At 72.4% G+C, this 57,311-nt stretch carries 54 protein-coding genes and 1 pseudogene (2 of these 55 running past the window's edge); 16 read left to right on the top strand and 39 right to left on the bottom strand.

All coding sequences use genetic code 11. The features are described 5' to 3' along the window. From truB to rimP, 11 genes are all read right to left on the bottom strand, one after another. On the bottom strand, positions 1–32 hold the 5' portion of the coding sequence (gene truB, locus O7620_RS16465; RefSeq protein WP_278123697.1) for a tRNA pseudouridine(55) synthase TruB. The gene continues 853 nt to the left of window position 1, outside the view; only the first 32 of its 885 coding nucleotides appear in the window; the start codon lies at positions 30–32; its stop codon lies off the left edge, out of view. 31 nt (positions 33–63) lie between these two features. Then, a complete protein-coding gene (locus O7620_RS16470) occupies positions 64–1,386 on the bottom strand; it encodes an MATE family efflux transporter (RefSeq protein ID WP_278123698.1) in 1,323 nt (440 codons plus the stop codon). A gap of 694 nt (positions 1,387–2,080) precedes the next feature. After that, complete coding sequence (locus tag O7620_RS16475) at positions 2,081–2,290, bottom strand: DUF6186 family protein (RefSeq protein ID WP_192580123.1); 210 nt, start codon at positions 2,288–2,290, stop codon at positions 2,081–2,083. Beyond that, positions 2,290–2,697 (bottom strand): hypothetical protein, encoded by a 408-nt coding sequence (locus tag O7620_RS16480; RefSeq protein ID WP_278123699.1) that lies wholly within the window; start codon positions 2,695–2,697, stop codon positions 2,290–2,292. The genes O7620_RS16475 and O7620_RS16480 overlap by 1 nt, the downstream gene beginning before the upstream one ends. Before the next feature lie 101 nt (positions 2,698–2,798). Next, a complete protein-coding gene (locus tag O7620_RS16485) occupies positions 2,799–3,857 on the bottom strand; it encodes a bifunctional oligoribonuclease/PAP phosphatase NrnA (protein WP_278123700.1) in 1,059 nt (352 codons plus the stop codon). Beyond that, on the bottom strand, positions 3,854–4,345 hold the full coding sequence (gene rbfA, locus O7620_RS16490; RefSeq protein ID WP_151488150.1) for a 30S ribosome-binding factor RbfA: 492 nt from the start codon (positions 4,343–4,345) through the stop codon (positions 3,854–3,856). Before rbfA ends, O7620_RS16485 begins: the two co-directional genes overlap by 4 nt. Before the next feature lie 126 nt (positions 4,346–4,471). Beyond that, positions 4,472–4,768, bottom strand: coding sequence for a DUF503 domain-containing protein (locus O7620_RS16495; RefSeq protein WP_151488151.1), 297 nt, complete (start codon positions 4,766–4,768; stop codon positions 4,472–4,474). A 90-nt stretch (positions 4,769–4,858) separates the two neighbouring features. After that, positions 4,859–7,888 (bottom strand): translation initiation factor IF-2, encoded by a 3,030-nt coding sequence (gene infB / locus O7620_RS16500; protein WP_278123701.1) that lies wholly within the window; start codon positions 7,886–7,888, stop codon positions 4,859–4,861. A 93-nt stretch (positions 7,889–7,981) separates the two neighbouring features. Then, a complete protein-coding gene (locus tag O7620_RS16505) occupies positions 7,982–8,314 on the bottom strand; it encodes a YlxR family protein (protein ID WP_278123702.1) in 333 nt (110 codons plus the stop codon). Between the two features lie 16 nt (positions 8,315–8,330). Next, positions 8,331–9,374 carry a transcription termination factor NusA gene (nusA, locus tag O7620_RS16510; protein ID WP_151488154.1) on the bottom strand — a complete coding sequence of 348 codons (1,044 nt, stop codon included), beginning with the start codon at positions 9,372–9,374 and terminating at the stop codon, positions 8,331–8,333. Continuing rightward, a complete protein-coding gene (gene rimP / locus O7620_RS16515) occupies positions 9,371–10,081 on the bottom strand; it encodes a ribosome maturation factor RimP (RefSeq protein WP_278123703.1) in 711 nt (236 codons plus the stop codon). The genes nusA and rimP overlap by 4 nt, the downstream gene beginning before the upstream one ends. 154 nt (positions 10,082–10,235) lie before the next feature. Between rimP and O7620_RS16520 the strand changes: the two genes are divergently transcribed. The 7 genes from O7620_RS16520 (at position 10,236) to O7620_RS16550 (ending at position 16,904) form a co-directional block, all read left to right on the top strand. After that, on the top strand, positions 10,236–10,763 hold the full coding sequence (locus O7620_RS16520) for a hypothetical protein (protein ID WP_225854141.1): 528 nt from the start codon (positions 10,236–10,238) through the stop codon (positions 10,761–10,763). Then, on the top strand, positions 10,760–11,197 hold the full coding sequence (locus O7620_RS16525; protein ID WP_151488156.1) for a ferritin-like domain-containing protein: 438 nt from the start codon (positions 10,760–10,762) through the stop codon (positions 11,195–11,197). The genes O7620_RS16520 and O7620_RS16525 overlap by 4 nt, the downstream gene beginning before the upstream one ends. Positions 11,198–11,249: 52 nt before the next feature. Further along, positions 11,250–11,846: a PadR family transcriptional regulator gene (locus O7620_RS16530; protein WP_151488157.1), complete on the top strand. Its 597-nt coding sequence runs from the start codon at positions 11,250–11,252 to the stop codon at positions 11,844–11,846. Then, entirely contained in the window at positions 11,843–12,577 is a 735-nt protein-coding gene (locus O7620_RS16535) for an ABC transporter ATP-binding protein (RefSeq protein WP_278123704.1), read from the top strand. The genes O7620_RS16530 and O7620_RS16535 overlap by 4 nt, the downstream gene beginning before the upstream one ends. After that, positions 12,574–15,354: an FtsX-like permease family protein gene (locus tag O7620_RS16540; protein WP_278123705.1), complete on the top strand. Its 2,781-nt coding sequence runs from the start codon at positions 12,574–12,576 to the stop codon at positions 15,352–15,354. Before O7620_RS16535 ends, O7620_RS16540 begins: the two co-directional genes overlap by 4 nt. A 161-nt stretch (positions 15,355–15,515) precedes the next feature. Further along, a complete protein-coding gene (locus O7620_RS16545) occupies positions 15,516–16,016 on the top strand; it encodes a nitroreductase/quinone reductase family protein (protein ID WP_278123706.1) in 501 nt (166 codons plus the stop codon). A 150-nt stretch (positions 16,017–16,166) separates the two neighbouring features. Next, positions 16,167–16,904: a nucleotidyltransferase domain-containing protein gene (locus O7620_RS16550; RefSeq protein WP_151488160.1), complete on the top strand. Its 738-nt coding sequence runs from the start codon at positions 16,167–16,169 to the stop codon at positions 16,902–16,904. 6 nt (positions 16,905–16,910) lie between these two features. On the opposite strand, the gene O7620_RS16555 is transcribed toward O7620_RS16550, so the two are convergent. Further along, positions 16,911–17,624: a VIT1/CCC1 transporter family protein gene (locus O7620_RS16555; RefSeq protein ID WP_151488161.1), complete on the bottom strand. Its 714-nt coding sequence runs from the start codon at positions 17,622–17,624 to the stop codon at positions 16,911–16,913. Continuing rightward, positions 17,621–18,478, bottom strand: a complete 858-nt coding sequence (gene map, locus O7620_RS16560; protein ID WP_151488162.1) for a type I methionyl aminopeptidase — start codon at positions 18,476–18,478, stop codon at positions 17,621–17,623. The genes O7620_RS16555 and map overlap by 4 nt, the downstream gene beginning before the upstream one ends. A 95-nt stretch (positions 18,479–18,573) precedes the next feature. On the opposite strand from map, the gene O7620_RS16565 reads away from it, so the two are divergent. Then, positions 18,574–18,888 carry an STAS domain-containing protein gene (locus tag O7620_RS16565; RefSeq protein WP_278123707.1) on the top strand — a complete coding sequence of 105 codons (315 nt, stop codon included), beginning with the start codon at positions 18,574–18,576 and terminating at the stop codon, positions 18,886–18,888. A gap of 27 nt (positions 18,889–18,915) precedes the next feature. Here O7620_RS16565 and O7620_RS16570 read toward each other — a convergent pair whose 3' ends face one another. From O7620_RS16570 to pcaF, 11 genes and pseudogenes are all read right to left on the bottom strand, one after another. Continuing rightward, positions 18,916–22,572 (bottom strand): SpoIIE family protein phosphatase, encoded by a 3,657-nt coding sequence (locus O7620_RS16570; RefSeq protein ID WP_278123708.1) that lies wholly within the window; start codon positions 22,570–22,572, stop codon positions 18,916–18,918. Between the two features lie 194 nt (positions 22,573–22,766). After that, positions 22,767–23,318, bottom strand: coding sequence for a pyridoxamine 5'-phosphate oxidase family protein (locus O7620_RS16575; RefSeq protein ID WP_278123709.1), 552 nt, complete (start codon positions 23,316–23,318; stop codon positions 22,767–22,769). A 47-nt stretch (positions 23,319–23,365) separates the two neighbouring features. Next, positions 23,366–24,100 carry a gamma-glutamyl-gamma-aminobutyrate hydrolase family protein gene (locus O7620_RS16580; protein ID WP_278123710.1) on the bottom strand — a complete coding sequence of 245 codons (735 nt, stop codon included), beginning with the start codon at positions 24,098–24,100 and terminating at the stop codon, positions 23,366–23,368. After that, positions 24,097–24,864, bottom strand: a complete 768-nt coding sequence (locus O7620_RS16585) for a 3-oxoacyl-ACP reductase (RefSeq protein WP_278123711.1) — start codon at positions 24,862–24,864, stop codon at positions 24,097–24,099. Before O7620_RS16585 ends, O7620_RS16580 begins: the two co-directional genes overlap by 4 nt. A 5-nt stretch (positions 24,865–24,869) precedes the next feature. Beyond that, positions 24,870–26,225, bottom strand: a complete 1,356-nt coding sequence (locus O7620_RS16590; RefSeq protein WP_151488167.1) for an aldehyde dehydrogenase family protein — start codon at positions 26,223–26,225, stop codon at positions 24,870–24,872. A 123-nt stretch (positions 26,226–26,348) separates the two neighbouring features. Then, complete coding sequence (locus O7620_RS16595; protein ID WP_278123712.1) at positions 26,349–27,713, bottom strand: glutamine synthetase family protein; 1,365 nt, start codon at positions 27,711–27,713, stop codon at positions 26,349–26,351. 109 nt (positions 27,714–27,822) lie between these two features. Beyond that, positions 27,823–29,409: an amino acid permease gene (locus O7620_RS16600; RefSeq protein WP_278123713.1), complete on the bottom strand. Its 1,587-nt coding sequence runs from the start codon at positions 29,407–29,409 to the stop codon at positions 27,823–27,825. 341 nt (positions 29,410–29,750) lie between these two features. Continuing rightward, positions 29,751–30,255, bottom strand: a pseudogene (locus O7620_RS16605) (DUF456 domain-containing protein). A 64-nt stretch (positions 30,256–30,319) separates the two neighbouring features. Next, positions 30,320–32,476, bottom strand: coding sequence for an EAL domain-containing protein (locus O7620_RS16610; RefSeq protein WP_151488171.1), 2,157 nt, complete (start codon positions 32,474–32,476; stop codon positions 30,320–30,322). A gap of 4 nt (positions 32,477–32,480) precedes the next feature. Next, the gene (locus O7620_RS16615) at positions 32,481–33,293 is read right to left on the bottom strand and encodes an SAM-dependent methyltransferase (RefSeq protein WP_278123714.1); all 813 of its coding nucleotides are present in this window, start codon (positions 33,291–33,293) and stop codon (positions 32,481–32,483) included. 149 nt (positions 33,294–33,442) lie between these two features. Beyond that, on the bottom strand, positions 33,443–34,648 hold the full coding sequence (gene pcaF / locus O7620_RS16620) for a 3-oxoadipyl-CoA thiolase (protein ID WP_278123715.1): 1,206 nt from the start codon (positions 34,646–34,648) through the stop codon (positions 33,443–33,445). Between the two features lie 106 nt (positions 34,649–34,754). Here pcaF and O7620_RS16625 point away from each other — a divergent pair, with 106 nt between their 5' ends. From O7620_RS16625 to O7620_RS16635, 3 genes are all read left to right on the top strand, one after another. Next, positions 34,755–35,720 (top strand): glutathione S-transferase C-terminal domain-containing protein, encoded by a 966-nt coding sequence (locus O7620_RS16625; protein ID WP_278123716.1) that lies wholly within the window; start codon positions 34,755–34,757, stop codon positions 35,718–35,720. Next, positions 35,713–36,381, top strand: coding sequence for a DUF998 domain-containing protein (locus O7620_RS16630; protein WP_278123717.1), 669 nt, complete (start codon positions 35,713–35,715; stop codon positions 36,379–36,381). Before O7620_RS16625 ends, O7620_RS16630 begins: the two co-directional genes overlap by 8 nt. A gap of 320 nt (positions 36,382–36,701) precedes the next feature. Then, complete coding sequence (locus O7620_RS16635) at positions 36,702–37,769, top strand: NADH:flavin oxidoreductase/NADH oxidase (protein ID WP_151488175.1); 1,068 nt, start codon at positions 36,702–36,704, stop codon at positions 37,767–37,769. 51 nt (positions 37,770–37,820) lie between these two features. Here O7620_RS16635 and O7620_RS16640 read toward each other — a convergent pair whose 3' ends face one another. The 4 genes from O7620_RS16640 to O7620_RS16655 all read right to left on the bottom strand — a co-directional run bounded on the left by O7620_RS16640 (position 37,821) and on the right by O7620_RS16655 (position 45,208). Then, on the bottom strand, positions 37,821–41,372 hold the full coding sequence (locus O7620_RS16640) for an ABC transporter ATP-binding protein (protein ID WP_278123718.1): 3,552 nt from the start codon (positions 41,370–41,372) through the stop codon (positions 37,821–37,823). Positions 41,373–41,467: 95 nt separating this feature from the next. Next, positions 41,468–42,061 carry a TetR/AcrR family transcriptional regulator gene (locus O7620_RS16645; RefSeq protein ID WP_278123719.1) on the bottom strand — a complete coding sequence of 198 codons (594 nt, stop codon included), beginning with the start codon at positions 42,059–42,061 and terminating at the stop codon, positions 41,468–41,470. Between the two features lie 10 nt (positions 42,062–42,071). Beyond that, the gene (locus tag O7620_RS16650) at positions 42,072–44,306 is read right to left on the bottom strand and encodes a YhgE/Pip domain-containing protein (protein WP_278123720.1); all 2,235 of its coding nucleotides are present in this window, start codon (positions 44,304–44,306) and stop codon (positions 42,072–42,074) included. Then, positions 44,303–45,208: an ATP-binding cassette domain-containing protein gene (locus O7620_RS16655; RefSeq protein WP_278127036.1), complete on the bottom strand. Its 906-nt coding sequence runs from the start codon at positions 45,206–45,208 to the stop codon at positions 44,303–44,305. Before O7620_RS16655 ends, O7620_RS16650 begins: the two co-directional genes overlap by 4 nt. 603 nt (positions 45,209–45,811) lie before the next feature. Between O7620_RS16655 and O7620_RS16660 the strand changes: the two genes are divergently transcribed. Further along, positions 45,812–46,378: a hypothetical protein gene (locus tag O7620_RS16660; protein ID WP_278123721.1), complete on the top strand. Its 567-nt coding sequence runs from the start codon at positions 45,812–45,814 to the stop codon at positions 46,376–46,378. 129 nt (positions 46,379–46,507) lie between these two features. Here the strand turns inward: O7620_RS16660 and O7620_RS16665 are convergent, their stop codons facing one another. Beyond that, on the bottom strand, positions 46,508–47,347 hold the full coding sequence (locus tag O7620_RS16665; protein WP_278123722.1) for a DUF4081 domain-containing GNAT family N-acetyltransferase: 840 nt from the start codon (positions 47,345–47,347) through the stop codon (positions 46,508–46,510). A gap of 146 nt (positions 47,348–47,493) precedes the next feature. On the opposite strand from O7620_RS16665, the gene O7620_RS16670 reads away from it, so the two are divergent. Then, complete coding sequence (locus O7620_RS16670; protein WP_278123723.1) at positions 47,494–48,087, top strand: PadR family transcriptional regulator; 594 nt, start codon at positions 47,494–47,496, stop codon at positions 48,085–48,087. Positions 48,088–48,170: 83 nt separating this feature from the next. Here O7620_RS16670 and ispG read toward each other — a convergent pair whose 3' ends face one another. The 7 genes from ispG to O7620_RS16705 all read right to left on the bottom strand — a co-directional run bounded on the left by ispG (position 48,171) and on the right by O7620_RS16705 (position 54,022). After that, the gene (gene ispG / locus O7620_RS16675) at positions 48,171–49,343 is read right to left on the bottom strand and encodes a flavodoxin-dependent (E)-4-hydroxy-3-methylbut-2-enyl-diphosphate synthase (protein WP_278123724.1); all 1,173 of its coding nucleotides are present in this window, start codon (positions 49,341–49,343) and stop codon (positions 48,171–48,173) included. Between the two features lie 8 nt (positions 49,344–49,351). Next, positions 49,352–50,602 (bottom strand): site-2 protease family protein, encoded by a 1,251-nt coding sequence (locus tag O7620_RS16680; RefSeq protein WP_278123725.1) that lies wholly within the window; start codon positions 50,600–50,602, stop codon positions 49,352–49,354. Next, the gene (gene dxr / locus O7620_RS16685; RefSeq protein WP_151488181.1) at positions 50,602–51,813 is read right to left on the bottom strand and encodes a 1-deoxy-D-xylulose-5-phosphate reductoisomerase; all 1,212 of its coding nucleotides are present in this window, start codon (positions 51,811–51,813) and stop codon (positions 50,602–50,604) included. Before dxr ends, O7620_RS16680 begins: the two co-directional genes overlap by 1 nt. Positions 51,814–51,959: 146 nt before the next feature. Continuing rightward, positions 51,960–52,619: a Uma2 family endonuclease gene (locus tag O7620_RS16690; protein ID WP_278123726.1), complete on the bottom strand. Its 660-nt coding sequence runs from the start codon at positions 52,617–52,619 to the stop codon at positions 51,960–51,962. 106 nt (positions 52,620–52,725) lie between these two features. Further along, positions 52,726–52,941: a hypothetical protein gene (locus O7620_RS16695; protein WP_278123727.1), complete on the bottom strand. Its 216-nt coding sequence runs from the start codon at positions 52,939–52,941 to the stop codon at positions 52,726–52,728. 12 nt (positions 52,942–52,953) lie between these two features. Further along, complete coding sequence (locus tag O7620_RS16700; RefSeq protein ID WP_151488184.1) at positions 52,954–53,151, bottom strand: DUF397 domain-containing protein; 198 nt, start codon at positions 53,149–53,151, stop codon at positions 52,954–52,956. Then, positions 53,141–54,022 carry a helix-turn-helix transcriptional regulator gene (locus O7620_RS16705; RefSeq protein WP_278123728.1) on the bottom strand — a complete coding sequence of 294 codons (882 nt, stop codon included), beginning with the start codon at positions 54,020–54,022 and terminating at the stop codon, positions 53,141–53,143. Before O7620_RS16705 ends, O7620_RS16700 begins: the two co-directional genes overlap by 11 nt. A gap of 86 nt (positions 54,023–54,108) precedes the next feature. Here O7620_RS16705 and O7620_RS16710 point away from each other — a divergent pair, with 86 nt between their 5' ends. Then, positions 54,109–54,414: a hypothetical protein gene (locus O7620_RS16710; RefSeq protein WP_347403770.1), complete on the top strand. Its 306-nt coding sequence runs from the start codon at positions 54,109–54,111 to the stop codon at positions 54,412–54,414. After that, positions 54,411–54,746 (top strand): hypothetical protein, encoded by a 336-nt coding sequence (locus tag O7620_RS16715; protein WP_278123729.1) that lies wholly within the window; start codon positions 54,411–54,413, stop codon positions 54,744–54,746. Before O7620_RS16710 ends, O7620_RS16715 begins: the two co-directional genes overlap by 4 nt. Before the next feature lie 52 nt (positions 54,747–54,798). On the opposite strand, the gene O7620_RS16720 is transcribed toward O7620_RS16715, so the two are convergent. Then, positions 54,799–55,386: a hypothetical protein gene (locus O7620_RS16720; protein WP_278123730.1), complete on the bottom strand. Its 588-nt coding sequence runs from the start codon at positions 55,384–55,386 to the stop codon at positions 54,799–54,801. A gap of 9 nt (positions 55,387–55,395) precedes the next feature. Next, on the bottom strand, positions 55,396–55,944 hold the full coding sequence (locus O7620_RS16725; protein WP_278123731.1) for a GNAT family N-acetyltransferase: 549 nt from the start codon (positions 55,942–55,944) through the stop codon (positions 55,396–55,398). A gap of 51 nt (positions 55,945–55,995) precedes the next feature. On the opposite strand from O7620_RS16725, the gene O7620_RS16730 reads away from it, so the two are divergent. Continuing rightward, entirely contained in the window at positions 55,996–56,829 is an 834-nt protein-coding gene (locus tag O7620_RS16730) for a YhjD/YihY/BrkB family envelope integrity protein (protein WP_278127038.1), read from the top strand. On the opposite strand, the gene O7620_RS16735 is transcribed toward O7620_RS16730, so the two are convergent. Continuing rightward, positions 56,830–57,311, bottom strand: the 3' end of a protein-coding gene (locus O7620_RS16735; RefSeq protein WP_278123732.1) for an ABC transporter permease. The gene runs 736 nt beyond the window's last position; only the last 482 of its 1,218 coding nucleotides appear in the window; its start codon lies off the right edge, out of view; it ends in the stop codon at positions 56,830–56,832.

Genomic DNA, 57,311 nt, shown 5'->3' on the forward strand with positions numbered 1-57,311 from the left:
TTGTCGACCACGATCAGACCATCGGTGCTCACGTCGCCCAAGCCTGCCAGATGCGAGCGCCGGTCAGCGGACGGCCCCGACCACCGCCCAGCGCCCGGTGCGCAGGCGCAGCAGCAGGGCGACCAGCCGGATCACCACGAACAGGGTGAGCCCGGCCCAGATGCCGCCCAGCCCGAGATCGAGCACGTACGCCAGCCAGATGGCCGGCAGGAAGCCGCCGAGGGCCGCCACGATGGTGAGGTTGCGCAGGTAGCGCACGTCGCCGGCGCCGATCAGCACGCCGTCGAGGGCGAACACCACCCCGGCCAGGGGTTGCATGGCGACGAACCACGGCCAGGCCACCATGGCCTGTTCGCGTACCTGCTCATCGGAGCTGAACCACGACGGCACGACGCCGGCGCCGGCGGCGATGAGCAGCGCGAAGCCGATACCGCAGACGCCGCCGAGCAGGCCGATCCGCCGGGCCAGCGCGCGGGCGTCCGCCGCGTCGCCGGCCCCGAGCGCGGCGCCGACCAGGGACTGCGCGGCGATGGCGAGGGCGTCGAGCACCAGTGCGGTGAAGAACCAGAGTTGCAGGGCGATCTGGTGGGCGCCGACGGCGGCGGCGCCGAAGCGGGCGGCGACGGCGGTCGCGGAGAGGAAGCTGGCCTGGAACGCCAGGCCCCGGATCAGCAGGTCCCGGCTGAGCACCAGTTGCTGGCGGATCACCCGGGGTTGGGGCCGCAGCGAGACCCGTTCGGCGACCAGCGCGGCGGCGAAGAGCCCACCGGCGATCGTCTGGGCGACCACGTTGGCGACCGCGGAACCGACCAGGCCGAGCCCGGCGGGGTAGACCAGCAGGGGGCAGAGCAGCGCGGACAGCAGATTGGGCCCGAGCACGAAGAACAACGGGCGGCGGGTGTCCTGCACGCCGCGCAGCCAGCCGTTGCCGGCGGCGGCGAGCAGCAGGCCCGGGGCGCCGAGGGCCGCGATCCGCAGCCACTGCGCGGCGGCGTCGGCCACGTCGCCACCACCGCCGGCGAGGGTACGTGCCAACGTGCCGCCGCCGAACTGCATGCCGATCGCGATCAGCAGTCCGACACCGAACGCCAACCAGGACGACTGGACGCCCTCGGCGACGGCGGCCGCCCGGTCGCCGGCGCCGAAGCGACGGGCCGAACGGCCGGTGGTGCCGTACGCGACGACGGTGCCGACCCAGGCGGTGAGCGTCATCACCGTGCCGGCGACGGCGAGCGCGGCGAGCGGCACCCGGCCGAGGTGACCGACCACGGCCGTGTCGACGAGGACGTACAGCGGCTCGGCGGCGAGCACCACGAGGGCCGGCAGGGCGAGACCGGCGATCCGGCGCGGCGAAGCCGATCGGGTGGCGGTGGTGGCGTGGCTCATCGCCGCCGATCCTGGCACGACCACCGTAAGGATCGCAATCCCGCCGACTGCTTACCCGGCGGCGGGCTCGACCAGCCTCGCCGTCGACCGACACCGCTGGCTGAGCGCTGTGGAGTTGATGTCGTGCACGAATCAGTCACCTGGAGCCGGATCGACCCGGCTCCAACGGCCGACCGCCGCGATGTCGCCGACCATTGCGCCCGACAGGCGTGCCAGGGCGCGTCCGGCAAACGTCCGGCCGCGCCCATCCGAGGGCCGGGGCCGTCAGGGCCGCCGCACGGGAACCTGCTCCGCAGACGACCGGCGTCGAAGTCACCGTCGAACAGGGGCAGGAACTACTGGCGGGTGTCCATCGACGTCTGCAGCGCGCGGCGGGCCTGCTCGCGGGCGTCGTCGGTGGTCTCGGGCTTGGGCTTGTTCGGCATGGTGGCGCTCCTTCCAGGGTGTGAGCCACCGGCACGCGGCGGCCCTCACGGGCGGTCGTGCTGAGCGCCCCACGGCGGTCCGGGGTTACCGGAGCAGCCGACTGGGCAGCGTGAGCCCGGGTCGGTCCGACCCTGGAGGGAGGCGGCGCGAGGTGTGGCACCACAGCCCACGACCTGCGCCGCAACGCGGCGCCGGCCATCTCCCAAATTATCGTTCAGGTCCACATGCTGCTCACGGTTCCCGCCATTTGGACAGCCCGCATCCCGACTCAGCGGGCCAGGAAGTGCCAGCCCAGCCACCACCAGAACCCGAACAGACCGATCCGGCCCACCGGCACCGGGCCGACCTCGTAGCGCATCACGTACGCGCAGACCTCGCCCAGGGTGGGGATGCGCGAACCCTCCCGCCGGGCCAGCCACTCGACCACCGCGAACAGGACCAGCGCGGTGAGGAAACCGCCGATCGCCAGCGCCCGCATCATCGCCGCACCAACCCCCAGAACGCGGCCAGCCAGGCGAACCAGGCCGCCGACCGGGTCAGGTGGTCCTCCAGAAGAGGATCGGCCAGGCGGGAGAAGGTGGGGAAGTCATCGCCGACCGCCAGCACGAAGGTGGCACCCTCGAAGACCCCGAAGACCACGACCGGCAGCGCCCACCAGGCCGCGCCGGCGCCCAGCCGACGCGGCGCCGGCCGCCGGGGCACCCGGCTGCTCAGACCGAGCCAGATCAGCACGCCTCCGGTGCCGAGGGTGTACAGATTCGCCTCGGTGGAGAACGACGCGAACCGACCGCCGACGAGCGACAGGCAGACGAGGACGGGGACGGAGACGGCGGGCCGATCCCAGGCGCGGGGGGCCTCCACGGTGAGGTCGTGCGGCTGCTCCATCCCGCAATTCTTCCCGCTATCACGGAGCGCGGGAAGACCGACACTCCCCGGAGCTGTCCCTGATCTTCCCCACCATCCGATCGGCCGGCGTCGACGCCAGGTCAGTCCTCGCAGCGGATCAGCGCGGCGTCCAGCTGGTCGCGGATCGACCCGATCACCTGCTCGGCGGTCCCCCGGCCGGTGAACCCGGCCGCGAACCGGTGGCCGCCACCGCCCAGCACGACCGCGACCCGGCTGACGTCCACCGCACCCTTGCTGCGCATCGACACCGCCCACTCGTCGGGCCTGACCTGCTTCAACACGCAGCTCACGTCCGCCTCGGCGGTGCACCGCACCGAGTCGATCAGCGCCTCCAGCACGTACGGCCGCTGGTCGTGTCGGGCCAGGTCGTCGAGTGTCGCGAAGGTCCACACCAGCCCCCGGCCGCCGGCCGCGGCCGGCTCCAGCCGAGCCCGACCGAGCACCTCACCGAAAAGACGAACCGCGCCGAAGGGCCGGGTGTCGAAGACCCGCCGGGAGATGTCACCGGGCGAGATACCGGTGGCCAGCAGCCGGGCGGCCAGGTGGTGTACGGCCGGGGTGGTCGCCTCGAACCGGAACGAACCGGTGTCCGTGGTCAGCGCCACGTACAGGCACTCGGCGATGGCCCGGTCCAGCGGTACGCCGAGCCGGGCCAACAGCTGCTCGGCCACCACCGACGTCGCCGCGGCGGCCGGGTCGACCAGGTTGACGGTTCCGAAGCCGTCGTTGGAGGCGTGGTGGTCCAGCACCAGCGCCGCGCCCGCGCTGGTCAACCGCCCGGCCAGCTCACCGAGGCGCGACTCGCTCGCCGCGTCGAAGCAGATCACCAGGTCCGGGGCCGGGTCGGCGTCGCTCGACGGGACCAGCAGCTCCAGTCCGGGCAGCCCCCGGAACGGCTCGGGCACCTCCGGCGGCCCGGGGAAGGTCGCCTGCAACGCGCCCACGCCGAGCCGCAGCAGCCCCAGACCGAAGCCGAGCATGCTGCCCAGCGCGTCACCGTCCGGGTTGACGTGGCAGATCAACAGCACCCGACCGGTCGGCGGAAGAGCCCGGATCAGCGCCTCGGCCGCGGCCCAGTCCGCCTCGGCGGGGCCGGCGCCGACCGTCGGGGCGAGCTGCGCGCCGGCGGTGCCGGTCACCGCGCTTCCCCACCCCGGGGAGTTTCCTTGACGTCGGTGGCCTCGTCGGCCTCGTCCGTCTCGTCGTCCTCGTCCTCGACCCGGTACGGCTGCGCCTCACCCGCGTACTCCGCCCGGGCGGCGAGCCGCTGCACCTCGGCGTCGGCGTTGCGGGCCGCGGCCAGCAGGTCGTCGATGTGCTTGACCTGATCCTGCACATCGTCCAGGACGAAGGTGAGGGTCGGCGAGTGCCGCAGCCCGAGGGCCTTGCCGACGGTGCTGCGCAGCAGCCCCTTGGCGCTCTCCAGGGCCGCCGCGGTGTCCGCCTGGGCCACCGCGTCACCGAGCACCGTGTAGAAGACCGTCGCGTCCCGCAGATCGGCGGTGATCCGGGCGTCGGTGATAGTGATCATGCCGAGCCGCGGGTCCTTGATCTGGCTCCGCACCACCGACGCGACCAGCTCACGCACCCGTTCCGCGTGCCGGCGTACCTTGGCCGGATCAGACATCTCGCCACCTCCACGGCGTCCTGCTCCCGGCCGCCCGGCGACCGGATAGGCCGCCGGCCGACCGGCCAACAACTCGAACATTACCTTCGCGGCCGGACCGGTCGCCCGGCACAGCCGGCAGCCCGGTCAGTCGTCGTCCACGCCGTACAGCCGGCGCCGCACGGACAGCAACTCGACCTCGGGGCGAGCCGCCACCAGCCGCTCGCACGAGTCGAGCACCTCGCGGACGTGCGCCGCCTCGGCGGCCACCACGGCCACCGCTATCTGCGCTCGACCGTGCAGGTCGAGCGCACCCACCTCGGCGGCCGACACCTCGAAGCGGCGCAGTGCCGCCACGATCGGCCGTACATATGATCTCTTGGCTTTGAGCGACCGGGAGTCGCCCGGCAGCAGCAGGTCGAAGACCGCGGTTCCGGTGAACATCGCCCCGGACGATACCGCCACCCCGCCCCGCATGATCAAGGGGTTTACGCCGGTCGGCGCAAACCCCTTGATCAGCGTGTCACCGCCGGATCAGGCGCGAACCTTCTCCCGCATCTCGAACGTCTCGATGACGTCGCCGACCTGGACGTTGTTGTAACCACCCAGGGTCAGACCACACTCGAAGCCCTCGCGGACCTCCGTGGCGTCGTCCTTGAAACGCTTGAGCGAGGTGATCGTGAGGTTGTCCGCCACGACCGTCCCGTCCCGAAGCAGGCGAGCCTTCGCGTTGCGCCGGATGATGCCCGACCGGACGATACAACCGGAGATGTTGCCGATCTTGGACGAGCGGAAGACGTCGCGGATCTCCGCGCTGCCCAGCTCGACCTCCTCGTACTCCGGCTTGAGTAGGCCCTTGAGCGCCGCCTCGATCTCCTCGATGGCCTGGTAGATGACGGTGTAGTACCGGATCTCCACGCCCTCGCGGTCGGCCATCTCACGGACCTTGTTCGAGGCCCGCACGTTGAAGCCGATGATCGTGACCGGCTCGGACGAGGCGCTCGCGAGCATGACGTTGCTCTCGGTGATCGCGCCGACGCCCCGGTCGAGGACCTTGAGCTGGACCTCCTCGGGAATGTCGAGGTTGAACAGCGCGTCCTCCAGGGCCTCCACCGAACCGGAGACATCGCCCTTGAGGATGAGGTTGAGCGACGTCTTCTCGCCCTCCTTGAGCTGCTCCATGAGCGTCTCGAGGGTGGCCCGACCACGGGAGTTGGCGAATGCCGCCGCCCGCCGCCGTGCCTGGCGCTGCTCGGCGATCTGCCGCACCGTGCGGTCGTCCGCCGCGGCGAGGAACGTGTCACCCGCGCCGGGCGGCGCGGTCAGACCCAGGACCATGACCGGACGCGCCGGCCCAGCCTCGGCGACCTGGTTGCCGTTCTCGTCGAGCATCGCCCGAACCCGGCCGTGCGCCCCACCGGCGACGATCGAGTCGCCCGCCCGCAGGGTGCCCTTCTGCACCAGCACCGTGGCCACCGCACCGCGACCCTTGTCCAGGTGCGCCTCGATGGCCACACCCTGCGCCGGCCCGTCGATCGGAGCGGTCAGCTCCAGCGACGCGTCGGCGGTCAGCAGGACAGCCTCGAGGAGTTCCTCGATGCCGATGCCCGGCTTCGCGGCCACGTTGACGAACATGGTGTCGCCGCCGTACTCCTCGGCGACCAGGCCGTACTCGGTCAGCTGCTGGCGGACCTTGTCCGGGTTGGCCTCCGGCTTGTCGACCTTGTTGACCGCCACCACGATCGGCACGTCGGCCGCCTTGGCGTGGTTCAACGCCTCGATGGTCTGCGGCATCACGCCGTCGTCGGCCGCGACCACCAGGATCACGATGTCCGTCACCTGGGCACCACGAGCACGCATGGCGGTGAACGCCTCGTGACCCGGGGTGTCGATGAAGGTCACCGCGCGGTCCACACCCTCGTGCGGAACGTGCACCTGGTAGGCACCGATGTGCTGGGTGATGCCACCCGCCTCACCGGCCACGACGTTCGCCTTACGGATCGCGTCGAGCAGCTTGGTCTTACCGTGGTCGACGTGACCCATGACGGTCACGACCGGCGCACGGCTGACCAGACGCTCCTCGGCCACCTCCGCGTCGAGGTCGATGTTGAACTGCGCGAGCAGCTCGCGGTCCTCGTCCTCCGGGCTGACGATCTGCACCTCGAAGCCGAGGTGCTCACCCAGCAGCTGCAGGGTCTCGTCAGAGCAGGACTGGGTCGCGGTGACCATCTCGCCCAGGTTGAACATCTCCTGGACCAGCGAACCCGGGTTGGCGTTGATCTTGTCGGCGAAGTCCGACAGAGACGCACCACGGGACAGCCGGACGACCTGACCCTGACCCCGGGGAGCACCCGAGCTCATGGTCGGAGCCGACAGGTTGTCGAACTCCTGTCTGCGCTGCTTCTTGGACTTGCGACCACGCGTCGGCCGGCCACCCGGACGCCCGAAGGCACCCGCGGCGCCGCCGCCACGGCCACGACCACCGGCACCCGGACGACCGCCGCCGCCAGCCGGGGCACCCGGACGGAAACCGCCGCCGGGAGCACCGCCACCGCCGCCGGGACCGCCACGGTAGCCACCGCCACCGCCGGCACCCGCGCCGCCACCGGGGCCGCCGCGGTAACCGCCACCACCACCGGCGCCGCCGCCGGGACCACCACGGAAGCCACCGCCGCCGCCACCGGGACGACCTGCGCCGCCACCGGGACGACCGGCGCCACCGGGACCGGGGCGACCGGCAGCCGGACGCTGGCTCGGCATGGACGCCGGGCTGGGCCGCGGCGGCAGGGAGTTCGAGTTCGAGTTCGGGCTTGGCGGCCGCGGCGGAATGCCCGCCGGGCTGTTGGGCCGGGAGCCACCCGCGCCGGCCGCCGGGGGCCGCTGCTGCTGGCCACCCTGGATGCCGAACGGGTTGTTACCGGCACCGCGCGCCGGCGGGCGACCGCCCGGCCGGGCACCCGGACCGGGAGCCGGCGTGCTCGGACGAGCGGCCGGTGAACCGGGACGGGGGGGCATCGCGGCGGGACCCGGCCGAGGGCCGGGACGGTTGCCGTCGGCCGGAGGCTCCCGGCGGACGGGGTTGTCCCGCTGCTGCTGGCGGGCGGCCTGCGCGGCCTTGACCGCGGCCTCCTGCTCAGCCTTCAGCGCGGCGGCACGCGCCTCCGCGGCCGCCACCTCGATGTCGTGGGCACTCGCCGGCTTGGCGACCGGAGCCGCGGGCTGCGGCGCACCGGGCACCGGGCCCTTCGGCTTCGGACCGGGTGCCGGCGCGGCCGGCCGCCGAGGCGGCATCGGCTTGGCCGAGATCCGGGGCGCGCCCGGGGCCGGAGAGGGCGTCGGGGTCGGGGTTGAAGCCGGCGCCGACGCGGGCGCCGACGGGGCGGCCGGCGCCGGAGCACCGGCGGACGCGACGAATGCGTTACGCAGCCGTCGGGCGACGGGCGCCTCGACGGTGCTGGACGCGGACTTCACGAACTCGCCCATTTCCTTCAACTTGGCGAGAACGGTCTTACTCTCGACCCCGAGCTCTTTTGCAAGCTCGTGTACGCGGGCCTTGCCTGCCACTGCACTCCTCACTCCGAGGTCGTGCGGGCAGCACCCGCAGCGACCTCACTCGTGCACTTGAAGCCTGGTCATTTCAGGGACTTCATCGTGTGCTCATGTCGGTCGTCCTACCTTGCTAGCGACCCTCGCCCGGTCGGGCTGACCGGACGTAGTGGTTGGCGCATCGACGTGCTCCGCCAGCACACCGTGATCGAGGACCTCGGTGATGCGCAGCGCACGCCCGAAGGCGCGGCGCCGCACCGCCAGCGCGAAGCAGGCCGGATCCGGGTGCATGTTCGCTCCCCGACCCGGCAGCCTGCGGTGCGGATCAGGCCGGAGGCTGTAACCAGCCTCGTCCCCGATCGCGACGATCCGCAGCAATTCGCTGGCCGGCGCACGTTTCCGGCAACCCACACAGGTGCGCTCCGGCTGCGCGCGTCGTACCACTGGAGGAAGTCTACCCCTAGCTGCCCGAGATCGCTCCGCCCGGCTCGGTCACGTGATCAGCTGCGCCGCGCGCGGCCGGCGCGGTCTGCTCCGCGTCGGAGCGGATGTCGATCCGCCAACCGGTCAGACGAGCCGCGAGACGGGCATTCTGCCCCTCCCGGCCGATGGCGAGGGAGAGCTGGAAATCCGGAACGGTCACCCGGGCGGCACGGCCGGCCAGGTCCACCACCTCGACCCGCAGCGCCTTGGCCGGCGACAACGCGTTGCCGACGAAGGCGGCCGGGTCGTCCGACCAGTCGATGATGTCGATCTTCTCGCCGTGCAGCTCGCTCATCACGGCACGCACCCGCTGGCCCATCGGGCCGATGCAGGCGCCCTTGGCGTTCACTCCGGGGGTGGTGGAGCGGACGGCGATCTTCGTACGGTGACCTGCCTCACGGGCGATCGCGCCGATCTCCACCGTGCCGTCGGCGATCTCCGGGACCTCCAGCGCGAACAGCTTCTTGACCAGCGCCGGGTGCGACCGGGACAGGGTGATCTGCGGCCCGCGCATGCCCTTGGCCACGTGCACCACGACGCAGCGGATCCGCTCGCCGTGCGCGTACCGCTCGCCGGGCACCTGCTCGGACTGCGGCAGCACGCCCTCCAGCTTGCCCAGGTCGACGCTGACGATGCCCTTCTCGGAGCGCGCCTCGTGCGCCTGCACCACACCGGTGACGAGGTCACCGTCGCGGCCCACGTACTCGCCGAAGTGCACCTCGTCGGTGGCCTCCCGCAGCCGCTGGAGGATCACCTGCTTGGCGGTCATGGCGGCGATCCGGCCGAAGTCGTGCGGAGTGTCGTCCCACTCCCGCACCAGACTGCCGTCGGAGTCCATCTCCTGCGCGTACACCAGGGCGGCGCCCGACTTGCGGTCGATCTCCACCCGGGCGTGCGGCTCGGCACCATCGGTGTGCCGGTAGGCGGTCAGCAACGCGGTCTCGATCGCCGCGAGAATCGTGTCGAACGGGATCTCCCGCTCGCGCTCGAGTGCGCGCAGCGCCGCGAGGTCGATGTTCACCTCTCCTCGTCCTCCACATCATCTTCGTCGTCGATGTCGTCTGAATCGTCGAACTCGTCGGTGTCGTCCGCGTCGTCCAGCTCGTCCGGCTCACCCAGCTCGGCGAGGCGGGTGAACTCGACCTGCACCCGGCCCGGGCCCAGCTGGGCGTACGCCCACGAGGTGCGGCCGTCGTCGGTCTCCAGCTGCACGCCGTCGTCGCCGGCACCGACCACCCGGCCGGTGAGCTGACGGTCGCCGGCGGGCTGCTCGCCGCGCTGGCCGGGCAGCGCGGCCGCTCCCCGGACGGTGACCTTGACCAGCCGGCCCACGTTGCGCCGCCAGTGCCGGGGCAGGGTGAGCGGCCGATCCACGCCGGGCGAGCTGACCTCGAGCTGGTACTCCCCGGCGACGATGTCGCCGTCGGCCTCCTCGGCCGCGTCCAGTGCGGTCGAGACCGCGCGGGAGACGTCGGCGACGGCGTCCAGGTCGATCCCGCCGTCGGCGTCCACGATCACCCGCACCACGTGCCGGCGACCGGCCCGGGAGACGGACAGGTCCTCCAGGTCGTAGCCGGCGCCGTTGACCACCGGCTCGATCACGGTCCGCAACCGGGTACGCCGCGCCGCGAGATCACCGCCGCGGGGGCCGCCCTCGCGCGGCCCGCGGGGGCCTGCGCCATCGCGGGGTCGACCCGTCGACCTGGTGGCACGGCCACGCTGCGTCATCTCCGCACCCTTTCCCTGGTCGACCGGGACGGTCGTCCCGACATGCCGGCACGCCACCGGAGCGGACGCGCCGGTGGCTGCGCAGAGCGTAACGCGCCGGCCGGGTGGTGGACCGGGCGGCGCACCGACGCCGGTGGCCCCCACGGCGGCGCGGATGGTGTTGACTTGCCCGGTGGGGATCGGCAGAACGACACAGCGCGACGAATCATCCGGACAATCCCGGCGAAAGCTCCTGCGTGCCGGGGCGCTGCTCGCGCTCGGCGGCGCGGTGGCACCGCTGACCGGCTGTGATCTTTTCGACCGCGACGACGAGCCGGCACCGCCACCCGACCCGCTGCGGCCGATGGTGGACGAGGCCCTCGGGCTGGCCGAGGCGCACCGGGCGAGCGCGACCGCGCATCCCGACCTGGCCGACCGCCTCGGCCCGATCGTCGAGGCGCACACCGCGCACGCCACCGAACTCGCCCGGGTGATCGGTGTCGCGCTGCCCTCGGCACCGGCCGCCGCGCCGACCAGCACCCCGGCGGCCGACCCGGCCGGCGCACTGGCCGCCCTGCGGGCGCTGGAGAAGGCCGGCCAGCGGACCGCCACCGCCGCCTGCGCGGCGGCACCGGCGGAACGGGCGGCGCTGCTCGGTTCGATCGCCGCCGCGCGGGCCACCCACCAGGAGGCACTGAAGTGAAGCAGCCGTCCGCGGCGGAGGCGCTCGCCGCCGCCCTGTCCGCCGAGTACGCGGCCATCTACGCCTACGGGCGGATCGGCGTACGCCTCACCGGGGCGGCCCGGGACACCGCGCGCCAGGCGGAGGCCGCACACCGACGCCGACGCGACGCGCTGGTGGTGCAGCTCAGCACCAGCGGTGGCACCGTCCCGCCGGATCGCGCCGGGTACGCGCTGCCGTTTCCGGTGACCGACCGGGCGAGCGCGCTGCGGCTCGCCGTCGAGGTGGAGGAACGCACCGCCGCGCACTGGCGGGCCGCGTTGGCGTCGACCACGGGCGCCGACCGGGACCAGGCGCTGGCCGCCCTGGTCGAGTACGCCGTACGGGCCACCCGGTGGCGCAAGACCGCCGGGTTGACCCCGCCGACTGTCGCATTTCCCGGCCGTCCGACCTGAACCGGTCTGCTCCGGTTGCGGTGCGCATACCAGGTATGCATACTCCGTTGCCATGTCCATCCGTCACGGGCTGCTCGCCCTGCTCGAACGCGGCCAGATGTACGGCTACCAGCTGCGCGCCGCGTTCGAGGAGTCGACCGGCTCGACCTGGCCGCTGAACATCGGGCAGGTCTACACCACGCTGTCCCGGCTGGAACGCGACGGTCTGGTGCGCCCACTGCCGGAAAGCGAGGCCGGGCAACGCCCGTACGAGATCACCGACGCCGGCCGGGCGGACCTGGCGCTGTGGTTCGCCACCCCGATCAGCCGTACCGACCGCCCCCGCGACGAGCTGGCGATCAAGCTGGCGCTCGCGCTGACCACGCCCGGGGTGGACGTCCGCTCGGTGGTACAGGCGCAGCGCAGCGCGACGATGCGGGCGTTGCAGGAGTTGACCCGGTTGAAGTACGGCAGCGACCGGCCGGAGGATCTGCCCTGGCGGCTGGTCCTGGACTCGATGGTGTTCCAGGCCGAGGCCGAGGTCCGCTGGCTGGACCACTGCGAGACCAGTCTGGTCCGCCACCGGCCCGGCGTCCCGCCGCCGCCCCCGTCCCGGCCGGGTGACGCGCCCGACGCGGCGCGGTGGGCCGATGAGGAGGCGCGACGGTGAGCGGATCGGACGACGCGGTGCTGGAGCTACGCGCCCTCCAGCGCACCCACGGGGCCGGTCCGGCCGCCGTGCACGCCCTGCGCGGTGTCAGCCTCGTCGTCCGACCCGGTGAGCTGGTCGCCGTGATGGGTCCGTCCGGCTCCGGCAAGTCGACGCTGCTGGCTCTCGCCGGCGGCCTGGACCGTCCGACCGACGGCGAGGTCCTCATCGAGGGACAGCCGCTGGGTGCGTTGGACCGCCGCGGGCTGGCCCAGCTGCGCCGCCGCCGGATCGGCTACATCTTCCAGCAGCTCAACCTGCTGGGCAGCCTGAGCGCCGCGGAGAACGTCGCGCTTCCGCTGGAACTCGACGGCACCGGTGGCCGCCGGGCCCGCGCGCTGGCCATGGCCGCGCTCACCGAGGTGGGCCTGCCGACGCTGGGTGACCGCTTTCCCGACCAGCTCTCCGGCGGTCAGCAGCAGCGGGTGGCCATCGCCCGCGCGCTGGTGGGCGAACGTCGGCTGGTGCTCGCCGACGAGCCGACCGGGGCGTTGGACTCGCAGACCGGTGAGGCGGTGCTGCACCTGCTGCGCCGCCGCATCGACGGGGGCGCCGCCGGTGTGCTGGTCACCCACGAGGCACGGCACGCCGGCTGGGCCGACCGGGTGGTGTTCCTACGCGACGGGGTGCTGGTCGACACGACGGCCCCGTTGGGCAGCGTCGAGCAGTTGCTGTCCGGCAGCGACCGGTGACCATCCGCCGTACGCTGCGGGCCCCCGGCCGGGCCGCCGTGCCGGCGACACGGCCGGTCGCCCCGCCGGTCCGGACCGGCCGGCGGCGGTTCGCCGAGTTGACCGGCTCCTGGCGAGCGGCACTGCGGATCGCCCGGAGGGAGTCCCGCCGCACCCGCCGCCGGACCGCCCTGGTGCTCGCGATGATCGCCCTGCCGGTGCTGGTGCTGGCCTTTCTGGCGGCGAGCTACGACATGGCCGAGCTGACCCCTCAGGAGCGGATCGATCGACGGCTCGGCGTGGCCGACGCGGAGCTGCGCTGGGTCTCCCAGAGCCCGGTCGTGCAGGACGAGTGGGGCGAGGGCTGGTACGCCCCCGACGGCGAGCACCTACCCGCCGGTCCGGCCACCGTCAGCTGGGTCGCCGCACTGCTTCCCCCGGGCAGCCGGGTCACCGAGGTACGCGCCCGGATCCCGCTGACCGTGCGGGGCCCGGACCGCGACGAAAAGGTGAACGGACGGGTCCTGGACCTCACCGACCCCCTGGCCCGAGGGGTGGCGCGGTTCCGGGCCGGCCGGGCGCCGCAGCAGCCCGGTGAGGTGGCGGTGAGCCCGATCGCGCTGCGCCGCCTGGGCCTGCGCCTCGGGCACACGCTGACCACGGCCGACGGGAGCAGGGCGTACACCGTGGTGCGGGTGGTCGAATTCCCCGACGATCTCGGGCCGATGGTGGCGCTGCACCCGGGAGCCGTGCCGCGCACCGGTCCGGAACCGGAGAGCCGGTGGCTGGTGGACGTGCCCGGCACCGTCGACGCCGCGCTGGTCGCCCGGCTCAACGAGCAGGGGGTGCTGCTCACGCCTCGGCACCCGACGGGCGCTGCGCCCACGCCGGACTCCGGGTGGTTCAGATCGATCGGTCCGGGCGACAGCAACGACCTGAGCACCAGCGTGTTGATCGCCGGCCTCGGCCTGCTGGAGGTCGTTCTCCTGGTCGGACCTGCGTTCGCGGTCGGCGTCCGCCGGCGACGCCGGGACCTCGCGCTGGTCGCGGTGGCCGGCGGGGACGCCGCCCAGCTGCGCCGGGTCGTGCTCGCCGACGGCGTGGTGCTGGGTGTGTTGGGCGCCGCCGTCGGCCTGGTCCTCGGCGTCGCCGCGGCGTTCGCCGCGCGTCCGCTGGTGGAGCAGTACGTCTTCGGCGCCCGCTTCGGGGGGTACCGCTGCTGGCCGGCGGCTCTGGTGGTGCTCGGCGGGGTCGCGGTGCTGACCGGGGTCCTCGCCGCGCTGGCGCCGGCCTGGACCGTCGCCCGGCAGGACGTCGGCGCCGGGCTCGCCGGGCGCCGGACGCCGCCCACCTCCCGGGGCCGGTGGCTGGCCGTCGGGTTGACCCTGGTGGCCGGCGGGGCGGCGCTGGCCGCGTTCGGTGCCGCCCGGACCACACCGGCGGTGATCCTCACCGGCCTCATCCTCGGCGAACTCGGTCTGGTGTGCTGCACGCCCACGCTGATCGGCGTGCTCGCCCGACTCGGGCGCGTGTTGCCGCTCGCACCCCGGATCGCGCTGCGCGACGCCAGCCGTAACCGGGCCGCCGCCGCGCCGGCCATCTGCGCCGTGATGGCCGCCGTGGCGAGCAGCGTCGCGCTCGGCGGCTACCTGGCCAGCGACGGCGCCCGCGACCAGCGCGCCTACCAGCCGATGCTGCCGACCGGCCACGTGCTGGTCAGCCCGAACGATCCGGCCCGGGTGCCCACACTGGACCAGGTCACCGGCGCGGCCCGGGAACACCTGGGCACCGACCGGGTCGTGCCGGTGCACGCGGCGGTCTGCGCGCCGCGCGGCGGCTACTGCGACGTCTCGGCGGTACTCCCGAGCGAGCGGGCCTGCCCGTGGCAGGCCGGCGACACCCTCTCCGCGGCGCAGCGCCGCCAGGCCCGGGCCGACCCACGCTGCCAGCTCCACGAGCCGGCCTACTACGGCGCCTACCTGGAGCCTCTCGTCGACGACGGGACGGCACTGCCGCTGCTCACCGACGCGGACCCGGCCACGACGGCCGCCGCGACGGCGGTGCTGCGCGACGGCGGCGTGGTGGTGACCGACCCGCGCTACCTGCACAACGGCCTGGTGACCGTGCAGGTGAGAAAGATGGACGCCGGGCCGGAACAATCGATCGCCGCCGTCGACCTGCCCGGGTACGCGCTGCCCGTGGCGGTCGGGCAGTCCCGCCTGCTGCTGTCCGCCGCCGCGGGCCAACGACTCGACCTGAGCTCGTCGCCGGCCGGCTGGGTGATCGGCACGTCGACGCCGCCGGACGGGGACCGGCAGGACCGGTTCACCGCCGCCCTGCGGCCCTTCGGGACGATCTACGTCACCGTGGAGAACGGTGGCGCTCCCAGTGACCTCTCGCCGCTGCTCCTGCTGCTCGCGGCGGCGGCGGGGCTGATCACGGTGGGTGCGTCCGGGATAGCCACCGCGCTCGCCGCCGCCGAGGGGCGCGCCGAGTTGACCACCCTCGCGGCCGTGGGCGCGGCACCGATGGTCCGCCGCCTGTTGGCGATCTGTCAGGCCGGGGTCATCTCCGGCCTGGGCTCGGTGCTCGGCATCGTGGCCGGGCTGGGCACCGCCGCGATCGTGCTGTTCTCGGTAAACCGCCAGTACGCCACGGCCTGGCCGATCCAGCTGCCGTACCCGTACCTGGTGCCGTGGCCGGTGCTCGGTGTCCTGGTGCTGGTGCCCCTGGTGGCGATGCTCGGCGCGGGCCTGTTCACCCGCGCCCGGCTGCCGATCGAACGGCGCCTGGACTGAGGCTCGTGGTCGTGCGCCGGGGCCGGATCGCCTGATCGGTGGCAGCTCAGCACCTCGACACGCCGCACCGCACGCTGAGCCCCACCGATCGGCGCGACGATCACGAGTCAACCCTGTCCGGGGGGTGCCGTCCGGGCCCGGCGACCGGCAGACTGATCCGCGTGTCAGCGCTCGCGAACCTCACCCGCCGCGTCGGTCACCACCGTTGGTTCGGTGCCGCCGCCCGCCTGCTCGTCCCCGCCGATCGGGTGGTCGGCCGGCTGACCCGGGGCCGGGTCGTCGCGCTCGGCCTGATGCCGTCTCTGCTGATCACCACGGTGGGCCGCCGCTCCGGCAAGCCGCGTAGCAATCCCCTGCTCTACGTACGGGACGGCGACGCGTACGTGGTGATCGGCTCGAACTGGGGGCAGACCCACCATCCGGGCTGGGCGATGAACCTGCTCGCCGAGCCGGCCGCCGAGGTGGCCGTGAAGGGCCAACGGTTCCCGGTGCGGGCCGAGCCGGCCACCGGCGCCGAACGGGACCGGCTGTGGCAGCTCCTGGTCACCGAGTGGCCGGCGTACCGCACGTACGTGCAGCGGGCCGGCGGGCGGGAGATCCGCATCTTCCGCCTGGTGCCGACCGGGCGCGGCGAGCCGTCCGGCCCGCCGCCGGCTGGCTAGGCTGACGGTCGGCAGTGAGGCGGAGGCGGACCGTGAGCGCGAGGAGTGAGCCGGGCCTGCGAGCCCCGCAGTCGCGAACAAAGGCGGACCCGTGAGCGCGAGGAGTGAGCCGGGCCTGCGAGCCCCGCAGTCGCGAACAAAGGCGGACCCGTGAGCGCGAGCAGCGGACAGGCCGGTGTCGGTCGGGGCCTCGACGATCGACGGTGGACGGTGGCGGAGCGGGTGGCCGAGGCCATCGGGCGACGGTTTCCCGCCGATGTGCTCGCGGTCGCGGTGCACGGTCCCCTGGCGCACGGCGACGATGACGGTGGTGGGGACAGCGAGGTGGGCATGCTGGTGGTGACCTACCGGCCCGGCACCGGTCCCCCGTTGGCGACCCGCCGGGTGGACGGGGTGCTCGTCGATCTGACCGTGGCCGCCGCCGAGGACTATCTCGCGCAGGCCCGGGTGCTCTCCTCGCTCTGGCCGCTCACCGCCGACCGGTACGTCACGACCCGGGCGTTGCACGACCCGACGGGTTGGCTGCGGACGCTGCGCGACGAGCATCTCGGGCGGTTGGCCCGGGCTCGGCCGGCGGAGTTCAGCAGCGCGGCCCGGCAGGCGTGGTATCGGGGCAGCGCGGCGCACGCCCGGGCCGCCCGGCTGGCCGAGTGGTACGAGACCGACCAGGCGTTGCTGATGCTCGGCGAGGCACGGTTGGCGGCGGCGACGGTGACCGGCCTGCTGAGTCGCACCTATTTCCGTGATCCCGGCGACGCCGTGCGGCGCACCGGTCTGGCCGGGGCGGACATGACCGAGGTGGGTGCGGTGCTGGGCCGGCAGGCCGACGAGCTGACCGCCCGCGGCCGGCCGGTGGACGGCACGGTCGACGAGTTGCTCACCGGCTGAGGCGGGTCACAGCCCGCCCTGCACCCCGATCAGCATGCCGATCAGGTAGGTGGCGCCGGCCGCCGCGGCGCCCAGCACCAGCTGGCGTAGGCCGCTGGTCCACCAGGGCCGGCTGGTGAAGCGGGCCACCACCGCCCCGGCGGCGAACAGTCCGAGGCCGCCGACGGCGAGCGCCAGCCACAGCTGGGTGGCACCGAACAGGTACGTCAGCAGCGGCACCAGCGCTCCCGCCGAGAAGAACAGGAACGACGAGATCGCCGCGGCCCACGGGCTGGGCTGGTCGTCGGGGTCGACGCCCAACTCCTCGCGGACGTGTACCCGCAGGGCCTCCTCCGGGTCGCGGCGCACCGCTTCCGCGACCTGGGTGGCCAGGTCCCGGGGCAGGCCACGGGCCACCCAGGCGTCGGCCAACTCGCGGGCCTCCGCCTCGGGGTGCCGCTCCAGCTCGCGCCGTTCCTTGGCGACCTCGGCGGCGACCTGTTCGTTGGCGGAGCGGACGCTGGTGTACTCGCCGAGGCCCATCGAGATCGCCCCGGCGACCAGGCCGGCGGAGCCGGTCAGCACGATGCTGCGCGGCGACACACCGCCGCCTCCGACGCCGGCGATCAGGGCGATGTTGGTGACCAGGCCGTCCATGGCGCCGAAGACGGCCGGGCGCAGCCAGCCACCGGAGACGTCGGCGTGGTGCGCCTCACGCAGCGCGGCAGGGGCGTCGGTCACGGCAGGGTCAGGATCTCGTGGCCGTTGTCGGTCACCACGATGGTGTGTTCGAACTGGGCCGTCCACTTCCGGTCCTTCGTGACGACGGTCCACCCGTCGTCCCACATGTCGTACTGGTAGGTGCCGAGCGTGATCATCGGTTCGATGGTGAAGGTCATCCCCGGCTCCATGACGTCGGTGGGTCGGGGGCTGTCGTAGTGCGGCACGTAGAGCCCGCTGTGGAAGGACTCGCCGATGCCGTGGCCGGTGAAGTCGCGGACCACGCCGTAGCCGAACCGCTTGGCGTACGACTCGATGACCCGGCCCACGACGTTGATCTGGCGGCCCGGGGCGACGGCGCGGATACCGCGCATCATCGCCTCGTGGGTCCGCTCGACCAGCAGTCGGGCCTCCTCGCTGACCTCGCCGACGCAGAAGGTGGCGTCGGTGTCACCGTGCACCCCACCGATGTACGCGGTGACGTCGACGTTGATGATGTCGCCGTCCTGGATGACCGTGGAGTCCGGGATGCCGTGGCAGACGACCTCGTTGAGGCTGGTGCAGCAGGATTTGGGGAAGCCCCGGTAGCCGAGCGTCGACGGGTACGCGCCGTGGTCGCAGAGGAACTCGTGCACCACCTTGTCGATCTCGTCGGTGGTCACGCCGGGCTTGCAGTGCTCGCCGGCGAGCTGGGTCGCCTGGGCGGCCAACCGGCTGGCGATCCGCATCTTCTCGATGGTCTCCGGCGTCTGCACGTGGGAGCCACGCCACTCCTGCGGGCCCTTCTTACCCACGTACTCCGGTCGGGCGATGTGGGACGGCACCGGTCGCAGCGGGGAGAGCGCGCCTGGTGTCAGCGGCGGACGGACGGTCATGGCGCAAGCCTATCGCCGGAGCCGCCGGTGACCCACGCCACGGCCGCCCCGGAGGGGTTGTTGCCCCGCCAGGTCGGCTGTGCCATGGTGTCTGCGTGGATCAAGGGGGAGCACCACCCGTCTTCTCCGCCAGCGCGGAGATCGACGGTGACCACCTCCACGTCGTGGTGTCCGGCGAGGTCGACATGGCGACCGCCGACACCATGCTCCAGACCGCGCTGCGCGAGCCCGCCGAGCAGATCACGCTGGACCTGAGCGCGGTCACCTTCTTCGATTCGGCCGCCATCCATGCCCTGGTCCGGCTCGCCCAGCAGTTCCCCGGCACGCTCACGGTGCTGCCGTCGCGGCAGGTCCGTCGGGTGTTGGAGATCTCCGGCCTGGGCGAGCAGAGCTGGCTCAGGCCGACCTAGCCGACCCGGCCGTCACCGGGCGCGGGGTCAGCCCTGCAACTCCCGGCGCAGCGTCACCTCGGTGCCCTCATCGGTACGCCGCACCGACAGGTCCCCCAGTGCCTTGATCAGGGACAGGCCGCGCCCCCGGAACCCGGAGCCGGTCGACTCCCGCCACCGCCCGCTGTCACGCACCGTGGCGGTGACGGTGCGGTCCTCGATGGCCACCTCCACGGTGATCGTCGCCTCGGCGGGCTGCACGGGGTGCTCGATGGCGTTGGCGGCGGCCTCGGAGACGGCGACGATCAGGTCGAACAGGTCGGTCTCGCCGACGGAGTGCGCGACGAGGAAGTCCTCCAGGCGTTTGCGCAGCACGCTCAGCCGCGTCGGGTCCGCCGGCAGTCGCAACGCGAAGCGGTTCAGCTCGGCGGCCTCCAGGCCGAGCACCGCCACGTCGTCGCGGCGTCGCTGCCCGACGACCCGCTCGACCACCGCGTCGATCAGGTCCACCACGTGCTCGCCCGAGGTGGCGGCGTCGGCGCGGAGCTGCGCCAGCGCGGTGTCGATGCCGAGTTTGCGGTCCTCGATGAGGCCGTCGGTGTAGAGCAGCAACCGGTCGCCGGCGTGCAGCTCCCCGTCGACCACCTGGTAGGTCGTGTCGGGGATGACGCCGACCGGCGGGCCGAGCGCGCGGTCGTGCAGGAACGCCACGTCGCCTCCTCTGATCAGCAGCGGGGAGGGGTGACCGGCGCTGGCGTACCGCAGCCGGCCGGTGCGCGGGTTGAACAGCAGGCAGACCACGGTCGCGAAGGAACGGCCCTCGGTGGAGCCGACCAGCCGGTTGAGCCGGGTCAGCGACTCGGCCGGGTCGAAGCCCTCCAGTACGTACGCCCGCAGCGCGTTGCGCAGTTGCCCCATCGCGGCCGCGGCCCGGACGCCCTTGCCGACCACGTCGCCGATGACGAGCACCAGCTCATCGCCGTCCAGCGCGATCACGTCGTACCAGTCGCCGCCGACCTCGACGTCGGCGCTGCCGGGCAGGTAACGGCTGGCCACGACCGCGCCGGGCAGTTGGGGCAGCGTTCGGGGCAGCAGGCTGTGCTGCAGGGTGGTGGCGATGCGGTGTTCGGCTTCGTAGAGCTGGGCGTTCTCCAGTCGCACCCCGACCAGCCGGGCCAGTTGGGTGAGCGCGGCGTCGTCGGTCTGGGCGTCGTCGCCGGCCGCCCGCCAGACCCGCAGCTCGCCGAGCTGCTCGCCGGTGGTGCCGTTCAGCTCGGCCACGAAGGACGGGTCGGTGGCGGTGGTGCCGCCGGCGTCCGCCTCGGCGCGGGCGTCGCCCGTCGTGATGGCCACCCGGGCCGCCTCGGCGAGGCTGAGCGCGTGCCGGGCCGCGACCTGGAGCACGTCGGCGGTGGATCGGGCGGTGTTCACCGCGACCGCCGCGTCGGCCAGCGCCCGGAGCCGGCGGATGATCTGCCCGCGCAGCTGGCCCAGCTCCACGTTGGCGCGCACCCGGGCGATCAGCTCCTGCCCGGAGAACGGCTTGGTGAGGTAGTCGTCCGCGCCGGCGGAGAGACCGGCGACGGCCTCCGCGGAGCCGGCGCGGGCGGAGAGCAGCACGATCGGCACATGCCGGGTACGCGGGTCGGCGCGCAGGGCGCCGACCAGCCCGAACCCGTCCAGCCGGGGCATCATCACGTCGGTGAGAACCAGGTCGAACGCGCCCTCCTGGGCGAGTGGCAGGGCCGCCAGCCCGTCGCTGGCGGTGACCACCTCCCAGGTCGGGGAGAGCAGGCGGGTGACGTGCTCGCGCAGGTCCACGTTGTCGTCGACCACGAGGATCCGACCGGCCGGGGTGATCGTCGTCGGCCCGCTGTCGGCCTCCGGCAGGTGCCCCGCGCCGGTCCACAGCGCGGTCTCCGCCACGTAGAGGCGGGCCTGCTCGGGCTCGCCGGCGGGCGGGCCGAACGCCTCGACCCGGTCGGCGGGCAGGTGCGCCGACCCGAACGGGATGGTCACCGCGAAGGTGCTGCCCTCGTCGACGCGACTGGTCAGGCCGACCTCGCCGCCGTGCATCTCGACCAGCTCCCGGACCAGCGCCAGGCCGATGCCGGTGCCCTCGTGCGTGCGGGCGCGCACCCCGGGCACCCGGTGGAACCGTTCGAAGACGTGCGGCAGTTCGGCCGGCACGATTCCCACGCCGGTGTCGGTGACCTCCAGTCGGGCGCCGGCCTCCACGGCCCGGACGCGGACCCGGATCTCGCCGTCGAAGGTGAACTTGACCGCGTTCGACACCAGGTTGAGGACGATTTTCTCCCACATGTCCCGGTCGACGAAGACCGGCGCGGCCAGCGGCGGGCAGTCCACCACCAGCCGCAACCCGGCCCGGTCGGTGGCCGAACGGAAGGTGCTGGCCAGCCGGGCGGTGTAGCCGGACAGGTCGGTGGGCTGGTAGCGGGCGGCGAGGCGACCCGACTCCAGCCGGGAGAAGTCCAGCACGGTGTTGACGAGCTTGAGCAGCCGCAACGCGTTGCGGTGCATCATCGTGAGGCGCTCGATGTCGGCGACCGGCAGCGCCGGGTCGGCCAGCATGTCCTCCAGAGGGCCGAGCACCAGGGTCAGCGGCGTACGGAACTCGTGGCTGACGTTGGCGAAGAAGTTGGTCTTCGCCTGGTCGAGGGCGGCCAGCTCGGCGGCGCGGGCCCGCTCCTGCTCGTACGCCCGCTGCTTGCCGACGGCCCGGGAGATCTGCGCGGCGACCAGGTCGAGGAAATCGCGGTAGTCGTCGCCGAGCGGCAGCCGGCGGGCCACGCCGACGACCAGCGCGCCGACCGTCTCGTTGGCCGCCGTGACGGGCAGCATGAGGGCCTCGTCGGCCGCGTCGGCGGGCGGCCGGTCGAGCAGCTGCGCCACGTCGACGGTGACCGGCTCACCGTCGGCGGCAGCCCGGGCGAGCAGGTCGGCGGTGGCGCCGACGGTCGCCTGGCCCGTGCCGCTGGCACCGGCCAGGACGAGGCGACCGCTGTCGTCGCCCAGGTAGATCAGTGCGAAGGGCACGTCGGCCCGGTGCCGTTCGAGGACCGCGGCGGCGGCCCGGCCCAGCTCGGCGGCGTTGGCCACGTCGGCCAGGTCGGCGCCCAGCTCGGCCAGTGCCCGCAGCCGGCGTTCGCCGAGCACCCGCCCGGTGGTCTCGTTGACGATGCAGTAGACGCCGCTGACCGTGCCGTCGTCACCGCGGATCGGGTCGTACGAGACGTTGAAGTAGGTCTCCTCGACGAACCCGTACCGGTCCAGCAGGAAGGGATGGTCCTCGCCGCGGTAGGAGCTTCCGGTGCGCCGGACGCCGTCCAGCAGCGGGCCGAGCACGTCCCAGGTCTCCGCCCAGTGCTGGCCGGCCGGCCGACCCAACACGTGCGGGTGCTTGGCGCCGATGGTCGGTCGGTAGGCGTCGTTGTAGAAGGCGAGCTGGTCGTCGCCCCAGAACATGACGATCTGCGCGCTGGAGGCGAGCATCATGCCGGCCGCGGTGGAGAGTGCGACCGGCCAGCGTCCGGGCGGGCCCAGCGGGGTGGTGGACCAGTCGAAGTCGCGCATCCGCTCGCCCAGCTCACCGCCGGCCGCGAACGCCGCAGCCAGCATCGGGGGGATCTCCCCGCCGTCCGTGAAGGGATGCCCGGCGTCCGCGCCCCCCTGGGCCGAGCTCATGCAGCCTCCCCGCTCCGGCCGTACCCCTCAGCCGTTGATCTCCACCCGCTGTGCTCCGACTTGTACCCCAACGGACCAGCAACGTAACGCATACCGTTCCTCGGACGCTGTTTACCTCCACCCCATCCGTCGGTGAGCCGCGGTCGGAGTGGGCGGCGGCGGCCGGGCCGGTGGCGCCGCGGTGCCCGGCCAGGTCAGAAGACGGGCAGTCCGTCGATGCTCGCCGCGTTCTTGGTGGCCCGGTAGACCACCAGGTCATCGGCGGTACGGCGGGAGTGTGAGCTGAGCAACAGGTCGCGTTCGGCGCGGTAGTCCATCAGCGGCACCGCGTAGCCGCAGGAGTCGCTGACCCGCTCGACCTCGACGGTGATCACGGCCCGCACCGCGTGCACGTCCGGTGGCGTGGGGAACTCGGCGAGCCGATCGACGAAGGCGTCCTCGGTCACCGCGACGCTGCTGCCCCGGCCGTGCAGCCGGACGATCTTCGGCGGCCCGTCGAAGGCGCAGAACATCAGCGTGATGCGGCCGTTGTCCCGCAGGTGGGCGATGGTCTCGGCGCCACTGCCGTGATAGTCGAGGTACGCCACCCGGTGCGGGCCGAGGATCACGAACGTGCCCCGCATGCCCTTCGGCGAGACGTTGACGTGCCCCTCGGCACCGGACGGTGCGGTCGCCACGAAGAAGACCGGCTGGGCCGCGATGAAGTCCCGCAGCCGACCGTCGATCTCCGGATACACCGTGCCCATGCGCCGATCCTCCCACCGCGCGTTCGCGCGGGCGGGGGCGACGTACGTCACACCGGGCGCAGCGCCGCAGGTGCGGCCGCGACGACCGGCGGACGCCGGCCGGCCGCCTCGACCAGCGCGGCGATCGGACGCGGGTCCGACTCGTTCTCCGGATGCCACTGCACACCGAGTACGAACGGCAGGGCCGGGTCCTCCACCGCCTCGATCACGCCGTCCGCCGCCCAACCGGTGACGGACAGTCGACCCGGATCGGCCACCGCCTGGTGGTGGTACGAGTTGACCCGGTCCACCCCGGCCAACACCGCCGCGGCGAGGCTGCCCGCCGCGAACCGCACCGCGTGGTCGCCGTAGACGCCGGGTGCCGGGCGGTGCTCGTCGTGACCGACCACGTCCGGCAGGTGCTGGTGCAGGGCACCGCCGTAGGCCACGGCGAGCAGCTGCATACCCCGGCAGACACCGAGCACCGGCAACCCGGCGGCGAGCGCGGCGGCCAGCAGGGTCAGTTCACCGGCGTCCCGGTCCGGCCGGTCCTCGGTACGCGGATGCGGTGGCTGGCCGTACCGCCCCGGGCCCACGTCGGCACCCCCGGCCAGCAGCAGCCCGTCGAGGACGGCCACCACGTCGGCGTCCTGGTCGTCCGGAGGCAGCACCACCGCCCGGCCGCCGGCGGCGGTCACCGCCCGCACGTACGCCTGCGGCACCAGCACGGCCGGCACGCCCCGCCAGACCGCCCAGTCGGCCGGCTCGACGTACGCGCTGATCCCGATCAGCGGCCGCCTCACAGCGGGGTGACGTACGCGCCCGTGATGCCGCCGTCGACCACGAACTGCGCGGCGGTCATGAACGAGGCGTCGTCGCTGGCCAGGAACGCCACCGCGGCGGCGATCTCCTCCGGCTGCCCGAACCGTCCCATCGGCACGTGCACCAGCCGACGGGCGGCCCTCTCCGGGTCGGCGGCGAACAGCTCCAGCAGCAGCGGGGTCGCCACCGGCCCGGGGCAGAGCGCGTTGACCCGGATGCCCTCGCGGGCGAACTGCACACCCAGCTCGCGGGTCATCGCCAGCACCCCGCCCTTGCTGGCGGTGTACGCGATCTGCGACGTCGCGGCACCCATCAACGCCACGAACGAGGCGGTGTTGATGATCGACCCCTTGCCCTGCCGGCGCATGTGCGGGATCGCGTACTTGCAGCAGAGGTAGACGCTCGTGGTGTTGACCCGCAGCACCCGCTCCCAGGCGTCGAGGCCGGTGTCCAGGATGGAGTCGTCGTCCGGCGGCGAGATGCCGGCGTTGTTGAACGCGATGTCCACCCGGCCGTGCCGGTCGGCCACCCCGTCGAACAGGTCGCGTACCGCCGACTCGTCGGCCACGTCGGTGGACACGAACTCGCCGCCGCACTCCTCGGCGGCCTTCGTACCGGCCACCTCGTCGATGTCCACGCAGACGACCCGGGCCCCCTCGACGGCGAACCGCCGCACGGTGGCCAACCCGATGCCGCTGCCCGCTCCGGTGACCACGGCCACCCGGTCCTGCAACCGACCCTGCACTGGCGTCACTCCTCCGTCGCGATGAACACGTTCTTGACGTCCGTGAAGGAGTGCAGAGCGTCGGGGCCCAGCTCACGGCCGAGCCCGGAACGCTTCATCCCACCGAACGGGGTCCAGTAGCGCACCGAGGAGTGCGAGTTGACGCTGAGGTTGCCCGACTCGACGGCGCGGGCGAGCCGGAGGGCGCGGCCCACGTCCCGGGTCCAGATCGAGCCGGAAAGGCCGTACTCGGTGTCGTTGGCGAGCCGGATCGCGTCGGCCTCGTCGTCGAAGGGGAGCACCGAGACCACCGGGCCGAAGATCTCCTCCCGCCAGTGCCGGTCGGCCGGCGAGTCGGCCAGCAGCACGGTCGGCGCGTGCCAGAAACCGGGGCCGTCGGGGCAGGACCCGGTAAACGCGACCTTCGCCCCGGTCACGTACCCGGCGACCCGGTCGCGCTGCGCGGCGGAGATCAGCGGCCCCATCTCGGCGGTGTCCCGGCCCGGGTCCTCCACCCGTACCGCCCGGACCGCCGGTTCGAGCAGTTCCAGGAAGCGGTCGTACACCGGGCGTTGGACGAGGATCCGCGACCGTGCGCAGCAGTCCTGGCCGGCGTTGTCGAAGACCGCGCCGGGCGCGGTCGCGGCGGCGCGTTCCAGGTCGGCGTCGGCGAAGACGATGTTCGCGCTCTTGCCGCCCAACTCCAGGGTGAGCCGCTTCACCTGGGTGGCGCAGCCGGCCATGATGCGCGTGCCGACCGCGGTGGAGCCGGTGAAGCAGATCTTGCGGACCGCTGGGTGGCTGACGAACCGCTCCCCCACCACCGCGCCCTCGCCCGGGAGCACGGTGAACACGTCGTCGGGCAGGCCGGCCTCGCGGGCCAACTCGGCCAGGCGCAGTGCGGTGAGGGGGGTCAGCTCGGCGGGTTTGAGCACCACGGTGTTGCCGGCCGCGAGGGCCGGGGCGAACCCCCAGCCGGCGATCGGCATGGGGAAGTTCCACGGCACGATCACCCCGACCACGCCGAGTGGCTCGTGGAAGGTGACGTCCAGCCCGCCGGGCACCGGGATCTGCCGCCCGGTCAGCCGCTCCGGCGCTCCGGCGTAGTAGTCCAGCACGTCGCGGACGTTGCCGGCCTCCCAGCGGGCGTTGCCGATCGTGTGCCCCGAGTTGCGCACCTCCAGCGCGGCCAGCTCGTCGAGATGCGCGTCGACGACGGACGCGAACCGCCGCAGCAACCGAGCCCGGTCCCCCGGAGCGACCCCCCGCCAACTCTCGAAAGCACGAGAAGCCCGCGCGATGACGGAGTCGACCTCGTCCACCGAGGCCGCAGCAACCTCCAGAAACCCCACCCCACGAGCGGGATCCACCAGAACCGTCACACGCCCCACCCCCTCTTCACCCGGTCGATCATGGAGTTGTGGTGCCCCACAAAAGCCGCCTCACGCTACTCTCCGCCCACCACAACTTCATGATCGACGCGGTGAGGGGTGGGGACGGAGGGGTCAGAGGCGCTCGAAACCACGGGTCAGCTCCCAGTCCGTCACCGCGGCGTCGAACGCCGTCAACTCCACTCTCGCCTGGTTGGCGTAGTGCGCCACCACCTCGTCGCCGAACGCCTCCCGGGCCACCGTCGACGCCTCCCACAGGGCGAGGGCGTCGCGCAGGGTGCCGGGGACGCGCTCGGCCTCCGGGTCGTCGTACGCGTTGCCGGTGCACTCCCCGTCCAGCTCCAGCTCCCGGTCGATGCCGTGCAGCGCGCCGGCGACCAGCCCGGCGATTGCCAGGTACGGGTTGACGTCGGCGCCGGGCACCCGGTTCTCCACCCGCATGCCCTGCCCGTGCCCGACCACCCGCAGCGCGCAGGTGCGGTTGTCCACACCCCAGCGCAACGCCGTCGGGGCGAACGACCCCGGCTGGTAGCGCTTGTAGGAGTTGATGTTCGGGGCGAAGAGCAGGCTGAACTCCCGCATGGTGGCGAGCAGACCGGCGAGCACCCGCTGCCCGGTCTGCGACAGGTGCGCCGGCCCGTCACCGAGCATCGCCGACGAGCCCGACGAGTCCCGCAACGAGAAGTGGATGTGGCAGGAGTTGCCCTCCCGCTCGTTCGGCTTGGCCATGAAGGTGATCGCCATGCCCTCCTGGGCGGCGATCTCCTTGGCGCCGTTCTTGTAGATCACGTGGTGGTCGGCGCAGGCGACCGCCTCGTCGTACCGGAAGGCGATCTCGTGCTGGCCCAGGTTGCACTCGCCCTTGGCGCTCTCCGGGGTCAGCCCGGCGCCGGCCATCTCGGTGCGGATCCGGCGCAGCAGCGGCTCGACCCGGGCGGTGCCGAGCAGGGAGTAGTCCACGTTGTACTGGTTGGCCGGGGTGAGATCGCGGTAGCCACGCCGCCAGGCGTCCTCATACGAGTCGCGGAACAGCACGAACTCCAGCTCGGTGCCGGCGTACGCGGTGAGCCCGTGCTCGGCCAGCCGGTCCAGTTGCCGGCGCAGGATCTGCCGGGGTGAGGCGACCACGTCACCGGAGCCGTCCAGCCAGGTCAGGTCTGCCAGGAGCAGCGCGGAACCGGGCTGCCAGGGCGTCCGCCGCAGCGTGTCGAAGTCCGGCACCATCGCGAAGTCGCCGTAGCCGCGGTCCCAGCTCGACATCGCGTACCCGTCGACGGTGTTCATGTCGACGTCCACGGCGAGCAGGTAGTTGCACCCCTCGCTGCCGTTGGCCACCACCTGGTCGAGGAAGTACGGCGCGTGGAATCGTTTGCCCTGGAGGCGGCCCTGCATGTCGACAAGGGCCAGCACCACCGTGTCGATCTCGCCCTCGGCGACGGCGACCCGCAGTTGTTCCAGCGTGAGCGGAGCTCTTCTCATTCGCGGGCCTCCATCACCAAGGTCTACTGGCAAACCGGATCACCGTCAATGCCCCCGGCGCGGTCGGCGGCAAACCACGGTGGGATCCGCGCGACCCTGATCGACCCCGTCAGTCCCTTCCGTCGACCGCCGCCGGCTGAGACTCGACGGTCGGGTCCTCGACGGTGCGGACCGGGCCGGTGAACCACTTGCGGGCCGAGGCATACCACCAGACGGCGACCACCAGCAGCACCCCGCCCACGGCGAGCGGCGCGTAGTTCACCGCCGACCAGGTGAAGTCGTCGCTGCCGGGCACCCCGGCGGGCACGATCGGCAGCACGAAGTAGACCGCGATGATCGCGATCTCGATGACCGCGATCCAGCCGAGCAGTTTGTACTTCCGCCCGAGGGTCCACGGGCCGGGGGTGAACGCGTCACCCATTCGCAGTCGCAGCGCGATCGGGATGAGGAAGGACAGGTAGAGCCCGAGCACCGCGACGGACACCACCGCGTAGAACGCGATCGGGATGCCGGCGGAGCTCTCGTACAGCGCCGGCACAGTGAGCACCAGACCGGCCACGGTGGCGCCGATGATCGCCTTGACCGGGGTGCCGTTACGGTCGACCGAGGACCACAACCGCCAGCCGGGGACCGCCCGGTCGCGGCTGAACGCGTACGCCATCCGGCTCATCGAGGTCACGCAGCTCATTCCGCAGAAGAACTGCCCGATGGTGGAGATGATGATGACGATCTTGAAGAAGACCGGGGTGAGCGCGGACTCGAAGATGGCACCGGAGAAGCCGCCGGCCGCGTTGACCGCCTCGACGTCGGTGGCCGCGAACAGGAACGCCAGCAGCAGGATCCAGCCGCCGACCGCCGAGTAGAAGATCGACTGCCAGAGCCCTCGGGCGGCGGCCTGCGAGGCGCCCCGGGTCTCCTCGGAGACGTGCGCGCAGGCGTCGAAGCCGGTGATCGTGTACTGGGTCAGCAGGAAGCCCAGCGGCAGCACGTAAAACCAGAACGTCAACCCGCCGACGTCGCCATCACCGAAGCCGGAGTTGTTGAACCGCTCGGTGAACACGAACTGGAAGCTCTGGTGGTTGTCCGGGACGAAGACCAGGATGGCCACCACGACGGCCGCGCCGGCCACGTGCCACCAGACCGAGACATTCTGGAGTACGTCGATGATCCGGTGCCCGAAGATGTTGATCAGACCGTGCAGCACCAGGATGATCACGAAGAGCAGGAAGGCCTGGCGTAGCGTCCCCGCCCAGCCGTCGAACAGCGCCGACAGGGTGAGGTTGAGAAACGTCGCGCACCCGTAGTCGACCGAGGCGGTGACCGCGACCAGGCCGATCAGGTTGAGCCAGCCGGTGAACCAGCCGTGCACCGGCCGACCCATGGTCGCCGCCCACCAGTAGATCCCGCCCGCGGTGGGGTACGCCGACACCAGCTCCGCCATGCAGAAACCGATGATCAAGATGAACAGCGAGATCAGCGGCCAGCCCCAGGAGATGGCGACCGGTCCGCCGTTGTTCCACGCCTGCCCGAAGGTGGTGAAACAGCCGGCCAGGATCGAAATGATCGAGAACGAGATGGCGAAGTTGGAGAAGCCGCTCCACTTGCGGCGCAGCTCCTGCTTGTAGCCGAGTTCGGCGAGCCGCCGGGCATCGTCGTCCATCGGCTGCTCGGCGGTCGGCACGGGCGTCGTGGCCACTGCACACCTCCCTGAGGGATTCCGCGTACGAGTGCGCAAAGTGTCGTCCCGCCGATCAAGGGCGGTCAATACGGTGCGGGTGGGAATCTCACCGCCGCCGGGCTAATTGCGTTGCCGCGCGCGCCCGCCGGCCCCATCCTTGAGCCTGTGACCAGCCCGTTCGCGACGGGCCTACCCGGGCACTCGGACCGCCCGGACCGCGGCGGCGCGGGGCACACCTTCCTCTCTCACGGGCCGGTGCCCCGCGCCCCCATCTCCGCGGTGATCAAGAGGTTCGCGTCACGCGGGGCGCGAATTCTGACGCAAACCTCTTGATCAGCGGAGGAAGGGCTCGCGGGAGGTCAGAGCAGGAGGAGGCCGGTCACCCAGGCGGCGGCGATCAGCAGGCCGGCGGTGAACTCGACAAGCATGGACAGGCCGGCGGCCTTGAGCGCCTGCACCGTGGACGGCCAGGCCAACTGGTTGCTGCCCAGGCGCAGCCGCTCCGCCGCCCACACCCCGACGACGAAGCCGAGCAGCAGCCCCACCACCGGGATCACGAAGAACCCGACGATGCCGAGCACCGCGCCGGCGAGCAGCGTCGACGTGGGCACACCGGTGCGCTTCAGGTTGCGACCGGGCCAGGCGTACTTGACCACCGTGCCGCCGGCGGCGACCAGCGTCGCGGCGGCGAACACCACCCACCCACCCACCCGGGCCGGCGCCGCCGAAGATCGCCCAGACGAGCACCCCGCCCCAGCACAGCGGCAGCGCCGGCAGGCCGGGCACCACCACGCCGGCCAGACCGGCCAGGATGGCCAACGCGGCCACCACGGTCACCACCGTCTGCGAGTCGTTCAGGCTCACGCCGTCGCCTTTCGTCGCCACCATCGGGACCGTCCCGGACGCAACGATCCCCCGCGCGCACCCATCACGCCGCCCCGCCACGCAGCCGGGCGGTGATCGTCTCGGCCGGCGACGGCGCGCCGAAATACCGGCCCTGCCCGGTGTCGCACCGCAGCGCCCGTAGCCGCTCGGCCTGCACCCCGGTCTCCACCGCCTCGGCGGTGACCCACAGCTCCAGGGCGTGGGCCAACCGCACCAACGCGTCGACGATCCGCTCGTCGCGGTGATCGGCCGCCACATCCGTACCGTCGGCGCGGATGCCCTCGACGAACGGGCCGGCCAGCTTCAGGCAGTGGATCGGCAGCCGCCGCAGGTACGCCAGGTTGGAGTAGCCGGTGCCAAAGTCGTCCACCGCCAGTCGGACGCCCAGGTCGGCGAGCCGGTGCAGGCTGCGCAGCGGCTCACCGGCGCTGCCCATCACGGCGCTCTCGGTCAGCTCCAGTTGCAGCAGTTCCTCGGGCAACCCGCTGGTGGCCAGCGCGTCGGCCACGGTGTCCACGATCGCGGGGTCGTCGGCCTGCCGAGCCGCCAGGTTGACGCTGACCACCAGTCGGGCGTCGGGGAACTCCCGCCACCACCGTTCGGCGTCGCGGCACGCGGTGCGCAGCACCCACTCGCCGAGCCCGACGATCAGGCCGGTCTCCTCGGCGAGGCCGATGAACCGGTCCGGCCCGATCAGGCCCAACTCGGGGTGCTTCCACCGGACCAGCGCCTCCACCGCGAGCATGCGGCCCTCCAGCAGCGACACGATCGGCTGGTAGTGCAGCACGAACTCGCCCCGCTCCAGGGCCGCCGGCAGCCCGGCGACCAGCGCCGCCCGGGCCATGTCCCGTGCGCTGCGCTCCGGGTCGTAGACCGCCCACCGGCCCCGGCCCGCCGCCTTGGCCCAGTACAGCGTCGTGTCGGCGGCCTTCATCAACTCCGAGGCGCTGGTCTCCGCGACCGGGCACTCCACGATGCCCACGCTGGCCGAGACCGCCAACTGCTGGTCACCGACGTGCACCGGGGCGGCGACGGCAGCGAGGGCCGTCTTCGCCACGGCCACCGCGTCCTCACCGCCGTCGACCAGGATCACGAACTCGTCGCCGCCCATCCGGGCGACCAGGTGGCCGTGGTCGGCCACACACTCGGCCAGCCGCCGGCCGATCATCACCAGCAGCCGGTCGCCGAGGTCGTGGCCGAGGCTGTCGTTGATCGCCTTGAACCCGTCCAGGTCGAGGAAGCACACCCCGACGCGGCGGTCCGCCGCCGCGGCGGCGTCGAGGACCCGGCCCAACGTCTCGAAGAACAGCGTCCGGTTGGGCAGCCCGGTCAGCGGGTCGTGCAGGGCCTGGAACCGCAGCCGCTGCTGGAGTTCGTACCGCTCGGTGATGTCCTCGATCATGGCAACGGTGAACCGGGGCCGGCCGTCGTCGTGCCGGATCAGCGAGACGGCCAGGTCCGTCCAGACCACGCTGCCGTCCTTGCGGTGGTAGCGCTTCTCCACCCGGGCCGCGTCCTGTTTGCCCTCGATGAGTTGCTGATACAGCTCCCACATGCCGGCGGCGTCGTCGGCGTGGAACAACGCCGCCACGTTGATCCGGCACAGTTCCTCGATCGAGTAGCCCAGCATGTCGGCGAACGCCTGGTTGACGTCGATGATCTGACCGTCCACCCCGGCGATGCCGATCCCGATCGCCGCGCCGGTGAACACCGCCCGGAACCGTGCCTCGCTGTCCCGCAGCGCCTGCTCGACCTCGTCGCGCGCCTGCCAGGCCGACCGGGCGATCCGTTCCTGCTGGGCGAAGGTGCGGTCCCGCAGCGCCCGGGCGTACCCGGCGGCCAGCCCACCCTGTACGGCCGCGATCCGCTCGGTCAGGTCCGCCGGCCACCCGTCGGCCGCCAGCACCCGGCGGGGGAAGTCCGTGCCGAGGGCACGCAACGACCATTCCAGTGCCCGAGGCTCGGTGAGATGGGCCTCCACCAGGGCGCGACCGACCTCCTCCGCGGGGCGGGCGGTGAACGGCTCCGTGCGCACCGCCTGCGCCAACCGGACGGTGTGCGCCAGCAGCAGCCGCTCGGTCTCGGCCGCGCTCAGCGGCACGAAACCGAGCCGGCGCACCGCACGGGCCCAGTCGGCGGCGTAGCCCTCGGCGCCGCCCCGGCCGACGTCGGCACCGATGGGATCCCCGACGGCGGCCACGGGATCAGCCGGCGGGCTGGTCGTACCGGGCGACGCCCCCGAAGGCGCCGAACCGCTCCGGGTGCTCGTCCACGTCGGACGGTGAGTCCGGACGCCAGAGCGGCATGTGCACGACACCCGGTTCGAGGACGGTCCAGTCGCCGAAGAAGCCGGTGACCTGGGCACGCGAGCGCAGGGTGATCTCGGTGTCGGTACGCGCGGAGAGCCGCTGGGCGTCCAGCATCTCCTGCGGCTGGTCCTCGAAGGTGGAGTGCGAGATGACCAGGAAACTCCCCGGCGCGGCGGCGGCCCGCAGGGTGGCCAGGATCGCGTCGGGGTGGTCGGCGTCCGGCACGAAGTGCACCACCCCGGCCAGCAGGATGCCCATCGGCCGGCTGACGTCGATCAGCCCGAGCTGGCGGGTCTCGGCGAGGATCCGCTCCGGCTCCCGCAGGTCGGCGTGGATCACACCGGTCAGGTCGTTGCCGGCGAGCAGTTCGCGGCTGTGCGCGACGGCCACCGGGTCGATGTCGACGTACACCACCCGGGCCTTGGGGTTCGCCGCCTGGGCCACCTCGTGCACGTTGCCCACGGTGGGAATTCCGGAGCCGATGTCGAGGAACTGGTCGATGCCGGCGTCGAGCAGCACCCGGACGGCCCGGCGCAGGAACTCGCGGCCCGAGCGCATGGTCGCGGCGAGGTTCGGGGTCATGCTGGCGATCTGCTCGGCCAACTGCCGGTCGATCTCGAAGTTGTGCGCCCCGCCCAGGAAATAGTCGTACACCCGGGCCGCGCTCGGCCTGGTCAGATCGATCTCGGTCGGCAGTCCGTCCGGCATCTGTGCTCCCCAGTTCATCGCCGCGGCACGGGCGGCACCGGCGTCGACGGGCGTGTGCGACCACCGGCGGACCCGCGGGTCGTGTGGTGTGGACCACTCTAGGCCGCCGACTCCAGCGTTCGGGAGATCCCTTCGCGCTGTTTGCGCACTCAGCCGGCGGGCTCCAGCAGCAGCGAGATGCCCTGCCCGACACCGATGCACATGGTGGCCAGGGCCCGACGCCCACCGCGCCGCCGCAACTCCAGCGCGGCGGTCAACGCCAGCCGGGCACCGCTGGCGCCCAGCGGGTGCCCCAACGCGATGGCGCCGCCGTTCGGGTTGACGTGCTCGGCGTCGACGGGCAGCCCCAACTCGCGCAGCACCGCCACGGACTGCGCGGCGAACGCCTCGTTCAGCTCCACCACGTCCACCGCCCCCAGCTGCACACCGGCCCGGTCGAGCAGCTTGCGGGTGGCCGGGACGGGACCGATTCCCATGATCCGGGGCGGCACACCGGCCGCCGCCGCGCCCCCGATACGGGCCAGCGGAGTGAGTTCGTACCGGGCCACCGCCGCCTCGCTGGCCACCAGCAACGCGACCGCGCCGTCGTTGACACCCGAGGAGTTCCCGGCGGTCACCGTGCCGCCAGCACGGAACGGGGTGGGCAGCGCCGCCAGCTTCGCTAGCGTGGTCTCCCGGGGGTGCTCGTCGACCTCGACCAGCCGGGTCTCCCCGCGCCCGGCCGGCACGGTCACCGCCACGATCTCCTCGGCGAACCGGCCGTCGGCCTGCGCCTTGGCCGCGCGCTGCTGCGAGCGGTACGCGAACGCGTCCTGCTCGGCGCGACTCACGCCGTACTCGGCGGCCACGTTCTCCGCCGTCTCCGGCATCGAGTCGACCCCCCAGCCGTCGCGCATCAGCGGGTTGACCAGCCGCCAGCCCAGCGTGGTGTCGTACACCTCGGCCGAGCGGGAGTACGCCGACGTCGCCTTCGGCATGACGAACGGCGCCCGGCTCATGCTCTCCACGCCACCCGCGACGACCAGCTCGGCGTCCCCGGCGACGATGGACCGCGCGGCGGTGGCGAGGGCGTCCAGGCCGGAGCCGCAGAGCCGGTTGACCGTGCTGCCCGGCACCTCCTCGGGCAGGCCGGCCAGCAGGGCCGCCATCCGGGCCACGTTGCGGTTGTCCTCGCCGGCCTGGTTGGCGCAGCCCAGCACCACGTCGTCCACCCGGGCCCAGTCCACCGACGGATGGCGCTCGACCAGCTCGCGGATCACGTGTGCGGCCAGGTCGTCGGGGCGGACTCCGGCCAACGCGCCGGCGTACCGGCCGATCGGGGTACGGACACCGGCCACCAGGTATGCCACGGTCATCGCGAGTCCTTCGGGGTGCAGACGGCGGGGGTGGGGCACACCCACCGGGTCGCGGGGGGCTGCCGGCCGCCAGGATATCCGCGCCGGCAGCGGATAGGTTGACGGCATGGCCCGGGCCCAGTTCAGCGCAGAGACCAGTGGCGGCGGCGCGTTCGTCCGCCAGCCCAACCGGTTCACCGGTCGGGTCACCGCCGATTCGACCTCCCCGCCCGGTGGCGGCCCGGACGAGCAGGACCGCTGGCCCCTGGAGGCCGGCCGGTACCGGCTGATCTGGTGCCGTGCCTGCCCGTGGGCGCACCGGGCGAGGATCGTGCGCGGTCTGCTCGGGCTGGACGACGCGATCTCGCTGGGCACCGTCGACCCGATCCGCGACGAGCGGGGCTGGGCGTTCGCCCTCGACCCGGACGGCTTCGACCCGGTCCTCGGCGTCGGCTTCCTCTCCGAGGCGTACCTGGCCACCGACCCGGACTACACCGGCCGGGTGACCGTGCCGGCGCTGGTCGACACCCTGACCGGGCGGGTGGTCACCAACGACTACCCGCAGCTCACCCTCGACTTCTCCACCGAGTGGCGGCGGCTGCACGCGCCCGGCGCACCGGACCTGTACCCGGTCGAGCTGCGCCCGGAGATGGACGCGCTGATGGCCGACATCCACGCCGACGTCAACAACGGCGTCTACCGATGCGGGTTCGCCACCTCCCAGGAGGCGTACGACGAGGCGTTTCGGGCGCTCTTCGCCCGGCTCGACCTGCTCTCCGACCGGCTCGACGGGCAGCGCTACCTGATGGGCGACGCGATCACCGAGGCCGACGTGCGGCTGTTCACCACGCTGGTCCGCTTCGACGCCGCGTACCACGGGCACTTCAAGTGCAACCGCTCCAAGCTGACCGAGATGCCGGTGCTCTGGGCGTACGCCCGGGACCTGTTCCAGACGCCGGGTTTCGGGGAGACCGTGGACTTCGACCACATCAAGCGGCACTACTACGGCACCCACCACGAGATCAACCCGAGTGGGATCGTGCCGCTGGGGCCCGACGAGTCCGGCTGGACGACGCCGCACGGGCGTGGCTGAGCGGGCCCGGGCCGGCACCGCGAGCACACCGGGCATCCGGGCGGATGTCGGGCGCCGGGTCGCCGCGTCGGCCGCCGCCGGATGCACGCTGGCCGGCGCGGCCGCGGTGACGGTCGCGCTGGTCGCCGGTCCCGGTCCGGGGCTCACGGGGTACGTCAGTGAGACCGGTATCGCCGGCAGCGCGCACGCCGTGACGTACCGGATCGGGGTTCTCGCCCTGGCCGCCGCGTTGCTGTTGGTCGCCGCGGCGCTGCCTCCCGGTGTGCGGGCGGCGCCGGCTCTGCTCGCCAGCGGTGCCGTTCTCACGGCCGTGTCGGGGGCGGTGACCTGCTCGGCCGGTTGTCCGTTGCCGCCGTTCGAGCGGTCCACGGTGGCCGACCTCGTGCACGGCGGCGCGAGCATCGCGGCGACCGCGGTGGTGGTCTTCGCCATGGTCGCGCTCACCGTGTCCGGGCCGGTCGGCCCGGTGGTGCGGCGGGTGTCCGGCGGCACGGTCGCGCTGACGTTGCCGCTCTGCGCCACGGTCGGGCTGGCCATGCTCGTCGTCGGCCGGGGCGCCCTGGTGGGCGTCGTGGAGCGGCTGGTCCTCGGGCTCGTGGTGCTCTGGGGCCTGACCACCGCCACCGCGTTGGCGCTGACCCGCCAGCGGGACAGTCTGTAAGGAGCCTCACGGCTGACACTCGTTGCGATGGAGGCGTGCCGGGGTAACGTCGGTCACCGATGACCAATGTCTGGGGCCTCACCGTTCGCCTGTATGTCGATCTCCGACTGCAGGCCAGCGGCATCTGTCGGGCGTAACGCTCCCACCCCACCCGGATCAGACCATTGGATACGTCCGGCTGCGCCATCGGGACCGCACCGAGCCGGAGCCAGCCGCCGCCGACATCCGGCCGGAACTGAACCCCGTCCCCGCCTGACCCGTTCTTACCGCGTCGGACCCCTCGTTCGGGGGGTCCGACGCCGTATCGAGAGGATGACGACATGAGCTCCCTGTTCACACCACTCGCCCTGCGCGGGGTCACCCTGCCCAACCGGATCGCCATGGCGCCCATGTGCCAGTACTCGGCCGGCCCCGACGGCCTGCCCACCGACTGGCACCTGATCCACCTCGGCACTCGCGCCGTGGGTGGAGCCGGGCTGGTGCTGACCGAGGCCACCGCCGTACTCCCCGAGGGTCGGATCAGCCCACAGGACACCGGGCTGTGGTCCGGCGCGCATGTGGACGCGTGGCGACCCGTCACCGCCTTCGTCGCCGCCCATGGCGCGGTGCCGGCCGTCCAGCTCGCGCACGCCGGGTTCAAGGCGTCCACCTACCGGCCGTGGGCGCCGGCCGACGGTGGCGTACCGGACTCGGAGGGCGGCTGGACGCCGGTCGCGCCGAGCCCGGAGCCGTACAACGCCACCTACCGGGTGCCCACCGCCCTCGACGCGGCGGGCATCGCCGGCGTCGTGGACGCGTTCGCCGCCGCCGCGGAACGGGCTCTCGACGCCGGGTTCGCCGCCGTGGAAGTCCACGCCGCGCACGGCTACCTGCTCAACGAGTTCCTCTCGCCGCTGACCAACAAGCGCACCGACGAGTACGGCGGTGACCGGGCCGGTCGGATGAAACTCACCCTGGACGTGGCCCGCGCGGTGCGTGCCGTGGTCGGCGAGGACGTGCCGGTGCTCACCCGGATCTCCGCCACCGACTGGGTCGAGGGCGGCTGGACGATTGAGGACAGCGTCGTGCTCGCCAGTGAGCTGGCCGGTGTCGGCGTGGATCTCGTCGACACCTCCACCGGTGGCGTGAGCCCGCACCAGCGGATCGCCCTCAGCCCCGGCTACCAGGTGCCGCTGGCCGCCCAGATCCGCCGCGAGGCCGGTGTGCCGACCGGCGCGGTGGGCCTCATCGTGGAGCCGGAGCACGCCGAGCAGATCATCGCCAGTGGCGACGCCGACCTGGTGCTGCTCGGTCGGGAGCTGCTGCGTGACCCGTACTGGCCGCGCCGCGCCGCCGCGAAGCTCGGCGTCGCGTACAGCGGGCCCGCCCAGTACGCCCGCGCCGCCTGAACCCCGCCGGTCGGGTGGCCGCCGCCGTGCTCGGCGGCCGCCCGACCGACGTCAGCCGGCGAGGTGCGACCAGTCGCCCTCCAGGTCGCGCCACGACCCCTGGGCCGCCACCGTGCCGCCGAGCAGCACCACCACGTGGTCGGCGCGGACCAGCGCGGCCCGCTTCGCGGTCGAGCCGACGACGGTCACCCCGTGCTCGCGCAGCGCCTCCCACAGCGCCAGCTCGGTGGTGACGTCCAGCGCCGACGACACGTCGTCCGCGACCAGCAGTTCGGTACGCGGCGCCAACGCCCGTGCCAACGCCAGCCGCTGAAGCTGACCGCCGGAGAGCCGGGTGCCCTTGTGCCCGATGAGCAGACCCAACCCGCCGCCTGCGGCGGCCAGGTCATGGTCGAGCTGGGCGGTGGAGATCGCCGCGGCGGCGTCCACCTGGTGGCCGAGCGTGACGTTGTCGGCCACCGTGCCGGAGAGCACCCGGGGCAACTGACCGACGTAGCCGACCTGGTTGGGTCGCAGGAACAGCTCGGGCTCGGTGACCGGGTCACCGTTCCACGACAGCTCCCCGGTGTGGTGCACGATCCCGGCCAACGCCCGCAGCAGGGACGACTTTCCGGAGCCGACCGGCCCGACGACCAGCACCAACTGCCCGCGCGACACGGTCAGGTCGACGTCGCGCACGGCCAGCACGCCGTCGGAGTGCACCACCCCGAAGCCCCGCAGCTCCAGCCGGCGCAGCGGGTGGCGGGGCGGCGACGTCGGCGCGGGTGCCGTCCCGGCGACCAGGTCCACGTCCGGCACGGCCGCCGAGTACGCGCTCACCCCGGTCATCGCCACCGTCCGCCGGGTCCACACGCGCGCCGAGGGCAGCTGGGAGATCAGCGACGCGGTGGTCCAGGCGATCCAGCGGGCCGCCGACAGGGTGGCGACAGCCACCAGGACCGCGCCGGCGGAGAGGTCACCGGCCAGATAGAGCGCCCACGCCGCGATCGGCAACAGGCCACTGGCCAGCGACGGGGTGGAGCGGGACCACACCTGCACGCTGATCTCCCGGCGCTGCCGGTCACTGCGCAGCGCGTCCAGGTTGGCCAGGTGACGCAGCACCGACCCGGTCGCCCCGGCCAGCTTCACCGACCGTGCCGCCGACAGCGTCGAGACCAGCGCCGTGGCGAAGGCGGCCCGGGCCGCGACGGTGGCCCGCGCCGAGCGCTCCAGCTTTGGCCCGAAGAGCGTCGCGGCCAGCCCGGAGACCACCATCGTGCCGGCGAAGAACAGCGCCGGTACGAAGCTGCCGGAGACCAGCGTCATGGCCACCACCAGGACCACGGCGACCATCTGGTCCAGCACGTTGTCGGCGAGCTGGACCACCCGCTCGGTGTCACCGCCCTGCGCCACCACCTCGGCCGGGGTGTGTCGGCTGACCCGACGCGGCCCGGTCTGCCCGTGCACCAGGCGCAGGCTGATCCGCAGCATCTGACCCACCCACCACTGGGGGAACCAGATGTGGGTGTAGTACGGCACCGGCAGGGTGACCAGCAGCCCGGCGACGATCCCCAGCGCCGGCAGGTACGGCCCGCCGACGCCGTCGACCAGGTCGGCCCAGAGCCAGGGCAGCACCGGGCCGTCCAGCCCGAGCAGGGTGATCAGCAGGAACATCGCGACCGCCGCCAGCCCGTACCGGGGGTCGTTGCCGCACAGCCGCACGATCTCCCGCAGCGTCCGGGCCCTGGGGTCGGGCGGCAGCGGCGGCGGGTCGGCCCGCGCCGGCGCGGCGGGACGGTCTCCCGCGCCGTCCGGCCGTTCGGCGGACTGGTCCGGCCATGGCCCCGTCGGTGCCGGGTCGGCCGGCAGCGGCAGGTCCGGCCAGGCCTCGCCGGGGGCGGGGAGCAGATCGGTGGCGGTGCGCCCCGCCGGCCCGGCACCGACGTACGCGGCGGCGTGGCTGGTCGCCAACAGCTCGGCGAAGCGGGTCGACGCCTCCAGCGGGCCGGCCTCCACCACCGCGCCGTCGGCCAACACCACCACCTCGTCGCAGCGGCGCACCGAGGAGAGCCGGTGCGCGATGACGACGCCGATCCGGTCGCGCAGCAGCCGCTCGGTGGCCCGCTGCACCCGCGCCTCGGTGACCGGGTCGAGCCGTGCCGTGGCCTCGTCGAGGATCACCACGTGCGGGTCGCGGACCAGGATCCGGGCGAACGCCACGAGCTGCTCCTGCCCCGCCGAGAGGACGTGGCCGCCCTCGCCCAGCCGGGTCCCCAGGCCGTCGGGCAGCTCGGCGATCCAGCCGGTCAGGCCCAGCTCGTCGAGGGCACGAGCGGCGGCGTCGAGCAGCGCCGGGTCGAAGAGCGCCACGTTCTCGGCCAGCGTTCCGGCGAGGATCTCGGTGCGTTGCGGCACCACGGCCACCCACCGGCGCAACTCCTCGACGTCGAGGTCGCACAGGTCGGTGTCGCCGAGGAAGACCGCCCCCGGTGGCACGTCCACGGCCCGGGTGAGCACCTTCGCCAGGGTCGACTTCCCGGAACCGGTCCGACCGATCAACGCGTACGAGCGACCACGGGTGAACGTGAGGCTGACCCCGCGCAGCGCCGGCCCCCGAGCGCCCTCGGAGTCGCCGACCTGGTAACCGAAGGTCAGGTCACGAATGCGCAGGTCACCGTCGGTGGGACTGACCCCGCCCGCCGGCTCCTGCCGGGCATCCTGGAGCAGTTGCACCCGGGCCCAGGCGCCCAGCGCGTACTGCAACTCCGGCACCATCCGGCTCAGGTGCTCGACCGTGGCGCCGAAGGCCAGGGCGAGCAGCCAGACGGCGGTCAGCCGGGCGGCGTCGATCTGGCCGGTGGCCAGTGCCCACGCTCCGCCGAGCACCACCGCGGCGATCCCGCCCCGGATCGTCGCCGCGGCTGTCGCGTTCACCCGGGCCGACATCACCCACACCCGCCGGCCGCGGGAGAGCACGGCCGCGGCCCGTCGGGCGTACAGCCGCAAGACGTACGGCCGGGCCAGGCTGGTCCGCACGTCGTCCTGCCCGTGGACGGCCTCCTCCATCACCGCGGCCAGGTCCGACCACGCCTCCTCCTCGGCCATCCGGGCCGGGGCGATCCGCGCGGTCGGCCGGCGCAGGCCGACGGCGAGCGCCACGGTGAGCGCCAGCATGGCGAGCCCGGCCGGCCACCAGACCGCCAGCGTGACCACCATCGACAGCAGGCCCACGCAGAGCCCCTGGGCCAGCCGGGTGCCCTCGTTGCGCACCGACGAGGCCACCTGGTAGACGTCGCCGTCGATGCGGTCCAGCATCTCGCCGACCGGGGTGGTCTCCAGGGTGGGCAGGTCCTGCCCGAGAGCCACCTGGCACAGCCGCCGTCGGACGTCGGCGGACCAGTCCGCCGTCAGGCTGGCCATCAGCAGGCTGACCGCGAGGTCGCTGAGCACCACGGCGACCAGCGCCACCGCCAGCACCGTGAAGAAGCCGGTCGAGCGGTGCAGCAGCACCGGGCCGGCCAGCGCCGACGCGCCCGCCTGACCCGCGGCGCCGAGGACGATCAGGATGGCCACGACCGTCAGGCGGCGTGGCGAGGTGCCCCACAGATCACGGAGCAGGCGCATCGGAGGTCCTCCGGACGTGGGTGGCGGAACACCCAGCGTGCCGGCAACACCCCCGTCGACTCAACCGATTTACCCGCCCTGAGCAGGGCTTCCGGTCAGGTCTGCGCAACCCTTCGCACGATGCCGAGCAGCGCATCCTGCACGTCGGAGATGGGACGGTCCGGTTGGAACACCAGCCAGTCCACGGCCACCACGAGACCCACCCCGAACAGCGCCGAGGAGGCCGTGGGCACGTCCAGGTCGGCCGGCAGGTCGCCACTGTCCACGCCGGCCCGCACGGTCTCGGCGATCACCTCGATCGCCTCGCCGCGCAGCAGCCGCAACGTCTGCTGCCACTCCCGGTTCGTCCGCCACATCTCCGACAGCAGCAGCTGGGCGAAGGCCCGGTACCGGCGGATGTACTCCAGCTCGGCGCGGACCAGCGCTGCCAGCGCGGCGCGTGGCGGCTGCCCGGCGACGGCCGCCCGGAACTCGGCGGTGAGCAGTCCGATGCCGTGCCGCAACAACTCCTCGAAGAGCACCGTCTTCGACTCGAAGTTGTAGTAGACCGTGCCCTTCGCGACCCCCGCCCGGGCCGCGATGTCGTCTACGGTGGTCGCGGAGAAACCCTGCTCGGCGATGAGTTCCACCGCCGCGACGAAGAGCCGCTGACGCGTGTCCTCCCGCCGCCTCGACCGTCCGTCCGTCACCGGCCCATCCTCACATGGTCAGCTCGGGGTGCAGCTTCGCCGGGGTGAGCCGGCGCGAGCGGCGGGCCGCCACGGTGGTCAGGGCCAACGCCGCCGCCGCGAAACCGGCGAGCACCAGCACCGCCAGCACCACCGGAGCATCCGCGCCGCCGTTGATGGTGTGCCGCAACCCGGCCACCACGTAGCTCATCGGCAGCCACGGGTGGATCGCCTGGAAGAAGCCGGGCGACGTCTGCACCGGGTAGGTGCCGCCCGAGGACGTGAGCTGCAGCATCAGCAGGGCCAGCGCGGCGAGCCGTCCCGCCGGGCCGAGCCGCGCGCCGAGCCACTGCATGATCGCGGTGAAGGCGAGCGCGACGAGCGCCAGCAGGCCCAGCGTCTCTGCGGGGCGCACCGGGTCCAGCCCGAGTGCCAGCGTCACCACCGCGAACAGCACCCCGGCCTGGGCCAGCCCCACCGCTGCGGCGGGCAGCCAGCCCGCCAGCGCGACCCGCCAGGCGGGTGCGCCGGACATCACGTGCCGCCGGTTGACCGGTCGCAGCAACATGTACGTGATCATCGCGCCGACCCAGAGCGCCAGACCGAGGAAGTACGGCGCGAAGCCCACCCCGTACGAGCCGGCCGGATGGCGCGCCGACCGGTCGAGCGACACCGGGTCACCGAGGACGCCGGAGCGGGCGTCGGCGTCGTCGTACCCCGGGATCTTCTTCTCCCCGGCGGTCAGGCCGGCGGCGAGATCGCCGGCACCGCCGCCCAGCCGGGTCAGCCCGGAGGCCAGGTCGCCGGCGCCGCTCTCCAGTCGGACCAGACCGTCGGCGAGCCGGTCGCTGCCGGTGCTGAGCTGGTTGAGCCCGCCGTCCAGCTCCCGGGCGCCGGTGGCCAGCCGGAACAGCCCGCCGCGCAGCTGCTCGGCGCCGGTCGCCGCGTCGCCGAGACCGTCACGCAACTCGGCGCTGCCGTCGGCGAGGGTGCCCAACCCGGCGGCCAGTTCGTCGACCTTGCCGCGCGCGTCGGCCACGTCGTCGGCCAGGTGCGGCGCCGCGTCCGCGATCTGCCGCGCCGTGGCGGCCACCGCGGTCATCCGCCTGCGCAGCGCGGTCAGGTCGGCCTGGTCGAGGCCGCCGACGACGGCCCGAGCCGCCTCGACGGTGGCCGCCGCGGCGGTCCGCGCGGCCGTGACGTTCGGATCGTCGGCCAGCTCCGGATGAGCGGCGACCAGGGCGTCCAGTCGGTCGCGCACCTTCTCCGCCTGGGTCAGGGCGGCCTGCGCCCGTTGCGGCAGTGCGTCCAGACCGTCGGCGAGGGACTGCGCGCCGTCGGCGATGGCCGTCGCCGACTCCTCGATCCGCTCGGCGTTGTCCCGCAGCACCGGCTCGATCCTCGCGGCCGCACCGTCCACCGTGCTGGCCACCGCGCGGGTGGCGGTGGCCGCCCGGGCCGTGCCGTCGGCGAGCTGCGCCGCGCCCGTCCGCAGCTGGTCCAGCCCGGCCGCCAGGTCGTCGGCGCCCCGTGCGCTCTGGTCCAGCCCGGCGGAGAGCCGGCCGGCACCGGCGGCCGAGGTGCCCAACCCGTCGGCGACCTGCCCGGCACCGGACGCCGACTCGTCCAGCCCGTCGGCGATCCGACCCGCGCCCGCCTGGGAGGTGCCCAACCCGTCGGCGAGCTGACCCGCGCCGTCGGCGGCGCGACCGGTCTCGGTCTTCGCGTCGGTGAAACCCACGAGCATCCTGGCGAAGTAACCCGACGCCGTGCTCTCCGCGGCCGCGGCCCGGATCTCGCTGAACGCGGATCGGGCGAGCAGGCCCGACAGGTAGTTGGTGGCGTCGTCGTTGACCACCTTCAGCTCACCCCGACGGGCCGGCTGACCGGGCTCGGGGCTCGCGGCAAGCGTCGCGGAGAAGTCCGCCGGAATGGAGAACACCAGGTGGTACCGGCCGCTGCGCAACCCCGCCGCCGCGTTCCCGGCATCGGTGACCTGCCACCCGAACACCCGCCGGTCGACCAACTCGTCGGTCAGATCCTGTCCGGCGTGCACCACCGACCCGTCGCCGGCCGTCGCCGGCCGGTCGGCGTTGACCAGGGCGACCGGTATCCGGTCGAGGTTCCCGTACGGATCCCAGAAGGCGTACAGGTAGAGCGCCCCGTAGAGCAGTGGCACGACGGTCAGCACGGCCAGCGCGGCGCGCGGCAGCCGTCCCCTGGTCATCCGGCGCAGCTCGAACCAGGCCAGTCGGACAACGCTCATCGGTTCACCTCGGCGTGGTGGTTGGCAGCGGCCCCGGCGGCGACCTCGTCGTCGGGGTCCGATCCGTGGGGTGGGTCGTCGGCACCGGGCTCGGAGGCGGCCGGAGCGGCGGCGGCCGGAGCGGCGGCGGTTGGGGCTCGGCCCAGCCGGTGCACGATCGACGGCGAGGTCATCTCCGCCTCCCGGGCGGTGACCACCACCGCGATGCCCCGATCGGTCAGCCGGCCGAGAATGGCCCGGAGCAGCGCGCGGTCCGCACCGTCCGTGCCCGCGTCGACGTCGTCGGCGAGGATCAGCCCCGGCCCACTCAGGGTAGCGAGCACCAGCCCGAGTATCTGGCGCTGCACCGGCGTCAGGTCCCGAGCTCGGCTGGCCGGGTCGAGCGGGACGTCCGTACCCAGTCCCGCGTCCTCGATCACGGCCGCGAGCGCGCCCTGCCGGCCCGCCCGCCAGCCCTGCCGCGGCAACCCTCGCCGGCCCGCCGGTCGAGCGGCCACCTCGCCGGACGACGAGCCCTGCTCTGGCTCGCTTCCGGCAGCGTCGGGGAGGCCGGCGCCCGCAGACGCGCTTGTGGTGACCGGACGAAGCGCGCTCGGCCCGCTGCGGTCAGCTCGCCGGCCGAGCAGGAGCAGCCGTTCGGCGACGTGCTCGGCGACCGTCAGCTCCGGATCGGGTTCGTGCACCCCGGCCACCTGGCCGAGCGCCGCCACCGCGTGACGCTCCACCCGTCCTTCGCTGGTGGGGAAGCGGTCCGCCAGGGCGAGGAGCAGAGACGTCCGTCCGCTACCGGGCACGCCGACGATCGTGTGCAGCTCACCCGCGTTCACCGCGAGGTCGACACCCCGAAAGACCCACCCCCGAGAGGTACGCAGGCCAAGACCTCTTGCCTCCACGACCACCATGATCACTCCGGTCACTGTACTGACTAGTCAGTCTAAAAACATGACCCAGCATAGGTGCGACAGGCGTGATCACCAAAAGATCGCCATACCGGGGCATCAACCAGCCCCGGACGCCCCGCTTTCACGGAACCCGAGTGGATCACCGCCCGCACGGCCCGCGTGGGCCGTGGCCGGTCGCGTGGGGTCGGTGGTTTGTCCGGCCGTGGGGGTTTGTCGGCTGGGGCCCGACCGCGCCTGCCGTGCCGGATGGGGGCCATGTCCGTCTCGGGGCCTTCTGCGCTGTGACCGGATGCACCCCGGCGGCGGAATCGTGGCCGGCCGGGGGTCGTTACACACCCTGACGATCGCAGGACCACCGCCGCCAGCCCGACCGGGCGGCCCCGGGGAATGACCCCCGGCAGCCGGTCGTTACATCCGGTCCCGGCGCCCCGAGCCCCCGCGCTTGGTAGGCCGCCGACACCGGCGCCGCGAGCCCCCGGGCTCGTAGGCCCCCAGACTTTTCTCCCGTGTGTTTGTGCAGCGCCGGACGAGGTGCTCACACCCTGCCCGCCGTTTTCCCCCTTTGGCGGTGTGGGTGTTTCTACCCCCGAAGGAGCTACCCCCATGACCACGATCTTCCGTAAGAGTGTGCTGTCCGTTGCGGGTCTCGCGTTCGCCGGTGGCGTGTTCGCCGGTCCGATCGCCGCCCACGCCGCTACCCCGGCCGTGGACGTCAAGCCCGTCGCGGTGGCGGTGCAGACGGGTGCGCCGAAGCCGCAGGGCGAGCAGTCGCACATCACCCTCAACGGTGAGCAGACCGCGAACGTGAAGGCGATCATCGCCGCGACGAAGAAGGCCGGCCTGCCCGAACGCGCCGCGGTGATCTCGATCGCGACGAGTTTGCAGGAGTCGAAGTTGGAGAACCTGGGTCACCTGGGTGACGCCAACGACCACGACTCGTTGGGCCTGTTCCAGCAGCGCCCGAGCTCCGGTTGGGGCACGCCGGAGCAGATCACCGATCCGGCCTACTCCACGACGGCGTTCCTCAAGGGCCTCACGCAGGTCGACGGTTGGCAGGACATGGCGCTGACCGACGCCGCGCAGACCGTGCAGGTGTCGGCCTACCCGGACGCCTACGCCCAGTGGGAACAGCAGGCCACCGACCTGGTCGGCCAGCACTGGAACAGCTGACACACCGAAGGCCGGCACCCGCACAGGGTGCCGGCCTTCGCCGTACCCAGACCGCGACCACCGGCACGAGCCGGGGCGCGAGGGCCGTTGCCTGCGATCACAAGGAACGCCGTGGGCAGAAGCCCACGCTCAGAAGAGGACGGTGGCGAGGGTGCCGACCGGGTGGAAGCCGCAGCGCTCGTACACCCGGCGGGCCGGAAGGTTGAAGTCGTTGACGTACAGGCTGACCGTGGGGGCGACCCGGAGCAGCGCGTCGCGTACCACTGCGGCCATGGCGCCGGCGGCGATGCCGCGACCCCGCCACTCCGGCGCGACCCACACGCCCTGGACCTGGGCGGTCCGTTTGGTCACGACGGCCAACTCGGCCTTGAACACGACCTTGCCGTCGACGAACCGGGCGTACGCGCGGCCGGCGCGGACCAGGTCGTTGACTCGTCGGCGGTAGCTACGACCGGCGTCCTCGGCCAGCGGGGAGACGCCGACCTCCTCGGTGTACATGGCGACGGCTGCCGGAAACAGTCGGTCGACCTCGCCGGAGCGGACGCGGCGCACCTCTGGATCGGCCGGTACGGCCGGCAGGGTGTCGGTGGCCAGGAGCGGCTGGTTGGGGCGGACGTCGCGGGCCGGGCCCCACGTGCCGGAGAGCCGGTCCCAGAGGCCGAGGACGGCGTCCGCGCGGCCGACGATGGAGGAACAGAGCCGCTCCTCCCCGGCGAGCAGATCGGCGAAGGCGGACACGGCGGCGTCGGTGGCGAGCACCGGCGTCAGGTTGCCGCCGAGCCAGCACAGCGATTCGAGGTTGCGCCGGGTGCCGTACCCCAGGATCCGCCCTTCGGCCCGCCACCAGGACAGCCCGCGCGCGGCGATGCGCTCGGCGACCTGCGCGCCCGCGAACGGGTCACGATCGAGCAGGCGCTCGACCGCGCGGCGCTCCGATTCCCCCAGTTGCCGTACCGGCACCGTCAGCACGACTACCAGCCTGCCAGATCCACCCTCCACCTCGCCGGCCGAGTGGCGAGCCCGGCCTCAGACGGCTGCAACCAGGGGCTTGTCGGCGATGCATTGCCGATATATCGTTGATGCATCAGCGACAGTACGACGAGAGGGAGAACCCGATGAGGTTCCATCGACAGCACCACGCGTTGCACGAGGCCCGGATGCGCGGATTCGGTTTCCCGCCGGTCCCGCCCGGCCCACACGGACACGGTCACGAGCACGGACACGGCGGCCCCTGGGGCGGTCGTGGACGGGGTCGGGGCCGGGGGCGACGCCCCAACGTCCGGGCGGCCGTGCTGGCTCTGCTCACCGAGCGGCCGATGCACGGCTACGAGATGATCCAGGAGATCGACTCCCGCACCGGCGGTGCGTGGCGACCCAGCCCCGGCTCGATCTATCCCACCCTCCAGTTGCTGGAGGACGAGGGCGTGATCGTCGCCAGCACGGAGGAGTCCGGTGGCGGCCGGAAGCGGTTCACGCTCACCGAGGCGGGTCAGGCGGAGGCCACCGAGGCCGCGCAGACCCCGGCGTGGGCGGACGTCGCCCAGGGCACGGTGAGCAGCTGGCACGACATCCGCGACTCCGGCGCGCAGGCGATGAACGCCCTGCGGCAGGTGATGATGAACGGCACCGACGACCAGCGTGAGCGGGCCGCCCAGGTGCTCGACGAAACCCGCCGCAAGCTGTATGCGATCCTCGCCGAATCCGAGTGACGCGCGCCAGCGCCACACGAGCACAGCGCACAGAAAAGCGGCCGCTCCCCGTGCGGGGAACGGCCGCTTTTCCACAAGGAAAATCAGTGCACGGTGACCGTCGGGCCGGTGACCAGCCCGCGCAGCTCCTCGGGAAGCTCGGCGCCCATCTCGTCGGCGATCCGCAGCGCCTCCTCGATCAGCGTCTCCACGATCTGCGCCTCGGGCACCGTCTTGACGACCTGCCCCTTGACGAAGATCTGGCCCTTGCCGTTGCCCGAGGCGACGCCGAGGTCGGCCTCGCGGGCCTCACCCGGACCGTTGACGACGCAGCCCATGACGGCGACCCGCAGCGGCACCGGCAGCCCTTCCAGGCCGGCGGTGACCTCCTCGGCGAGCTTGTACACGTCCACCTGGGCGCGCCCGCAGGACGGGCAGGAGACGATCTCCAGGCCGCGCTCGCGCAGACCCAGCGACTCCAGGATCTGGTTGCCGACCTTGATCTCCTCGACCGGCGGGGCGGACAGCGACACCCGGATGGTGTCGCCGATGCCCTCGGCGAGCAGGGCGCCGAAGGCGACCGCCGACTTGATGGTGCCCTGGAAGGCCGGGCCGGCCTCGGTGACGCCCAGGTGCAGCGGGTAGTCGCACTGTTCGGCGAGCTGCCGGTACGCGCGGATCATCACGACGGGGTCGTTGTGCTTGACCGAGATCTTGATGTCGCGGAAGCCGTGCTCCTCGAACAGCGAGCACTCCCACAGCGCCGACTCGACGAGCGCCTCGGCGGTCGCCTTGCCGTACTTGGACAGCAGCCGCTTGTCCAGGGAGCCGGCGTTGACGCCGATGCGGATCGGCACCCCCGCCGCCCCGGCGGCACGAGCGATCTCCTTGACCTTGTCGTCGAACTGGCGGATGTTGCCCGGGTTGACCCGGACGGCCGCGCAGCCGGCGTCGATGGCGGCGAAGACGTACTTGGGCTGGAAGTGGATGTCGGCGATGACCGGGATCTGCGACTTCTTGGCGATCGCCGGCAGGGCCTCGACGTCGTCCTGGGACGGCACCGCCACCCGGACGATCTGGCAGCCGGACGCGGTCAGTTCGGCGATCTGCTGGAGCGTGGCGTTGACGTCGGAGGTGAGGGTGGTGGTCATCGACTGCACGGACACCGGCGCACCGCCACCGACCGGCACCGAGCCGACCATGATCTGGCGGCTGGCGCGGCGGGGAGCGAGCGGCGGGGGCGGTACGGCCGGCATACCGAGACTGATTGCGGTCACTTCAGCACTCACCTTGGGAAGAGCGTGATCGGGTTGACGACGTCCGCGGTGATGGTCAGCAACGTGAACACGCCACCGATCAGGATCACCACGTACGTGAAGGGCATCAGTTTGAGGTAGTCGACGCGCCCGGGGTCGGCGCGGCCGATCTTCGCGTACAGCCAGGAGCGCGCCCGTTCGAACCAGGCGATGGCGATGTGGCCGCCGTCGAGCGGGAGCAGCGGCAGCAGGTTGAACACGCCGATGAAGAAGTTCAGCGAGATGAACAGGGTCACGAACAGCAGCCACGCCTTGTTGGCGAACGCCTCGCCACCGAGCCGGCTGGCGCCGACGACGCTGATCGGGGTGTCCACGTCACGTTCGCCGCCGGTGATGGCGGTCCACAGGGCGGGCACCTTCTGCGGCAGCCGCTGCAACGCCTGGACGGTGCCGACGGCCAACTCCTTGGTGAAGTCGCCGGTGGCGCCGAACGCGGCGACCGGCCCGTACGTCACGCGGGTCGGGGTGCTGGGCACGAGGCCGACGCCGAGCGCGGCGACGGGGGCGACGGTGCCCTTCGGGTCGTCGAGCGGCGGCCGCTGGGTCTGCGCGAGGACCGTGCTGGTCGTACCCGGCTGCCCATCGCGGACGTAGTCGAGCTTCGCGGTGTCGCCCGGCTTGAGCGCGCGCAGGGCGACGAGCAGCTCGCCGTAGTTGTTGATCGGCGTGCCGTTGACGGAGGTGATCCGGTCGCCGTCGCGCAGGTGCGCCTGGGCGGCGGGGCTGGCGGCGTCGCCGGGGGCGCAGGCCCGGGGTGCGCTGTCGGGGATCACGCAGTCGGACAGCGCGATCACCGCCGGCTCCTGGCGGATCTCCGCGTCGGTGGTGGGGAAGTTCTGGTTGGGCAGGCCGAGGGTGACGGCGGCGATCCAGATGGCGACCAGGGCCAGCGCGAAGTGGGTGATCGAGCCCGCGGACATGACGATCGTCCGCTTCCAGACCGGGTAGCGCCACATCGCGCGCGGCTCGTCGGCCGGGTCGACGTCGTCGTCCTGCGCGGTCATCCCGACGATCTTGCAGAAGCCGCCGAGCGGAATGCCCTTGATGCCGTACTCCGTCTCGCCCCGCTTGAACGACCAGAGGGTCGGACCGAAGCCGACGAAGTACTTGGTGACCTTCATCCCGAATGCCTTGGCGGTCACCATGTGACCGGCCTCGTGCAGGCTCACCGAGACGAGAATGGCCAGGGCGAAGAGCGCCACCCCGAGCAGGTTAGCCATCAAGCTCCTTCCACCGAACCCGCGATGATCTCCTGGGCGTGCGCGCGCGCCCACGACTCGGCCGCGAGCACGTCCTCGACGGTACCTGGTTCGGCGAAGTCCGGAGCGTCCTCCAACACCCGCTCGAGGGTGTCGACGATCCCCAGGAACGGCAGTCGACCGGCCACGAAGGCCGCCACGCACTCCTCGTTCGCCGCGTTGTAGATCGCCGGGCGGCACCGCCCGGCCTCCCCGGCGGCCTTGGCCAGCGCCACGGCCGGGAACGCGGCGTCGTCCAGCGGCGCGAACTCCCAGGTGTGCGCGGCCGTCCAGTCAACGGCGGAGGCGGCGTCGGGCACCCGGTCCGGCCAGCCGATGCCCAGCGCGATGGGCAGCCGCATGTCCGGTGGGCTGGCCTGGGCGATCGTCGACCCGTCGACGAACTCGACCATCGAGTGGATCACCGACTGGGGGTGCACCATCACGGTGATGTCGGCGTAGGGCACGTCGAACAACTCGTGCGCCTCGATCACCTCCAGCGCCTTGTTGACCATGGTCGCGGAGTTGATCGTGACGACCGGTCCCATGTTCCACGTCGGGTGCGCGAGCGCCTGCTCGGGTGTGACCTGCGTCAACTCGTCGCGCCGCCGACCCCGGAACGGCCCGCCGCTGGCCGTGACGACCAACCGTCGCACCTCACCGCGCGTCCCGGACCGCAGGCACTGGGCCAGCGCCGAATGCTCCGAGTCGACCGGCACGATCTGCCCCGGCCGCGTCACCGCGGCCTTCACCAGCGGGCCGCCGGCGACGAGCGACTCCTTGTTGGCCAGGGCGAGGGTACGACCACCGCGCAGTGCGGCCAGCGTAGGAGCGAGGCCCAGCGAGCCCACCACCCCGTTGAGCACGACGTCGCACGGCCACTGCGCCAACTCGGTCATCGCGTCCGGGCCGGCCACGATCTTGGGAAGCTTGAAGTCACCGGTGGCCCACCCACGCCTGCTCGCCTCGGCGTAGAACGCGAGCTGGAGGTCCTGCGCGGCGGACGCCTTGGCCACCCCGACCACCTCGACGCCCAACTCCAGGGCCTGCGCGGCGAGCAGCTCGACGTTGCCGCCGCCCGCACCCACGGCGACCACCCGGAACCGGTCCGGGTTACGCCGGACGATGTCGACGGCCTGCGTGCCGATCGAACCGGTGGAACCGAGCAGGACGAGGTCGCGGGGGGAAGTCACGAGGCCATTCTTCCCCACCGCCGCTGAACGCCCGCTGGGAGCCTCAGCCGTCGCCCTCCGCGCTCGCGGCGCTGATCAACTCCAGATCGCCGATGTCGGGGTATCCCCAGCTCTCGGACACCCCCACATCGCCGACACCGTGTCGATCAAGAAGTGCCACCGGCCGAGTCGGTCGCGGCTACATCCGTCGGCCCCTCCTCGTCCAGTAGTTCTGCCGGGTCGATGGCGAACTCGAACGGCTCCCGCATCGCGAAGATGCTTCCTGCCGCAGCGGCGGCCAACGGCCGGTACTCCCCGTCGACCAACTCGAACAGAGTGATGGTCGGCACCCGGTTGCGCAGGTCCACCCGCAGGAAGAACGGCACACCGGCGGCGGCGTACTCCCGGGGTCGATCGATCACGTCCTTGCGTCGATTTCCGGGGGACACGATCTCCCCCAGCAGCACCGCCTCGGCGATGGGAACCGTCGTACGGCCACCACCTGATGTGCGCAGCACAGCGATGCCCGGAATGAAGAGATCATCCCCGGAGAGGACGTTGATCTCCGGATAGACCCAGAATCCGGCCTTCCGCGCAGCACGGTGCAGCACATATGGCAGCTCCCGCTCGACCGACTGATGATCGATTCCCGCGTGTGGTGTCACGATCACGCTTCCGCTCAGGACCTCAACCTTGGGGCCGTTGGTCTCCGGCAACAGGTCGAGGGCGAGCTGCGCGGTCCACGGCTCGTCGTGCCACCGCAGCACGTCGAACGACGGCTCGGTGTGCTGCGGCGCCGGCTCCGGTGCGAACGCTGCCTGGGCCATCCGGGCTCACCCCCTCAGCGGGACATTCTGCTCAGCTCAGCCTAGCCACCGCAGCCCTCAGAACGCGTCATCGCACACCCAGTCCGACAACCCAAGTGACTCACGGTCAACCGCACTGATCCTGATCGACGAGCCGGGGTGGCACGACCCCGTCGCCGTAATTGGAGGCAAGGGTTGCGGCCCACACGTCCGGGACGGTCCAACCGGGAAACGCCAGCGGGAGGTACTCCTGCAGCGCGCCGGATGCGTCCAGCATGGGCCCGAACTGCTCCTGCCATTCGCCGCGCACCGCCGAGGTGGGAAACCCCCGGATGACCGCCACTTCGGGATCCCGCTAGCGGCGGGTGGTGAACTGCCTTGCACGGGTCGCCACGACGAAGTCGGACCAGGCCGACTCGGTGAAGGTCAGCGCCGGCCCCTGCCGGTCCTTGCTGTCGCGTACGCCGACCGTCTCGGCGAACCCCGCCACCTCGACGCAATCGCCCTCACTGCCGGACCGGGTCGACGTACGCCAGACTCCGTCACGCACCATCGGTCATCTCCTTCGCCATGGCCGCGATCGACTCGCGGGACTCGTCGGCGCTGAGCGCCCGCTCGCCGAGGGAGCGCCACGCGTCTTCGTAGATCTCGATCTCGTGGGTCTTGTCAAGGTAGACCGCGCCGCACGGCCCGTCCATGTAGATCGTCGTCGGCTCCGGCTCGCGCACGTCGGACGGGAAGTCGAGCATCGTGAAGGTGCCGGACTGTGCCCAGCGGACCAGCCCCGCATCGAACGGCAGCACCCGGATGCCGATGTTGTGCTGCCGCGACGACACCACAAGCGACTCCAGTTGCCGGGCCATCGCCGCACGATCGCGCAGTGGGCGGCGCAGCACCGCCTCGCTCAGGATGACGTCGAGGCGTGGAGCCCGGGGCACCGCCCGAGCCAGCAGGCGCTGGCGGCGAAGCCGCACGTCGACCTTCGCCTGACGCTCCGACTCGCCCAACTGCGGCTGGTCGGTGGCGATCAGCTCGGTCATGTACTCGACCGTCTGCAACAAGCCCGGGATGAGATCGGCTTCGTACTTCCGAATCCTCGTGGCGGCGGCTTCCAGGCCGACGTACAGCTTGAACCAGTCCTTGATCGCCTCGCCGTAGCTGTGCCACCAGCCGTGCGCCTTGGTCTCCCGGGCCAGCGCCCGCATCGTCTCGATCGTCTCCGGGGACGCGCCGTAGACGCGGCACATGGCCGCCACATCGTTCGGGTGCATGGAGACCTGCCCGGTCTCGTACCGCCAGATCCGGGGTGCCGACCACTCCAATTCCTTGGCCGCCGCGGTGACTGTCACATACGCGTTTTCGCGAAGCTCTCTCAGGTATCTGCCGAGCTGCCTCCGTGGAACTGTGCTGCCGGAGTCGTCCACGTCATCTCCCTGACTGTCGTCGCGTTAGGCACCTCGTCCCTTGGTCCGCATTCTGCTCCGAAAGATTGCGCCAGGCCACCATCAGAATGACCATCGTTGATGACCGCGAATCCGCGAAGTCCCACCGAAGGACGGCCATGGACTCGACTGACGAACGCACCGATGATCTGCCGATGCCGCCCTACGTGACCACCGAGGACGTCGTGTTCGCGGTGCGGGCGGTCACCGTGCACGCCCCCGAGCAGCGGCCCGACGGTCAGCGATGCCGCAAGGACCAGGCAGCACATCCGTGCCGGCTGCACCGCTGGGGCCGTCGCGTCCTGGAGCAGCGTGGTCTGACTGACGAGCAGGTACAGACGCTGATCGCCGGAGGAACGGTGGCATTGCGATGACCTTCGCGACCGGGGACCGCCTGCCGCCACGGTGGATCATTCACCTGCCGACCACGTTGACCAGCCTCGACGAGGTCACCGCCCTGGCCGTGGCGCTGCGCGACTCGCTCGGCCATCTCAGCGTTCTCGACTTCGGCGAGACCACGCTCAGCGAGGAGGACGCGCAGTTTCTGCGTACCCGGGTGTTCTGCGACGCCAAGCTCGACGGCACCGGCCGCTGCCGGCGGCCCGATGCCCACGGCGGACCCTGCGCCGCAATGATCGACTCGACTTTGTGGAAGTCGGGGTGTCCGCAGCACACGGACACCCCGACTTCGGCGAAAGCGTGGTGATCAGGCGATGGGTGGAACGGTCGGGGACCACCGCAGTGGCCCCCGACCGGGTTCAGCCGCCGTTGATGACGAACTGTGAGCCCGGCTGGATGACGATGGTGCCGTCGGCCGAGTTGGTGATGGCGACGTTCGGCATGTTGCCACCGCCGTTCTTGAACTGGATGCCGTCGTACGTCGAATCGACGATGTCGGTGTCGCGGATGGTGACCCCGACGATGTCCCGGGTCGCGGGGAACAGCGTGATCGCACCGAACTCCTGGTCCTCGTTCCAGAAGGCGCCGCCGGTGCGGTAGAGCCCGTTGTTGGCGATCAGCGTCGTCCCGGAGAAGGGCAGCGGGTCGTGGTCGGTCGCCAGCATGATGCCCGGGTAGTTGGCGGTGTCGTAGATCAGGTTGTTCTCGATCGAGTTGTCGTAGCCGCCGTAGATGGCGATGCCGTTGGCCCGCCAGGGCAGTTGGATGGTGTTGTTGACGAAGTGGTTGTCGTGGGCGATGTCGACGGTGCGGTCCTTGACGTACGGGTTGGCCCAGACCGCGAGCGCGTCGTCTCCGGTGGTGCGGAACGACGAGTTGAACACCCGCGAGTTGCGCGTGCCGTTGCTCAGGTTGATGCCGTCGGCGTACGTGTCGCGGATCCGCATGCCGCGCGCTCAGGCGCCCGGTGCCGCCAGGACGAACGTCTCCAGTTCCTCGCCGCCGTACCAGTCGCTGCGCCGGCCCACGTGGGCCATGCCGAGTCGCCGGCACACCGCCATCGACGCGTCGTTGCCGGGCGAGACGACCGCGTAGATCTCCGAGGTGCCGGCGGCGAACTCCCGTGCGACGAGCGTCCGCGCCGCCTCGGTGGCGTACCCGTGACCCCACGAGTCCGGGTGCAGGTGCCAACCCACCTCGATGTCCTCGGTACGCCGTGTCTCATCGCGACCCGGCAGCGGCTTGAGCAGCGCCGTGCCTACCACCCGGCCGGTGTCGCGTACCTCGATCGCCCAGGTGCCGTACCGGCCGTGGTCGGCGGCGTGCCGCTCCTGCCACACGCGCAGCCGCTCGGCGGCCTGGCTCGAGTCGCTCATCGGCAGGCCGGGAACTCCCAACCAGCGGGTGACCTCCGGGCGGGAGTAGATGTCGTAGATCCGGGCCAGATCGGCCGGGTCTGCGGTCCAATCACGCAGGATCAGGCGTTCGGTGGTGAGACCAGTCATGACCGGCGATCTTAAGGAGTGACGGCCACGGCGATGGGGAAAGAGATCACGATGGGCAGCGGATGGCAGCGGGCGAAGCGGATCACCAGCGCCGCGTTCCGCCCGGTGCGCGGACGAGACCTGTCGCTGCACGCCGCCGCGATCACCTTCTACGGGGCGATCGCGGTGGTGCCGGTCGCCCTGCTGGCCATCTGGCTCACCTCGCTGATCGCCGGGGCCGAGCGGGTACGCCGGCTCACCTCGTACGCCGTGGAGGCGCTGCCCACCGCGATCGGCGCGCCCCGGGCGGTGGAGGCACTGGTCGACGCCGGGGTGGAGCTGACCCCGCTGCTGGCCCTGGCCTCGGTCCTGCCCGCGTCGCTGTACGGCGAGGGCCTGCGCCGGGCGTTCGTCTCGGTGGCGGCACCCCGCACCGACGAGCACCTGGTGGGCTGGCGAGGCCGGCTGTTGCTGCTGCCGCTGCTCGCGCCGGCTCCCGCGTTACTACTGTCGATCCTGCTGGCGCTGCCGCTCACCACCCGCCTCGTGCGGCAGGGCGGCTGGGTCGGCGTGCTCGGGGTGGTGCTGTCGTTCCTGGCGGTCTGGCTGGTGCTCACTCCGGTGCTGGTGTGGGTGTTCCGGGTGGTCGGGCCGGCATCGCCGGACTGGCTCTCCACCCTCGGGATCGGGTCGTTCACGGCCGCGAACCTCTCCGGCTTCCTGCACGGATTCGTGCTCTTCGCCTCGTTCCCCCTGGATTTGGGGGTGCCCTTCGGCGGCTTCGACGAGATCGGCGCCGGTGTGGCCGTCCTCCTGTGGCTGTACCTGTTCCACGTGATCGTCCTCGCGGGCTACTCCGCGACCCTGGCCCTCTCCCGCTGGCGCGCACACCGCTCCCCGGGATGATCAGGGGGTGGCGAGGGCTTCGGTGGGGGTCAGGCGGGCCGCGCGGATCGACGGGTACACCCCGGCGGCCATGCCCACCAGCAGGGCGCCGCCGATCCCGCCGACCACCGAGGTCACCGGGATGGTCGGGGGCCAGCCCTGATAACTGGCGTAGCCGGTCGTCGCGAGCAGCCCGAGCAGCGCACCGGCCGCACCACCGAGCACGGACAGCAGCACCGACTCGGTGAGGAACTGCACCCGGATCTGGCCACGGTTCGCGCCGAGCGCCCGACGCAGGCCGATCTCCCGACGGCGCTCCAGCACCGAGATGACCATCGTGTTGGCCACCCCGATCCCACCCACCAGCAGCGCCACCGCCGCCAACCCGAGAAACAGCGCGGAGAACGTGCTCTCGGTGGCCCGTTTCGCGGCGAGCGCGTCAGAGGGGCGACTGACCTGGACCAGGCCGGGCAGCTGCGGGTTGAGGGTGGCCGGCAGCACCG

It is taken from the genome of Micromonospora sp. WMMD710 (genome assembly GCF_029626045.1).
In the GTDB taxonomy this organism is placed as follows: domain Bacteria; phylum Actinomycetota; class Actinomycetes; order Mycobacteriales; family Micromonosporaceae; genus Micromonospora.

What these genes read in the sequence shown, in the direction of transcription:
- O7620_RS16470 (WP_278123698.1), bottom strand. Translation starts at nt 1,386, where the DNA reads ATGAGCCACGCCACCACCGCCACCCGATCGGCTTCGCCGCGCCGGATC.
- O7620_RS16475 (WP_192580123.1), bottom strand. Translation starts at nt 2,290, where the DNA reads ATGCGGGCGCTGGCGATCGGCGGTTTCCTCACCGCGCTGGTCCTGTTC.
- O7620_RS16480 (WP_278123699.1), bottom strand. Translation starts at nt 2,697, where the DNA reads ATGGAGCAGCCGCACGACCTCACCGTGGAGGCCCCCCGCGCCTGGGAT.
- rbfA (WP_151488150.1), bottom strand. Translation starts at nt 4,345, where the DNA reads ATGTCTGATCCGGCCAAGGTACGCCGGCACGCGGAACGGGTGCGTGAG.
- O7620_RS16495 (WP_151488151.1), bottom strand. Translation starts at nt 4,768, where the DNA reads ATGTTCACCGGAACCGCGGTCTTCGACCTGCTGCTGCCGGGCGACTCC.
- rimP (WP_278123703.1), bottom strand. Translation starts at nt 10,081, where the DNA reads ATGACGCAGCGTGGCCGTGCCACCAGGTCGACGGGTCGACCCCGCGAT.
- O7620_RS16520 (WP_225854141.1), top strand. Translation starts at nt 10,236, where the DNA reads ATGGTGTTGACTTGCCCGGTGGGGATCGGCAGAACGACACAGCGCGAC.
- O7620_RS16530 (WP_151488157.1), top strand. Translation starts at nt 11,250, where the DNA reads ATGTCCATCCGTCACGGGCTGCTCGCCCTGCTCGAACGCGGCCAGATG.
- map (WP_151488162.1), bottom strand. Translation starts at nt 18,478, where the DNA reads ATGACCGTCCGTCCGCCGCTGACACCAGGCGCGCTCTCCCCGCTGCGA.
- O7620_RS16570 (WP_278123708.1), bottom strand. Translation starts at nt 22,572, where the DNA reads ATGAGCTCGGCCCAGGGGGGCGCGGACGCCGGGCATCCCTTCACGGAC.
- O7620_RS16575 (WP_278123709.1), bottom strand. Translation starts at nt 23,318, where the DNA reads ATGGGCACGGTGTATCCGGAGATCGACGGTCGGCTGCGGGACTTCATC.
- O7620_RS16595 (WP_278123712.1), bottom strand. Translation starts at nt 27,713, where the DNA reads ATGAGAAGAGCTCCGCTCACGCTGGAACAACTGCGGGTCGCCGTCGCC.
- O7620_RS16615 (WP_278123714.1), bottom strand. Translation starts at nt 33,293, where the DNA reads ATGCCGGACGGACTGCCGACCGAGATCGATCTGACCAGGCCGAGCGCG.
- pcaF (WP_278123715.1), bottom strand. Translation starts at nt 34,648, where the DNA reads ATGACCGTGGCATACCTGGTGGCCGGTGTCCGTACCCCGATCGGCCGG.
- O7620_RS16625 (WP_278123716.1), top strand. Translation starts at nt 34,755, where the DNA reads ATGGCCCGGGCCCAGTTCAGCGCAGAGACCAGTGGCGGCGGCGCGTTC.
- O7620_RS16635 (WP_151488175.1), top strand. Translation starts at nt 36,702, where the DNA reads ATGAGCTCCCTGTTCACACCACTCGCCCTGCGCGGGGTCACCCTGCCC.
- O7620_RS16640 (WP_278123718.1), bottom strand. Translation starts at nt 41,372, where the DNA reads ATGCGCCTGCTCCGTGATCTGTGGGGCACCTCGCCACGCCGCCTGACG.
- O7620_RS16650 (WP_278123720.1), bottom strand. Translation starts at nt 44,306, where the DNA reads ATGAGCGTTGTCCGACTGGCCTGGTTCGAGCTGCGCCGGATGACCAGG.
- O7620_RS16655 (WP_278127036.1), bottom strand. Translation starts at nt 45,208, where the DNA reads ATGGTGGTCGTGGAGGCAAGAGGTCTTGGCCTGCGTACCTCTCGGGGG.
- O7620_RS16660 (WP_278123721.1), top strand. Translation starts at nt 45,812, where the DNA reads ATGACCACGATCTTCCGTAAGAGTGTGCTGTCCGTTGCGGGTCTCGCG.
- O7620_RS16670 (WP_278123723.1), top strand. Translation starts at nt 47,494, where the DNA reads ATGAGGTTCCATCGACAGCACCACGCGTTGCACGAGGCCCGGATGCGC.
- O7620_RS16680 (WP_278123725.1), bottom strand. Translation starts at nt 50,602, where the DNA reads ATGGCTAACCTGCTCGGGGTGGCGCTCTTCGCCCTGGCCATTCTCGTC.
- O7620_RS16690 (WP_278123726.1), bottom strand. Translation starts at nt 52,619, where the DNA reads ATGGCCCAGGCAGCGTTCGCACCGGAGCCGGCGCCGCAGCACACCGAG.
- O7620_RS16700 (WP_151488184.1), bottom strand. Translation starts at nt 53,151, where the DNA reads ATGGTGCGTGACGGAGTCTGGCGTACGTCGACCCGGTCCGGCAGTGAG.
- O7620_RS16710 (WP_347403770.1), top strand. Translation starts at nt 54,109, where the DNA reads ATGACCATCGTTGATGACCGCGAATCCGCGAAGTCCCACCGAAGGACG.
- O7620_RS16715 (WP_278123729.1), top strand. Translation starts at nt 54,411, where the DNA reads ATGACCTTCGCGACCGGGGACCGCCTGCCGCCACGGTGGATCATTCAC.
- O7620_RS16720 (WP_278123730.1), bottom strand. Translation starts at nt 55,386, where the DNA reads ATGCGGATCCGCGACACGTACGCCGACGGCATCAACCTGAGCAACGGC.
- O7620_RS16725 (WP_278123731.1), bottom strand. Translation starts at nt 55,944, where the DNA reads ATGACTGGTCTCACCACCGAACGCCTGATCCTGCGTGATTGGACCGCA.
- O7620_RS16730 (WP_278127038.1), top strand. Translation starts at nt 55,996, where the DNA reads ATGGGCAGCGGATGGCAGCGGGCGAAGCGGATCACCAGCGCCGCGTTC.